The sequence below is a fragment of the Peribacillus muralis genome (assembly GCF_001439925.1).
Classification (GTDB): domain Bacteria; phylum Bacillota; class Bacilli; order Bacillales; family DSM-1321; genus Peribacillus; species Peribacillus muralis.
Genome location: NZ_LMBV01000023.1, coordinates 1 through 56782, shown reverse-complemented (window position 1 = coordinate 56782; position 56782 = coordinate 1). Strand labels below are relative to the sequence as shown.

The following is a 56782-nucleotide window of genomic DNA, read 5'->3' as shown; positions in this document are numbered from 1 at the left end:
TAAATCGAACTGGCAATCTTTTCTTGATACTTATCACTGATTAGGCGTTCCCTTTCCTCCGTGTTGGAAAGAAACCCTATTTCCACGAGTGCTCCCGGTTTCTTCGCATAATTCATTAAATACACATGATTGATCGTTTTTGCATCACGTCTTGTATTTTCAAGATTTCTTATGATTTCAGTCTGAATGAATTTAGCAACCTGTTCATTTTCCTCAAACCGGTTCGTATAAAAGGTTTGGGCACCCTTCGATGAAGCCGACGGAAAAGAATTCAAATGAATGCTTAAAAATAAGTCCGCTTCCGAATCATTAATCATTACAACCCGATTTCTTAAATCCTCCTGTTTTCGCTGGCGGATTCCTTTCGTATTTCTTTCGGCCAAATCCTCGTCCTTCTCACGGGTCATGATGACAAGGGCTCCCTGCTCCTGCAAATAGTCCCGGACCTTTAATGAAACGGAAAGGGCAATTTCCTTTTCCATTACATCCTGTACATTGGCTCCACCATCCATTCCTCCATGACCGGCATCAAGGACAATCACTTTACCTGCCAACGGAAGGTTCCAGGAATCCCAAGAATCATCTTCAACAAATTTAACCGTTACAATTAAAAAAAGGACAAACAATCCCATAGCGATACCAGTATATTTCAGCTTTCTCCGCATGACCGTTCCCCTTCCATGATTCCTCTAATAAAAGGTATGGGACAAACCATGGAATTAGAACAAAAGGTTGTTTCGCCTTTTAGTGAAGCTTCATTTTATAGCGCTTTTCACCAGTCTTGAAGCCATCGACCCACCACTCGCCGACAAACCCCTCACAGCAATAAAATAAACCTTCATCGAAGGCGTTATTAGCTGTAACTTCCCGCCAGTACAAAATAAAGTTGAAAAGCGTATCGATCAAAAACTTTTCTTCCTTAAAGCATCTCGCCCTTACATCGTCCTCCGACTCACCGTAATAGCCAAACTTGCTATAGTTCGCTCCCAACAAATAGGCCTCAATGGCAACATCAAAATAGCTATCCTCCAACACTTCCATAAAATCCTGTCCAAAATAGCGCTGGATACGCCCCTTCATGTCGGCAATGGAAAGCTCCCTTAGTAGCCTGCGCTCAAACTTCAATTTCCTTTCCCTTTGCATCTCCTGTAACCCTAATATCACAGCCATATTTCACCTCCGGGGCCAACCCCCATTTCCCAAATTATTTCCCAAGACATAATTTAGTTTTTGCGTTCCACAAAGAACCATTCACTGATTCGATTGGCAAAAATTAATCCGCATAAATTTTGAAGACGGCTAATTTAGCGATCATGAAAAATCCGATATCACTAGCTCGGTGGCTAGCTTTTATGTATAAGTGATAAAGTTCATTTTTAGCGTATGCATTCGACCATATATTGTCCCCGCCCGTCCTATGTTTTGTTTGGGGAGCTAGTGACCTTGGTCATTTCATCTTCACAGACAGAGTATCACCACCAGGCAGGCAGCGACCCGTGGCGACAAGAGCCTCCTCGAGTAGCATACTAATCAGCAACACCAGGAATGTGACTTCTTTACTGTATCTAACAAAGTGATAAGCCAAAACTGTAGGAAAAAGGAGTAAATTCTAAAATAGAACGGCAAGGTCGAGACTCTTGCGGGAATACAATTCCAACAGAGGTTCCAGACATTAACGCCGGGCAAGCTCACGGACCGCCACTGAAGAAGGAAGTGCCTGAAGTGGAAAACAACAGGCTAAATCCACCACCACAAAAATGCGGACAAATAAGTTCTTTCTAAATGTTAAAACCGAGTGGAATGCAACGGGCTAAGGTACATTTGGGCTTTACAGCAAATTTGAGGCGGGTTCTTTAAAATTTTGCGCATTTCACAGGCAATTTTGGCAGTTTCTCCTCAATATCTTACTTTACTCTCTATTTCAGCCAGGTGTCTCTGCATAATTCCTGCTTCCTTTCACCATTTTGGAGCGTTACTCGCGAATTTAAACACTTTACTCGTGAGTTTGGCACTTTTATTCGCGAATTCATCGACTTTATTCGCGAATTTCGTGCATTTACTCGCGAGTTTACACTTTGCCTCGAATTTGAGGAAGCTCTCATAAAAATCGCGCTTTTCGCACCGTTTCTCGCCAGCTACATGCAGGCAATCGCGATTCCATCTTCATATTTATGCAAACCGGAGTGGAACGGATAAATTACAATTCCTATAACTGTAGATGTAGGCATATGGTTCTTCCTCACGCAAAGTGGAATGAAACGGAGGGCGCGAGACTCCTGCTTAGATATGCGCGTCTACGTGAGGCCCCGCAGGCTGAAAGCCTGAGGAGACTCACGGACTGCCTTCTGGATAAGCTAAGCGCCTGCAGTGCAATGAACGGTCGAAGTTCAAATCCCCCAAACCCGTGAACAATAAGAATTACCTACAGAAAAAAAGCGCAGTCGAGATGACTCCGCTTCTTATCATGATCTTTTATCTCAAAGCCTGCTCAGGCAGCTTCTCGAGCTTGTCCTTTGCTCCTTGCTTTTTCAATAGTGTATCTGCCCTTATATCTGACCTGCTCTTTGCTTTAAGCGTCCTGCAAGCGGCACGACGATTATACCGGCCAGCACGACCTGCATAACGTTGCCAGGGATGGAGCCGAAAGGCTGAATCCAGTTACCGTAGAGGATGACTTCGACGAAGTAGTAGCCGACAATTTTAATTATGAGGGCAACGGCAACCGCCAGTGTATATACGATCACTCTTTTGCCGGGTACCTTTTCGGCTATGAAGCCGGCTAAAAAGCCCATTGTACCGACGATGATGAATGTGAATGGCGCCCATGCCGCCCAACCGGAGAAAAGATCAAAGAGGGCCATTCCGAAGGCTCCTGCTATCGCCCCGGTTTTTTTGCCGTAAACGAGTGCCGCTATAAAAAGCGGAACATTACCGAGATGGATGAGGCCGCCATTACCCATTATCGGCAGTTTAATATTGATGAACATAGTAGCTACAAGGGTTAAAGAGATGAAAAGTGCATTGATGACCAAGGTTCTTGTTTTAGTCGTTTCTACCGATGAGTATGTCGAATTCATATGAAGTCCTCTTTCTTTTTTTAGTATTATCATACTCCTATTAAGATATTTAATAAATATGAAATCCTATATATGTGTAATGAATTTTAATAATGCACTCATATCAATCTGGAGAAAGGATAAAAACGGATGAAGATAATATTCACAAATAAAAAACCCTTCCCCGGTAATCCGGGAAAGGGCTGAAAACGGTAATGGAATTAACGTTTTGAGAACTGAGGTGCACGACGTGCGCCTTTAAGACCGTATTTTTTACGTTCTTTCATACGTGGGTCACGAGTTAGTAAACCAGCAGTTTTAAGAGACGGACGGTATTCTGGATCAACTTGAAGCAATGCACGAGCGATACCGTGACGGATTGCTCCAGCTTGACCAGTGTATCCACCACCGCTAACGTTTACTAGAATATCGTAATTTCCAGTAGTTTCAGTTGCAACTAGTGGTTGGTTTACAACTTCACGTAATGCTGCGAAAGGAATATATTCATTAATGTCACGACCGTTAATAACGATGCGACCTTCGCCTGGTACTAAACGTACACGAGCTACTGAGCTCTTACGGCGACCAGTACCATAATATTGAACTTGTGCCAAGATAGTAACCTCCTTAGTAATTATCCGCGTAATTCGTATACTTCCGGTTGTTGAGCAGCGTGTGGGTGCTCAGCTCCAGCGTATACGTGTAATTTTTTGTAGATTTGACGTCCAAGAGAATTCTTTGGAAGCATACCTTTGATAGCAAGTTCAAGCATTCTCTCAGGGTAGTTTGTACGCATTTCAAGAGCAGTTCTAGTTTTAAGACCGCCTGGATGCATAGTGTGACGGTAATAAATTTTGTCAGTCAATTTTTTACCAGTCAAGTGGATTTTTTCAACATTGATTAAAATTACATGATCACCCGTGTCAATGTTCGGTGTAAAAGTTGGTTTATGTTTACCACGTAAGATGGATGCTACTTCAGTAGAAAGGCGACCTAAAGTTTTGCCTTCAGCGTCAATCACATACCATTTACGTTCTACTTCATTAGCTTTCGCCATAAATGTCGTACGCATGGTTAACCTCCTAAAAAACTTTATAATTTTTTATATTTATTTTCAATCACAATAAACTTCCGGGGCTTATCGTGGGATTAAAATACATACCATATTATATTAACTTCTCCCAGATTCATTGTCAAGGGAATGTTACACTAGGATAAGTTGTCTATAAAACACCCGCTGTAACTCCGTGAAAAGGAGAATATGGCGTAAAGCCGCTACAGAACTGATTTTTTCACATATGCCAGTTGTAAAAAAACTGGCATTGCAAAGCAAATAATTTATTTGTAAAAAACTTTCCATAAATACAAGCCTTGGGCCGGAGCCGTTTTCCCTGCAAAGCTGCGGTCTTTTTTGTCCAATATCCCGATGATGTCCCGGGGGGCAATCTTACCGCTGCCGACTTCCAGGAGCGTCCCAACCAAGATGCGCACCATATTATACAAGAATCCTTCCCCAACGAAGCGAAAAACCAAATACCCCTCGCGCTCTTCAAAATCGATTTCGTGTATGGTGCGAACTTTATCGACCACTTCCGTCTTTGCCGAACAAAAGCTCGTGAAGTCATGTGTCCCGACTAGATGGGACATCGCTTCCCTCATTTTCATCTCATCTAAAGAATAGGGAAAATGATAGGCGTAGTTCCGCTGGAACGGATCCCGCAGTTTGGAGCGGTCTATGATGTAACGGTACTCTTTCCCCGTCGTATGGAATCTCGCATGAAAATCGTCAGGAACGATATCGACTTCAAGAACGACGATATCGTTCGGGAGCAGGGCACTGAACGCCTTTACCCAATTTTCGGTAGGGAACGTAAGGGGTGAATCAAAATGAATGACCTGCCCCTTAGCATGGACCCCTGAATCTGTCCTGCCTGAAGCTGTCACTTTTATCATTGTGCCTTTGTGCATTTGCGCCAAGACGGCCTCGAATTCACTTTGTATCGTGCGCTTCTCAGGCTGTACCTGATAGCCGGCGAATTCCGTGCCGTCATACGCTAGCAGGCATTTATATTTTGGCATTGTACTCTTCCTTATTATGAACGTAATAAAACCAACATAACCGTAAGAAGTCCTAGCGAGACCATCAAAAGGCTATCACTTGTCTTCCAATTCAATTGACGGTATTTCGTGCGTCCTTCCCCGCCGCGGTATCCTCTGGATTCCATGGCAGTTGCCAATTCCTCAGCGCGTTTGAACGAACTAACAAATAAAGGAACAAGCAGCGGTACAATCGATTTTACCCTCTCCTTGATTGGACCTGAAGAAAAATCGACGCCCCTTGCCGTCTGGGCCTTCATGATTTTTTCCGTCTCCTCCATCAGCGTTGGGATGAAGCGAAGGGCAATGGACATCATCAATGCAAGCTCATGAACGGGCATTTTCCACTTTTTCAATGGGCCCAACAGCTCCTCCATCCCATCCGTGATCGATATCGGGGTTGTCGTTAACGTCAATAATGACGTAACAAGGATCAGTAAAGTAAATCTTATCGATATGAACAACCCTTGAATCAAACCGCCTTTATAGATTGCAAACCACCCGTACTCAAAAAGCAATTCCCCTTCTTTCGTAAACAGGATATGAAGCAGGAATGTAAATACGATCAAGAAAAAGATCGGCTTCAATCCATTATATAGATAGCGAAGCGGGATCTTTGAAACGCTGATCAACAGGATGGTGAATACAGCAAGCAAGCCATAAGAAACGAAATTATTCGCCAAAAACACGACACAAACAAACAGGAAGACGAGGAGCAATTTAGCCCGTGGATCCATCCTGTGCAACAGGGAATTGGCAGGGACATAACGCCCGATGATCATTTTATCAAGCATCAGCGGTTCCCCCGTTTCATCGCTTTATCTATTTCAATCGCCAAATCTCCAATATTAAGACAAGGATGATCAAATCGGACTCCCAGCTCCTTCTGAAGCTTTAGCTGAAAGCGGACGGTATCCGGTACATCCAGGCCAAGCTCCAGCAATTGCTCTGGGTCTGAGAAGATTTCCTGGGGAGTGCCTTTTTTGAATACCGTGCCCTGGTGCATGATGATGATGTCATCGGCATACTTGGCGGCATCCTCCATGCTATGTGTAACGAGAATGGTTGAGATGCCCTCACGCTTATGAAGTTCATAGAACATATCCATGATTTCTTTGCGTCCTCGCGGATCTAACCCTGCCGTAGGTTCATCCAGTACCAATACCTCAGGCTCCATCGCAAGTACACCTGCAATGGCCACCCGGCGCATTTGACCACCGGACAAGTCAAAAGGTGACTTAACAAGGATTTCCTCACTCAAACCAACCTGGGCGATGGCCTTCCTTGCCAGTTGTTTCGCATCGTTTTCGGAAACGCCAAAATTCATCGGCCCGAAGCATATATCCTTTTCCACCGTTTCATCAAAAAGCTGATGTTCCGGAAACTGAAAAACGATCCCAACCTTTTGTCTGATTGGCCGCAATGCCTTTTCTTTTCTTCCGGCCTCAATCGTCCGGTCCCCAATGAAGACCCGGCCTTTCGTCGGTTTCAAAAGGGCGTTCAAATGCTGCAGAAGCGTCGATTTACCGGAGCCGGTATGCCCGATGATTGCGGTATAGGTTCCCTGCTCCATGGAAATATTGACATCATGAAGGGCCAGATGTTCAAAAGGAGTATTCACCTGATAGCGGTATTCTACATCATCGAGTGTAATTCGCATAAATCCTTCACCAACTCTTCCTCTGTCAAATGCCCATCAACCACATGAACCCCATTTTTTTGTAACTCCTTCGTTAGCTTCACTGAAAAGGGAATATCTAGACCAAGGGCGATCAACTCTTCCTCTAATTCAAAAATATCCTGAGGTGTTCCTTCGCGGTATAGCCGACCTTGGTTCATGACGATCATTCGATCAGCTTTGGCAGCTTCCTCAAGATCATGGGTGATTGATATGACGGTAATCTCATTTTCCTGTTTTAATTCCCTAACTGTTTCAAGCACTTCTTCACGGCCTCTTGGGTCTAGCATGGAGGTTGCTTCATCTAAGATGATGATATCTGGCTGCAGGGCTATTACACCTGCTATGGCCACTCTTTGCTTTTGACCGCCGGATAGATGGTGCGGCTCTTGATTAAGAAAGGCATTCATTTTAACCTTATTTAACGCACCATGAACACGCTCCACCATAACCTGCTGAGAAACACCGGCGTTTTCTAAACCAAAAGCCACATCATCCTGAACTGTCGTGCCTACAAATTGATTATCTGGATTTTGAAAAACCATCCCGATTTTCCGGCGTACATCCCAAACGGATTCTTCCGTCAAACGTTGATCATTAATTGTAATCGTACCAGAGTTAGCAAACTGAAGACCATTCAGTAACTTCGCTAAAGTCGACTTGCCGGAACCATTATGTCCGACAATCGCAAGCCACTCCCCCTGATGAATGTCAAAAGAAACATCATCCAAGGCGTTACGAGACTGACCCTCATATTTAAAAATAATATTGCTTAAAGAAACCAGCTTCTTCCTCATGTGGCCCTCCTATCCTCGACTGCACTCGTCTAAACTAAACTCTGCAAAATCAACTGAAACAGGCGCTGACAAAAGCAGTCAATTCTTCTGAAAATATAAAAAAACGCTGCACCCCTTCCACCGAAAGAATTTTCGGTAAATTAAGAGCAGCTTATTGCGGGCCCGTTACGAAAAACAGGTTATCTTATAATCGCTTATCAAAAGCGGGAAGGGATGCTTGAGCTAGACGAGAAGGCTCCCTTTATAAAAGGTTCCGCCAGCCATCGTAACACTCAATGCGAATTTCTAAAAAACAGAATTTCTATTATAAATTAAAGAAAAAGGGCATAGAACAAGTGAGTATATTCATTTGTCCCGCCCTTTTTCATCGTTGTTATTAAACTAATTCAATAACCACGACTGGTGCACCGTCACCGCGGCGTGGACCAACTTTCATGATACGAGTGTATCCACCTTGACGTTCTTCATAACGTGGAGCAACGTCACTGAATAGTTTTTGAAGGGCATCTGTGCCTTTCTCAGCGTCAGCGATTTCGTTACGGATGAATGCTGCAGCTTGACGGCGTGCATGCAAGTCACCACGTTTACCAAGAGTGATCATTTTATCTACTACAGAACGTAATTCCTTTGCACGTGCTTCAGTAGTTTCAATGCGCTCATGGATAATAAGATCCGTAGCTAAATCACGAAGTAATGCTTTACGTTGTGCGCTAGTGCGTCCTAACTTTCTGTAACCCATTAGAGATTCCCTCCTTTGTTGAAGTTCTATATTGTGTGTCTAAACAAGGCTCACAACATAATGGATGATTCCGCCATGTTATCAGTCGTCTTTACGAAGACCTAAGCCTAGTTCCTCTAGCTTCGCTTTCACTTCTTCAAGTGATTTGCGGCCTAGATTACGTACTTTCATCATATCTTCTTCCGTTTTATGAGCTAGCTCTTGAACGGTATTGATTCCGGCACGCTTTAAGCAGTTGTAAGAACGAACAGAAAGGTCCAATTCTTCGATCGTCATCTCAAGAACTTTTTCTTTTTGATCTTCTTCTTTTTCCACCATGATTTCAGCATTTTGAGCTTCATCGGTTAACCCAACGAAAATATTCAAATGCTCTGTTAAAATCTTAGCTCCAAGTGCTACCGCTTCTTGCGGACCAGTACTGCCATCAGTCCAAACATCGAACGTTAACTTGTCAAAGTTAGACAACTGTCCTACACGTGTATTTTCAACTTGGAAAGATACGCGTGAAACCGGAGTGTAAAGAGCATCGATTGGAATTACACCAATTGGCTGATCTTCTCTCTTGTTTTGAACAGCAGGAGTGTAGCCGCGGCCGCGACGTGCAGATAAACGCATACGCATATGACCGTTTTTACCAATTGTAGCAATATATAAATCCGGATTAAGAATTTCTACATCACTATCATGAGTGATATCAGCAGCCGTGATGACCCCGTCACCTTGAACGTCAATTTCCAGCGTCTTCTCTTCATCAGAGTAAATCTTAAGAGCTAGTTTTTTCACATTAAGAATGATAGATGTAACATCTTCCACGACGCCTTCAATTGTTGAGAACTCATGTAGCACTCCATCAATTTGTATAGCTGTGACAGCAGCACCTGGGAGTGAGGATAAAAGGATACGACGTAAGGAGTTACCCAATGTAGTACCATACCCGCGCTCTAGTGGCTCTACGACGAATTTACCGAATTTGGTATCGTCGTTGATTTCAACCGTTTCGATTTTTGGTTTTTCTATTTCGATCATCAATAAACCCTCCTTCAAAACGTCAAAACCCCGGAAAGTAAACGAAGTCACTTAACCGAAATTCCCCATGTATACGTTCCCGCTGTGCGCAACAACTGAAAATTAATCCTCTGTAAGAACGCAAACTCAGTATTATATCCCATTATTGACAGGAATACAAAATCTATACAGAAAAATTAAACACGGCGACGTTTTGGTGGACGGCATCCGTTATGTGGAACTGGAGTTACATCTTTAATTGCAGTTACTTCTAGGCCAGCAGCTTGAAGTGCACGGATAGCAGCCTCACGTCCAGCACCAGGTCCTTTAACTGTAACTTCAAGAGTTTTCATACCATGTTCAATTGATGTTTTAGCAGCCGTTTCAGCAGCCATTTGTGCAGCGAATGGAGTGGATTTACGAGATCCACGGAATCCTAGAGCTCCAGCACTTGACCAAGAAATAGCATTACCATGAGAGTCAGTGATCGTAACGATGGTGTTATTGAATGTTGAACGAATATGTGCAATACCAGTTTCTATATTCTTTTTCACACGACGTTTACGTGTATTAGTTTTACGTGCCATGAAAAGTAACCTCCTTTACTAATTATTTTTTCTTGTTAGCTACAGTACGACGAGGTCCTTTACGCGTACGAGCATTGTTTTTTGTATTTTGACCGCGGACAGGAAGACCACGACGGTGACGTAAACCACGGTAAGAACCGATTTCCATTAAACGTTTGATGTTTAGGGAGATTTCACGACGAAGGTCGCCTTCTACTTTAAGCTTGTCAATGATATCACGAATTTTATTCAATTCGTCTTCCGTTAAGTCACGAACGCGAGTTTCTTCAGAAACGCCTGCTTCTGCAAGAACTTTCATCGCTGTTTGTTTTCCAATACCATATATATATGTTAATGAGATAACAATACGTTTGTCACGGGGAATATCTACTCCAGCAATACGTGCCATGCTTGAGTGCACCTCCTTCTATTTAGCCTTGTTTTTGTTTATGTTTAGGGTTTTCGCAAATAACCATAACTTTACCTTTTCTGCGGATAACTTTACACTTTTCGCAGATTGGTTTGACTGATGGTCTGACTTTCATTGCTATCTAACCTCCTTATACAGATCGGAGCGAAACCGGAATTATTTGAACCGGTATGTGATTCTGCCGCGAGTTAGATCATACGGGGAAAGCTCAACCGTAACTTTATCTCCAGGCAAAATGCGAATAAAGTGCATACGAATTTTACCGGATACATGAGCTAAAACAGTATGACCATTTTCTAATTCTACCTTAAACATTGCATTTGGCAAAGTCTCTTGTACTGTGCCTTCTACTTCAATTACATCATCTTTCGCCATTAAAGTGATTCTCCCTTCTCTATGCGTGAACCTATTAAAGGTACACATCTTTCCGTCAACATTACTACAGTCCAATTATCCTCATAAGTCATACAATTCTGCATCAAGTATTCACCATTTTGTAGAACCAGGCTTAAACTGAGGACCTTTATCAGTTGGACCGAAATGAGGGTTTTATGGGTCCTCATGTAAGTCTTGACCGATTCCGTGACCGACATACTCTCCAAATAGGGAAGCAATTAGTCTCGACATAGGTTTGAATAGCATGGGAGATGTTTGAAAGGCGCACGCCTGACATAGCTTCTTTCAACTCTCTATATCACGACTCTTTTAGGAATCCCAATAGAGTCACTGCATTTCTTCATCAATTTTGCCGACCCGGATATGTCCGTGAAGATCACTTAGAAAGTAATCGCCCAATTCAGGGAATACCAAGTACAAGAACCTGATTAAAAAATGTGCGAATGCTCTCGCGAAATTCATTATACCCTTTGTAATCAAGGAATGCACCAAGTTTAGATAGTAAGTTGTAAAAATGGTATGAATTTCATAAATCAACCAAAGCGATTAATTTTGCAATGCACCAAGTAACACATCAATGTTTTCAAATACCTTATTAATATCTTGCTGGCCGTTAATGTTGACCAAGTATCCTTTTTCTCCGTAGAAATCAAGAAGTGGCTTGGTTTGTTTCAAGTTCACATCTAAGCGATTTTGAACCGTTTCTTCATTATCGTCAGCACGTTGATATAATTCTCCGCCGCAGCGGTCGCATACATCATCTTTAGCTGGAGGATTGAATACAAGGTGATATGTCGCTCCGCAAGATTTGCAAATACGACGACCTGTCAACCTTTCCATCAAGATGCTTTTATCCACATCGATATTAATGACAAAATTTATTTTGCGATCTAAATCAGTAAGAATGTCCTCAAGTGCCTCTGCTTGCGCCACAGTACGTGGAAAGCCATCAAGCAAAAATCCCTTAAGGCAGTCCTCCTTGCTTAAACGCTCACGTACGATGCCAATGGTAACTTCATCAGGTACCAATTCGCCTTTGTCCATGAATGATTTCGCCTTTAGACCTAAATCTGTTCCATCTTTGATAGCTGTTCGGAACATATCTCCAGTAGAGATATGAGGGATATTATATTTTTCTACGATTTGTTCAGCTTGAGTGCCCTTACCAGCACCCGGCAGACCCATTAAAACTAGATTCAAAATTTTCTTCCCCCTCAAACTCTATAATGGGTAAAGGGAACAGGTCGTTCCCAAAACTCATTACTTTATGAATCCTTTATAGTGTCTCTTCACAAGTTGTGATTCCAGCTGCTTCATCGTATCAAGGGCAACCCCGACTACGATCAGCAAGCTTGTTCCGCCAATCTGTGCAGATTGAGGAAGGTCAGCAATCTTAATGAAAACTACCGGCAGAACAGCAATGGTGGCCAAGAAAATAGAGCCAACAAACGTTAAGCGGTATAAAACACGTGTTAAATATTCTTGTGTACTCTTACCAGGACGAATCCCTGGCACATAGCCACCTTGCTTTTTCAAATTCTCAGCCATTTGTTCAGGATTGACCTGAATGAAAGCATAAAAATACGCAAAAGCAATGATAAGAGCAACATATATGACCATCCCTACAGGCTGGGTATATGTTAAGTTTTCTGAAATCCAGCTAGTCACGCTGTTCTTTCCAAAGAAAGAAGCGATTGTAGTAGGAGTGATCAGGAATGCCATCGCAAAGATTACCGGAATAACCCCCGCAGCATTTACTTTCAATGGTAAATGAGTAGACTGTCCACCTGTTTGAGTACGACCTGCCGCAGCGCGTTTCGCATACTGTATCGGTATTTTACGTAATGCCTGCTGAATGAAGATGACAGCAACCACTATTGCTAATACTGCTAATACAATAAGGACGATCGATACGATTCGTAGGAATAATTGATCTCCGGCATTTTCAAATTGCTGTGCGTAAATCTGGTTTGCCGTAGTTGGCAAACTAGCAACGATTCCAGCAAAGATTATGATGGAAATCCCATTACCCACACCCTTAGCAGTGATCAGCTCCCCTAACCACAAAAGAAAAGCTGTTCCTGCCGTCAAGACAGTTGCAATGAGCAAGTATGTTGCAATGCCCGGATTTTCAATTAACTGACCGTTCGACATATTATTGAAGCCGTAAGACATACCCAAAGCTTGGATGAATCCTAGGACAATAGTGAAGTAACGAGTGAATTGAGCTAATTTACGACGCCCTGCTTCCCCTTGCTTAGACCATTCAGCAAACTTAGGAACAACGTCCATCTGTAACAGCTGAACGATGATGGATGCCGTGATATATGGCATGATCCCCATCGCTAAGATTGAAAAGTTTTGTAGAGCACCGCCGCCAAAGGTATTAAGAAGACCGATGACGCTCAGCTGGTCCTGTTGAGCAAGAAAATCGGCATTCACATGCGGTACAGGTATAAATGTACCGATGCGATAGACGATTAACATTAGAAGGGTAAAAATGATCTTGTTCCTTATTTCACCCACGCGCATAAAGTTGGAGATCGTGCGAAACATTAGATCACCTCTGTTTTACCGCCAGCAGCTTCGATAGCTTCTTTAGCAGTAGAAGAGAATTTGTGAGCTTTAACAGTAAGCTTTTTCTCAATGCTTCCTTTGGCAAGAATTTTGATTCCTGCTTTTTCTTTACTTACAACTCCAGTCTCAAGTAAAAGAGCTGGTGTTACTTCAGTACCGTCTTCGAAAAGATTTAACGTATCAAGATTCACGATAGCATAGTCTTTACGGTTAACGTTGGTAAATCCACGTTTAGGCAAACGTCTGAATAGAGGAGTTTGACCCCCTTCAAATCCAAGGCGTACACCGCCGCCGGAGCGAGCGTTTTGACCTTTGTGTCCTTTACCTGCTGTTTTACCGTTACCAGATCCAATACCGCGACCTTTACGTTTACGTTCTTTACGAGAACCTTCTGCAGCTTTTAACTCATGAAGTTTCATGTTGGCACCTCCTTGTTAAGATAAAAATTATTTTATTGTTCTTTTACAGTAACAAGATGAGCAACTTTGGTAATCATACCGCGAATCGCAGGGTTATCTTCATGAATAACCGTTTGATGCATTTTGCGTAAACCCAAAGTGTTAACTGTAACACGTTGATCTTCAGGACGACCAATCAAGCTGCGAGTGAGGGTAATTTCTAATTTATTAGCCATAATTCGATTTCCCTCCTTATCCTAACAGTTCTTGTACTGATTTACCACGTAACTTAGCTACGTCTTCAGCACGTTTCAATTGCTTCAATCCTTCGATTGTTGCGCGAACCATATTAATAGGTGTATTAGTACCTAATGATTTAGACAAGATATCGCTAACTCCGCCTAACTCAAGTACCGCACGAACAGGACCACCAGCAATTACTCCTGTACCTTCAGAAGCTGGTTTCAATAGAATGTGACCTGCGCCATAGCGACCGTTCACAAGGTGAGGAATTGTAGTTCCAACCATTGGTACAGTAATTAGATTTTTCTTAGCATCCTCAATAGCTTTACGGATTGCATCCGGAACTTCTTGAGCTTTACCAGTACCAAATCCAACATGACCATTTTTATCACCAACAACAACTAGTGCAGTGAAACGGAAACGACGTCCGCCTTTAACAACTTTAGCTACACGATTTACTGTAACTACGCGTTCTTCAAGTTCTAATTTATTAGGATCAATGCTACGCATCTGTTATGTCCCTCCTTATCCATTAAAATTCTAAGCCGTTTTCACGAGCAGCGTCAGCCAATGCTTTAACACGACCATGGAAGAGGTAACCACCGCGGTCAAATACCACAGCTTTGAAACCTTTTTCAACAGCACGTTTCGCAATAAGTTCGCCAACTTTTTGAGCTGCTTCAGCATTGCTTTTAGCTTCGATACCGATCTCTTTGTCAAGAGTTGAAGCACTTGCCAATGTTACGCCTTTTGCATCGTCAATTAATTGTGCGTAAATGTGTTTGTTTGAACGAAACACATTTAAACGAGGACGAGCTTCTGTTCCAGAAAGCTTAGCACGTACACGCGCATGTCTTTTCTGACGAGTAGCATTTTTATCAAGCTTCGTAATCATTTACGTCACTCCTTTCGTTTACTTATGCGGCATTACTTACCAGTTTTACCTTCTTTACGACGAACGAATTCGCCTTCGTAACGGATCCCTTTACCTTTATACGGCTCAGGTGGGCGAACATCACGAATATTAGCTGCAAGAGCTCCTACGCGTTCTTTGTTTGCGCCTTTGATGATTACTTTTGTATTAGAAGGAACTTCGACTTCAACGCCAGCTTCTGGTTCTATTTCTACAGGGTGGGAATATCCAACGTTAAGGATGAGTTTGTTACCTTGCTTTTGTGCACGGTACCCGACCCCGATAAGTTCAAGTGATTTTACGAAACCTGTAGATACACCTTCAACCATGTTAGAGATAAGTGCGCGAGTAGTACCGTGTAAAGAACGGTGAGTCTTCTCGTCAGACGGACGTGTTACGGTTAACACGTTCTCTTCAACAGCGATTGTAAGGTCAGGACTGAATGATCTAGTTAATTCACCTTTAGGTCCTTTAACAGTTACATCACTTCCGTTAATAGTAACTGTTACGCCTGCAGGGATTTCAATAGGTTTTTTACCTATACGAGACATATTGTGCACCTCCATTCTTGTGAAAATGTATTACCAAACGTATGCTAAAACTTCTCCGCCAACTTGTTTAGAGCGAGCTTCCTTGTCTGTTAAAACTCCGTGAGAAGTAGAAACAATTGCGATACCTAAACCGTTTAGAACGCGTGGTACCTCTCCAGTTTTTGCATATACACGCAAACCAGGTTTGCTTATACGTTTTAGACCAGTGATAACACGTTCGTTGCTTGCACCGTATTTTAAGAAGATACGGATGATACCTTGTTTGTTGTCTTCGATTAATTCAAAGTCACGTACGAAGCCTTCACGCTTTAAGATCTCAGCAATTTCCTTTTTGATCTTTGAAGCAGGAACTTCTAGTTTTTCGTGACGAACCATATTCGCATTACGGATGCGAGTAAGCATATCTGCAATAGGATCTGTCATGACCATTATATTTTACCTCCTTCCCAAACTCGGGTTTTACCAGCTAGCTTTTTTAACGCCAGGAATTTGTCCTTTATATGCAAGTTCGCGGAAACAAATACGACATAGTTTAAATTTACGTAATACTGAATGTGGACGTCCGCAACGTTCGCAACGTGTATATTCTTGTACTTTAAACTTCTGTTCGCGTTTTTGCTTTACGATCATAGACTTTTTAGCCACGATTTCGCCTCCCTTTATTTAGAGATTACTTTACTTTTGGAACGGCATTCCAACTTGAGTAAGTAGTTCACGAGCTTCTTCGTCAGTGTTGGCAGTCGTTACGATAACGATATCCATACCACGAACTTTGCTCACTTTATCGTAATCAATCTCAGGGAAGATAAGTTGTTCTTTAACACCTAATGTATAGTTCCCACGTCCGTCAAAGGATTTCTTTGAAACGCCACGGAAATCACGTACACGCGGTAAAGATACTGATACTAGCTTATCAAGGAATTGATACATACGCTCTCCACGTAATGTAACTTTCGCTCCGATAGGCATACCTTCACGCAAACGGAAGCCTGCGATTGATTTTTTTGCTTTTGTTACAACAGGTTTTTGACCAGTGATCAATGTAAGTTCTTCAACAGCTGTATCTAAAGCTTTAGAGTTAGATACTGCGTCACCCACACCCATGTTAATAACGATCTTCTCAATGTTTGGTACTTGCATTACTGATTGATAGTTGAATTTACCCATCAATGATGGTGTAATTTCACTTTTGAATTTTTCTTTAAGGCGGCTCATTGCTTAGTGTACCTCCCTTCATTTATGACTTATTTATCTAAAGTTTCACCTGATATTTTAGCTACGCGTACTTTTTTACCATTTTCAATCTTATATCCAACACGAGTCGGTTTACCTGATTTAGGATCAAGTGGCATTACATTGGATACGTGAATAGCAGCTTCTCTGCTGATAATTCCACCTTGTGGATTAAGTTGAGATGGCTTGGAATGCTTTTTCACGATGTTAATTCCTTCAACAAGCACACGATTTTGTTTCGGATATGCTGCAAGAATTGTTCCTTGTTTGCCTTTGTCCTTACCAGAGATGACTACGACTTTGTCACCTTTTTTAACATGCATTAGCTTGGCACCTCCTTGAAAGGCTTTATACAAAATTTACAAATTATAGAACTTCTGGAGCTAGAGAAACGATTTTCATGAAGCTATTGTCACGTAATTCACGAGCAACAGGTCCAAAAATACGTGTTCCACGTGGGCTCTTATCGTCACGGATAATTACACATGCGTTTTCATCAAAACGAATGTAAGAACCGTCAGGACGACGCATACCACGTTTTGTACGGACAACAACAGCCTTAACGACTTCACCTTTTTTAACAACGCCTCCTGGTGTTGCCTGTTTAACTGTACAAACGATGATATCACCGATGTTTGCAGTTTTACGACCAGATCCACCTAGGACTTTAATTGTTAGCACTTCACGAGCACCTGAATTGTCAGCGACTTTTAAACGAGATTCTTGTTGAATCATGTACGGTACCTCCCTTCGGAATTAGCTTAATCCGAACTAGATTAAATGATTACTGCTTTTTCTACTACTTCTACAAGACGGAAGCGTTTTGTAGCTGAAAGTGGACGAGTTTCCATGATACGTACTACGTCGCCTGCTTTAGCTTCGTTTAGCTCGTCATGAGCTTTTAACTTTTTAGAGTATTTCACGCGTTTACCGTATAAAGAATGCTTTTTATAGGTCTCTACAACAACTGTTACGGTTTTATCCATTTTGTCGGATACTACGCGGCCAGTGTAGATTTTGCGTTGGTTGCGTTCGCTCATTCTGCAAACCTCCATTCATTATCGATTAGTGACACCGATCTCTCTTTGACGAACAACTGTTTTCATACGAGCAATCGATTTGCGAACTTCACGGATGCGAGCTGTATTTTCAAGTTGTCCAGTAGCTAACTGGAAACGAAGATTAAATAGTTCTTCTTTAAGAGATTTTAGTTTTTGTTCAATTTCAGCAGTGGTTAGATCTTTGATTTCATTAGCTTTCATTTGTTTCACCACCAATTTCCTCTCTTTTTACAAACTTACATTTGATTGGAAGTTTGTGTGCTGCAAGGCGCAATGCTTCTCTTGCCACCTCTTCAGATACACCAGAGATTTCAAACAATACTTTGCCCGGTTTAACTACTGCTACCCAACCTTCAGGAGCACCTTTACCGGAACCCATCCGTACTTCAAGCGGCTTAGCTGTGTAAGGCTTGCTTGGGAAGATCTTGATCCAAACTTTACCTCCACGTTTCATATAACGAGTCATCGCGATACGAGCAGCTTCGATTTGACGGTTAGTGATCCAGGAAGCTTCTTGAGCTTGAAGTCCAAATTCTCCGAAATGAACTTCAGTGCCGCCCTTAGCCATCCCTCTCATCTTACCACGGTGTTCACGACGGTATTTTACGCGTTTTGGCAATAACATATTATTTTCCTCCTTCCTCAGATTTCTTCTTAGTAGGAAGAACTTCTCCACGGTAGATCCAAACTTTCACGCCTAGCTTACCGTAAGTAGTATCTGCTTCAGCATGAGCATAGTCTATGTCAGCACGAAGTGTGTGAAGTGGAACTGTTCCTTCGCTGTAATGTTCAGCACGAGCGATATCAGCACCGCCAAGACGACCAGAAACTTGAGTTTTGATTCCTTTTGCGCCTGAACGCATTGTGCGTTGGATAGCTTGCTTCTGAGCACGACGGAATGAAACACGGTTTTCTAGTTGACGAGCGATGTTTTCAGCAACCAATTTTGCGTCAAGATCTGCTCTTTTAATTTCAATGATGTTGATATGAACTCTTTTGCCAGTAAGCTGGTTTAAAGCTTTACGAAGTGCTTCGACCTCAGTACCGCCTTTACCGATAACCATTCCTGGTTTAGCAGTGTGGACAGATACATTGATACGGTTAGCTGCACGTTCGATTTCAACTTTTGAAACTGAAGCATCATTTAGACGTTTCGCGATGTACTCACGAACTTTGATGTCTTCATGCAAAAGAACTGCGTAGTCTTTATCAGCGTACCATTTGGATTCCCAGTCACGGATTATCCCGATACGCATACCGATTGGATTTACCTTTTGACCCACAGATTACCCCTCCTTCTTTTCTGATACAACGATTGTAATATGACTAGTACGTTTGTTTATAGCACTCGCACGACCTTGAGCGCGAGGACGGAAACGTTTTAATGTTGGTCCTTCGTTAACGTATGCCTCTGAAACGACTAGGTTATTAATATCCATTTCGTAGTTATGTTCTGCATTTGCGATAGCAGATTTCAGAATTTTTTCTACGACTGGAGAAGCAGATTTTGGTGTTAAGCGAAGAATCGCTACTGCTTCACCTACTTGTTTTCCTCGAATTAAATCTGCGACTAAACGCACTTTACGAGGAGCAATACGAACTGTTTTAGCGACAGCTTTAGCTTGCATGAGATGCCCTCCTCTCATTAACGTCTTGTTTTCTTGTCATCACTTGCGTGACCTTTATAAGTGCGTGTAGGCGCGAATTCGCCTAGTTTGTGTCCTACCATATCTTCTGTTACATAAACCGGCACATGCTTACGACCGTCATAAACAGCGATTGTATGTCCGATGAATTGCGGGAAGATTGTTGAGCGACGAGACCAAGTTTTAACTACCTGCTTCTTGTCAGCTTCATTTAACTTTTCAACTTTTACCAATAAATGATCATCAACAAAAGGCCCTTTTTTTAAGCTACGACCCATGCGAGTACCTCCCTTCGTGACTGTTCTACGGTTCGATATATGAACCGTAGGTCAATCCCGTTATTTTTTACGACGACGTACGATAAATTTATCGGATTTGTTTTTCTTCTTACGTGTTTTGAATCCAAGAGTTGGTTTACCCCATGGAGACATTGGTGATTTACGTCCGATTGGAGCTTTACCTTCACCACCACCGTGTGGGTGATCATTCGGGTTCATTACTGATCCACGAACTGTTGGGCGTTTACCTAACCAACGGTTACGTCCAGCTTTACCAATGTTGATAAGTTCATGTTGTTCGTTACCAACTTGACCGATAGAAGCACGGCAAGTAGCAAGAATCATACGAACCTCACCTGAGTTTAAACGTACAAGTACATAACGACCTTCTTTACCAAGTACTTGAGCAGAAGTACCTGCTGAACGGACTAATTGTCCACCCTTACCTGGTTTAAGTTCGATGTTATGAATTACTGTACCAACTGGGATGTTAATAAGAGGAAGAGCGTTACCCACTTTAATGTCAGCTTCTGGACCTGACATGATTTCCAAACCTACTTCTAGGTTTTTTGGAGCTAGGATATAACGTTTTTCTCCATCAACGTAATTAATTAATGCAATGTTTGCAGAACGATTTGGATCGTACTCAATAGTAGCAACGCGTCCTGGTATACCATCTTTATTCCGTTTGAAATCGATGATACGGTATTGACGCTTATGGCCGCCACCTTGATGACGAACTGTTAACTTACCTTGGTTATTACGGCCGCCTTTGCTGTGTAAAGGAGCAAGTAATGATTTTTCCGGTTTGTCTGTAGTAATCTCAGCAAAATCGGAAGTTGTCATATTACGTCGACCGTTAGAGGTAGGTTTATACTTCTTAATCGCCATTTGTATTTCCCTCCTTCTCTAATGAATTAAGCCTCGAATAGCTCGATTTCTTTGCTGTCAGCAGTTAATTTAACAATAGCTTTACGGCGCTTGTTAGTATAGCCTGCGTGTTTGCCCATACGTTTAAATTTACCTTTGTAGTTCATGATGTTAACTTTCTCAACTTTAACGCCGAATATTTCTTGAACAGCATCTTTAACTTGAGTTTTGTTAGCTCTAACATCAACTTCAAATGTATATTTTTTTTCAGCCATTACGTCTGAAGAGCGTTCAGTGATTACGGGGCGCTTAATGATATCGCGTGCATCCATTATGCAAGCACCTCCTCTACTTTTTCGACAGCTGATTTAGTCAAGATCAATTTGTTGTGTGATACAACATCAAGAACATTAAGACCAACAGCTTCCACTACAGTAACACCAGGGATGTTACGTGCAGAAAGAGCAACTTTCTCATCTAAACCGTCAGTAACGATCAACGTTTTAGTATCAACAGAAAGGTTTTTAAGTACTGCTACAAATTCTTTTGTTTTTGGAGCTTCGAAAGACAAGCTTTCAAGTACCAAAATGTTCTCTTCCAATGCCTTTGCAGACAATGCAGATTTAATAGCTAAACGACGAACCTTTTTAGGTAACTTGTAAGCGTAAGATCTTGGAGTTGGTCCAAAAACAACGCCACCGCCACGCCATTGTGGAGAACGGATAGAACCTTGACGCGCGCGTCCAGTTCCTTTTTGTTTCCAAGGTTTGCGTCCACCGCCTGCAACTTCAGAACGGTTTTTAACTTTGTGAGTTCCTTGACGTAAGGAAGCTCGTTGCATGATGATTGCTTCAAATAATACATGATTATTAGGTTCGATACCAAAGATGGTTTCATTCAGCTCGATGTCGCCAACTTGTGAACCTGTTTGGTTGAACAATGTAACTTTTGGCATTCTATTGCTCCTCCTTTCTCAGAAATTACTTTGCTTTAACAGCAGTTTTAACTTTGATCAACGCTTTTCTAGCGCCTGGTACATTACCTTTGATCAAAAGTAGGTTACGTTCAACATCAACCTTAACGATAGCTAAGTTTTGAACAGTAATTTGTTCTCCGCCCATACGTCCTGGTAAAAGTTTACCTTTGAATACGCGGTTTGGAGCTACAGGACCCATCGAACCTGGGCGACGGTGGTAACGGGAACCGTGGGACATTGGTCCACGAGATTGTCCATGACGCTTGATAGAGCCTTGGAAACCTTTCCCTTTAGAAATTCCTGATACATCTACTATATCGCCTTCAGCGAAAATACTAACATTGACTTCTTGACCGATCTCATATTCAGTAAGATCCGTTCCGCGGAATTCGCGAATGAAGCGCTTAGGAGTAGTATTTGCTTTTTCAACATGTCCCTTTTCAGGTTTGTTAGAAAGCTTTTCACGTTTGTTTTCAAATCCAACTTGAACTGCTTCATAGCCATCAGTTTCAACAGTTTTTTTTTGAAGAACCACGTTATTAGCAGCTTCGATAACTGTAACCGGGATAAGTTCTCCGTTTTCAGCAAAAACTTGAGTCATACCGATTTTTCTTCCTAAGATTCCTTTGGTCATAAGTCACACCTCCTAGAGTAATTGTTCATATTTATATGAATTATAATTTGATTTCGATGTCAACGCCTGATGGTAAATCTAAACGCATCAATGAATCAACTGTTTGTGGAGTTGGGTTAACGATGTCGATTAGACGTTTATGCGTACGCATTTCGAATTGTTCACGAGAATCTTTGTATTTATGAACCGCACGTAGGATCGTATATACCGATCTTTCAGTAGGTAATGGAATTGGACCAGATACAGCCGCACCAGAACGTTTTGCAGTTTCAACAATTTTCTCAGCAGATTGATCAAGGATTCTGTGATCATATGCTTTTAAACGGATACGAATCTTTTGTTTTGCCATAATTTTCCCTCCTTTTCGCCTATTTTAAAATAGACCTTCTCATTGGAAATTTCCCACACACTCGCCATGGCAAAGCGGCCGGGTGTGTCAGCAACCTTCCAAATCATCGCAGTCAAAGACCAACATTGTCTATTATACATAAAGCACAAGTAGAATGCAAGTCAAACTTAGATTTTTCTTGTGCAACACACTTTTATTATTATACATACTATCACAAGTATTTACAAGTACATTCTAAGAGGTCTTTCATATCCATTTTCTTCAAATGATTCTTGTTGGATCTATACTCATCTTTTTAAAGAATGATTAATCATAATATAGAAGGAAGTTACCTCGTAAGAACAAAAAAAAGCAGATGGCGTCCCATCTGCTTTTCTCGGAAGGCGTCCCTTCCATTATTCATTATCTTATCAATTACTCAGTGATTGTAGCAACGACACCAGCGCCTACAGTACGTCCACCCTCACGGATAGAGAATTTAGTACCTTCTTCGATAGCGATTGGAGCGATAAGTTCTACAGTCATTTCGATGTTGTCTCCAGGCATAACCATTTCTACGCCTTCAGGAAGGTTACAAATACCAGTTACGTCAGTTGTACGGAAGTAGAACTGAGGACGGTAGTTTGTGAAGAATGGAGTGTGACGTCCACCCTCTTCTTTAGAAAGAACATAAACTTCAGCTTTGAAGCTTGTGTGCGGTGTGATTGTACCTGGTTTAGCAAGTACTTGTCCACGTTGGATATCTTCACGAGATACACCACGAAGTAGTGCACCGATGTTGTCACCAGCTTCAGCATAATCAAGAAGCTTACGGAACATTTCAACACCTGTTACAGTTGTTGGTTTAGACTCTTCGTTGAAACCGATGATGTCAACAACGTCACCGACTTTAACTTGTCCACGCTCAACACGTCCTGTAGCAACCGTACCACGACCAGTGATAGAGAATACATCCTCAACTGGCATCATGAATGGTTTGTCAGTGTCACGAGTTGGTTCTGGGATATACTCGTCAACAGCTGTCATTAATTCATGAATTTTTTCTTCCCAAGCAGCATCTCCTTGAAGAGCTTTTAGGGCAGAACCTTTGATAACTGGAATATCATCGCCAGGGAATTCGTATTCAGATAGAAGATCACGGATTTCCATTTCTACTAGTTCAAGAAGTTCTTCGTCATCAACCATGTCGCATTTGTTCATGAATACTACTAGGAATGGTACACCTACTTGACGAGAAAGAAGGATGTGCTCACGAGTTTGTGGCATTGGGCCATCAGCAGCAGATACTACTAGGATTCCGCCGTCCATTTGTGCAGCACCAGTGATCATGTTTTTAACATAGTCAGCGTGTCCTGGGCAGTCAACGTGTGCATAGTGACGAGTAGCTGTTTCGTACTCAACGTGAGCAGTAGAGATTGTGATACCACGTTCTCTTTCTTCTGGAGCACCATCGATTTGGTCATAAGCGCGAGCTTCTGCGCCACCAGTTTTAGCAAGTACAGTTGTGATTGCAGCTGTTAGAGTTGTTTTACCATGGTCAACGTGACCAATTGTTCCAACGTTAACGTGCGGTTTTGAACGATCAAATTTAGCTTTTCCCATTAGGAATTCCTCCTTAGTGTTTTAAATAAAAGATTAAGTATATAAGGGCTGTGAAAGAAGACTTATTCTTCCATCACAGCTTACATAAGATAGTTATACTTTAATAAGAGATGAAAATCAATTATTCACCTTTATTTTTTTTGATGATTTCTTCAGAAATGCTCTTAGGTACTTCTTCATAATGATCGAAGTGCATAGAGAATGTTCCGCGTCCTTGCGTGTTAGAACGTAGAGATGTTGCATATCCGAACATTTCAGATAACGGAACCATGGATTTAACCATTTGCGTGTTACCGCGAGCTTCCATACCTTCTACACGACCACGACGAGATGTGATATCTCCCATGATGTCGCCTAGATAATCTTCAGGAATTACAACTTCCACTTTCATGATTGGTTCAAGGATAACCGGTTTACATTTTGAAGCAGCATTTTTAAGGGCCATTGATGCAGCAATTTTAAATGCCATTTCATTGGAGTCAACGTCATGGTAAGATCCGTCGAATAATTTTGCTTTAATGTCGACTAGCGGGTATCCAGCAAGTACACCACGGTCAAGTGAATCAACTAATCCAGCTTGAACTGCAGGGATGTATTCACGTGGTACTACACCACCGACGATAGCATTTTCAAATTCGAATCCTTTACCTTCTTCGTTTGGACCAAATTCGATCCATACGTGTCCGAATTGTCCACGTCCACCAGATTGACGAACGAATTTACCTTCAACTTTAGCTGAACCACGGAAAGTTTCACGGTATGCTACTTGAGGAGCACCGACGTTTGCTTCCACTTTGAATTCGCGACGCATACGGTCAACAAGGATGTCCAAGTGAAGCTCACCCATACCAGCGATAATCGTTTGACCAGTTTCTTGGTCAGTATGCGCACGGAATGTAGGATCTTCATCTTGTAGCTTTTGTAAAGCTTGACCCATTTTGTCTTGGTCTGCTTTTGATTTCGGTTCAACAGAAAGTGAGATAACTGGCTCTGGGAATACCATGGATTCAAGAATTACTTGGTTCTTGTCATCACATAGAGTATCACCAGTAGTCGTATCTTTCAATCCAACAGCAGCAGCGATATCCCCTGCAAATACAGTAGAGATTTCTTCACGGCTGTTTGCGTGCATTTGAAGGATACGTCCAATACGTTCACGTTTACCTTTTGTTGAGTTGATTACATATGATCCAGATTCCAATGTACCTGAGTACACGCGGAAGAATGTAAGTTTACCAACGTAAGGGTCAGTCATAACTTTAAACGCTAAAGCTGAGAACGGTTCAGAATCATCTGAATGGCGTTCTACTTCATCTTCAGTATCTGGTAGAGTACCCTTAATAGCCGGCACGTCTAATGGAGATGGAAGGAAGTCAATAACGTTATCAAGCATTAATTGAACACCTTTGTTTTTGAAAGCTGATCCACAGATAACTGGGAAGAATTCAACATTAACGGTAGCTGTACGAATGGCTGCTTTCAATTCAGCAATGCTGATTTCTTCGCCGCCAAGGTATTTTTCCATTAAGTCTTCATTAACTTCTGCTACTGCTTCAATTAGCTTTTCACGGTACTCTTCAGCCAATTCACGATGTTCTTCAGGAATTTCACCAACAGTGATATCAGTTCCTAGGTCATTGGCATAGAAATGAGCTTTCATTTCGATAAGGTCAATGATTGCTGAGAATTGATCTTCAGCACCGATAGGTAACTGAACCGGGTGAGCATTAGCTTGTAGACGATCGTGGATCGTTCCTACTGAATAAAGGAAATCCGCACCGATTTTGTCCATTTTGTTTACGAATACGACACGTGGTACACCGTAAGTTGTAGCTTGGCGCCAAACTGTTTCAGTTTGAGGCTCAACACCTGATTGGGCATCAAGTACAGCTACAGCTCCATCAAGAACACGCAATGAACGTTCAACTTCAACTGTGAAGTCTACGTGTCCAGGCGTATCGATGATGTTTACACGGTGCCCTTTCCACTGTGCAGTTGTTGCAGCGGAAGTGATCGTGATTCCGCGTTCTTGTTCCTGTTCCATCCAGTCCATTTGTGAAGCACCTTCGTGTGTTTCACCAATTTTATGGATTTTACCAGTGTAATATAGAACACGTTCTGTTGTTGTCGTTTTACCAGCATCGATGTGAGCCATGATACCGATATTACGAGTATTTGCTAAGGAGAACTCTCTTGCCATTTGTCTTTCTCCTTCCTTTTATAAGGATTTTATAGTAATAGATTTTACCAGCGATAATGAGCGAATGCTTTATTAGCTTCAGCCATTTTGTGTGTATCTTCACGTTTCTTAACTGCTGCTCCAGTATTGTTTGCAGCATCCATGATTTCGTAAGCTAAACGCTCTTCCATCGTTTTTTCTCCACGAAGGCGAGAGTATTTAACTAACCAACGAAGTCCTAGAGTTGATTTACGGTCTGGGCGCACCTCAACTGGTACTTGGTAGTTAGCTCCACCCACACGGCGTGCTTTTACTTCTAATACAGGCATGATGTTTTTAAGAGCTTGATCGAAAACTTCGATTGGCTCGTTGCCAGTACGTTCTTTGATTAAATCAAATGCAGAGTAAAGAATTTTTTGTGATTTACCTCTTTGTCCATCAACCATTAATTTGTTGATTAAGCGAGTCACAAGTTTTGAATTATAAATTGGATCTGGTAATACGTCTCTTTTCGTTACAGGTCCTTTACGAGGCATTATATTTCCTCCTTTCAAGCAAGTTTAATTTTTGTTTAAGATTATTTTTTTGCTGCTTTCGGACGCTTAGTACCGTATTTAGAACGGCCTTGCATACGATTGTTAACTCCAGCAGTATCAAGAGCACCACGTACGATATGGTAACGTACCCCCGGTAAATCCTTTACACGACCGCCACGGATAAGAACCACGCTGTGTTCTTGTAGGTTGTGACCGATACCTGGGATATAAGCTGTTACCTCGATACCGTTTGTTAAACGTACACGCGCATATTTACGTAACGCGGAGTTCGGTTTCTTCGGTGTCATAGTACCCACACGAGTGCAAACACCACGTTTTTGCGGAGATGATACGTTAGTTTGTGCTTTTTTAAAGCTGTTGTAGCCTTTGTTAAGTGCTGGAGATTTTGAATTAACCTCTTTAGACTCGCGTCCTTTACGCACTAATTGATTAATAGTAGGCATTACATTTTTCCTCCCTTCACGTTTTCATTTCTAGTACCACACATCCAGGTGGTTCATAAATGGGTAAAAACAAAGTCTTTGCAAATATTATTGCAAAAACATTTTTACTTTTTAATGGCAACAGTTGCTGCTCCGACATCAATACCACATGCTTTGCCAAGCATTCTCATCGAATCAACATATGTGATAGGAACATCCAATTCTTTAGCGGTCTCAATGACACGCCCAGTCAAGTATATATCTGCATCAACAGCGATGATAACTTCTTGAATTAAATTGTTTTTAAGAGCTCTAACTGCTTGTTTCGTTCCTATAATCACTGACTTTGCCTGTAGTACTTTTTCATAAGACATGGTCCATATCCTCCAAAGTTACAGGGTAACATAGGAGCACCTTTGCTATAGTATCATTATAAGTCGGATACTGTCAACTTCTTTCAAAAAAATTATTAAAAGCAAAAGGTTTTCCATACATATTTCTATAAAGATTTGCACATTGCTTTAGCGAAATATTAGAGTCTGAATCCCGATTGGGCTTACAGACATCTTCGTAATTAAGAGAGACCAGCTCAATAATTCTGATCATTGCCTCCCTTTGATTAAAGGAGGACCGTTTTCAGTTTCGTCATTGAGCTGGTCCTTTATTACTTAGTCCACTGATACTGTCTCGGCGCTATCATCACCAACAACGACAGGGTTTGCTTTTCTGTAACGAAGCATTCCTGTACCTGCTGGAACAAGTTTACCGATGATGACATTTTCTTTAAGACCAAGCAACTCATCACGTTTTCCTTTAATTGCTGCATCAGTCAATACCCTAGTTGTTTCTTGGAATGATGCTGCAGACAAGAAGGAATCCGTTTCTAGAGATGCTTTTGTGATACCCAGTAATACAGGGCGTCCTGTAGCTGGCAATTTGTTAGTCAATAATGCACCTGTGTTTGCAGTGGTGAACTGGTTAACATCCAATAATGTTCCTGGAAGCACTTCCGTCTCACCCGCATCAAGCACACGGACTTTCCGCATCATTTGTCTAACCATTACCTCGATATGTTTATCACCGATTTCAACCCCCTGCATCCGGTATACTTTCTGCACTTCGTGTAACAGGTATTCCTGAACGGTAAGTACATCGGTAACTTTCAGCAATTCTTTCGGGTCGATGGATCCCTCAGTCAACTCTTCACCGCGACGGACAGGAGTATCAACAGTAACTCTTAGGCGCGCTGTGTATGGGGCAGTATATGTGCGTGACTCCACTGCTCCTTGAACGACGATTTCCTGTTGTTTATCCCGGATTTCGTTAATTGAAACGACCGTACCTTCGATTTCGGAAATGACAGCTTGCCCTTTAGGGTTCCTTGCTTCAAATATCTCTTGGATACGAGGAAGACCTTGTGTGATATCATCACCGGCAACCCCACCAGTATGGAATGTACGCATCGTTAACTGGGTACCAGGTTCTCCGATTGATTGAGCTGCGATGATACCTACAGCTTCGCCCACTTCGACTTCTTGACCAGTAGCCAAGTTGCGTCCATAACATTTTTTACATACACCATGGCTGGTGTTACATGTAAAGGCAGAACGGATCCATGCTGTATCAATACCAAGCGATTCGATATAATGAGCAAGATCTTCGGTAATAAGATCGTTTTCAGCCACAATTACTTCATTTGTTTCTGGATGTTTGATCGCTTTTCTTGCATAACGGCCGACTAGGCGTTCTTCAAGATGCTCGATTATTTCAGTACCTTCTCTCAAGGCTGAAATTTTCAAGCCGCGGTCCGTTCCACAATCGTCATCACGGATGATGACATCTTGGGCAACGTCAACAAGTCGACGAGTAAGGTAACCGGAATCGGCTGTTTTAAGTGCTGTATCGGCAAGACCTTTACGCGCACCATGTGTAGAGATGAAATACTCCAACACTGTTAAACCTTCACGGAAACTTGATTTGATCGGTAATTCAATGATCCGTCCAGCCGGGTTGGCCATCAATCCGCGCATACCCGCAAGCTGCGTGAAGTTAGATGCGTTACCACGGGCACCGGAGTCACTCATCATGAAGATCGGGTTGCGGCGATCCAATGAGTCCATAAGTTTAGACTGAATGGTATCCTTTGCAGCACTCCAGATCGAAATGACGCGATCATATCGCTCATCCTCGGTAATCAGACCACGTCTGAATTGCTTCAGGACGTTATCCACTTTCGTTTGAGCCTCAGTAATGATTCCTTGTTTTTCTTTTAAAACTACGATATCAGCCACACCAACGGTAATACCAGCTTTTGTCGAGTATTTGAATCCAAGGTCCTTCATTCTGTCAAGCATTTTTGAAGTTTCCGTGATTTTAAAGCGTTTAAAGACTTCCGCAATGATATTTCCAAGAATTTTTTTCTTGAATGGATCAATAGCAGGTTGAGCCTCGATCAATTCAGGGATATTAGCGCCTTTTTCCACGAAATATTTTTCTGGAGTTTTCGTTTCCAGGTTATATCGTGTCGGTTCATTAATATACGGGAATGATTTTGGTAAGATTTCATTGAAAATCAATTTACCGACAGTCGTAATAAGCAACTGGCCGTTTTGCTCTTCAGTGAATGTTTCATTATTTAGTGACGATGCATGTACGGCACAACGGGAATGCAAGTGTACATATCCGTTTTGGTATGCAAGTAATGCTTCGCTAGTGTCTTTAAAGATCATGCCTTCACCGATTGCGCCTTCTCTTTCCAATGTTAAGTAATAGTTACCTAATACCATATCTTGAGAAGGTGTAACGACTGGTTTACCATCTTTAGGGTTCAAGATGTTCTGCGCTGCAAGCATAAGCATGCGAGCCTCAGCTTGAGCCTCGGAAGAAAGCGGAACGTGAACCGCCATTTGGTCACCGTCAAAGTCAGCATTGTAGGCTGTACATACAAGTGGATGCAAACGAATTGCGCGACCTTCGACCAAGGTTGGCTCAAATGCTTGGATACCAAGTCTATGAAGTGTCGGTGCACGATTCAATAATACCGGATGCTCTCTGATCACTTCTTCAAGGACATCCCAAATTTCAGGAGATAAACGTTCGATTTTACGCTTGGCGGATTTAATGTTATGCGCCAGGCCTCTTTGAACAAGTTCCTTCATAACGAACGGTTTGAATAATTCGATCGCCATTTCCTTCGGAAGACCACATTGGTACATCTTTAAGTTCGGTCCAACTACGATAACCGAACGTCCAGAGTAATCAACACGTTTACCAAGAAGGTTTTGACGGAAGCGGCCTTGTTTACCTTTTAACATATGAGATAGTGATTTTAATGGACGGTTACCAGGTCCTGTTACCGGACGGCCACGACGGCCATTATCGATTAGAGCATCAACAGCTTCTTGAAGCATACGCTTTTCATTTTGAACGATAATGCTTGGTGCTCCAAGGTCAAGTAAACGTTTCAAACGATTATTACGGTTAATGACACGACGGTAAAGATCATTTAAATCAGATGTAGCGAAGCGTCCACCATCAAGTTGTACCATTGGACGAAGTTCCGGTGGAATGACCGGAAGCACATCCAGGATCATCCATGAAGGTTCATTACCGGAGTTACGGAATGCTTCTAGCACTTCCAAGCGTTTGATAGCACGGGTTCTGCGTTGTCCTTGAGCCGTTTTAAGCTCCTCTTTCAACGATTCTACTTCCTTTTCCGTATCTATATCTTGTAGAAGTTTTTTAATAGCTTCCGCACCCATGGCGGCTTGGAACTTCTTACCGTATTTTTCACGGTATGTACGATATTCCTTTTCAGAAAGAAGCTGTTTCTTTTCTAAAGTTGTATCGCCCGTTTCAGTTACGACGTAAGACGCAAAGTAAATAACTTCTTCCAAAGCACGTGGAGACATATCAAGAACAAGTCCCATACGGCTTGGGATTCCTTTGAAATACCAGATATGTGAAACTGGAGCAGCAAGTTCAATATGGCCCATACGTTCACGACGTACCTTGGCACGAGTGACTTCAACGCCACAACGGTCACAGACTACGCCTTTATAACGAACACGTTTATATTTTCCGCAATGACATTCCCAGTCCTTTTGAGGTCCAAAAATTCTCTCACAGAATAAACCGTCTTTTTCTGGCTTTAACGTACGATAGTTGATTGTTTCTGGCTTCTTCACTTCTCCATGTGACCAAGAGCGAATCTTGTCTGGTGAAGCAAGACCAATTTTCATATACTCAAAATTATTAACGTCTAACAAGGGGCCTACCTCCCTTTTAATCTCCGGGTTTAACCCTTGATTGCTGGAATTCACCAGGCAATCTACACCGGATGATGGTTGATTGAATCAATAAGGCTCTAACAAGGCAGCAGGATCTTTAAAGAAACACCTTGCTGCCAGTCAGAGCGGATTATATATAACTAGAAATGTTTATATTTAATTTTTATTCTTTGACAGGTGCCCCTACTTCGGAGGCAACCATATCTTTTGTATCAGCATCAAGGCTTAATTTGTCTGCTTGGTTGGCTTCTTCTTCATCTTCCAAATCACGCATTTCGATTTCACGGTCTTCGGCATTAAGAATTTTAACATCCAATCCTAAACTTTGAAGCTCCTTGATCAATACTTTGAAGGATTCAGGAACGCCAGGTTCAGGGACATTTTCACCTTTGACAATCGCTTCGTACGTTTTCACACGACCAACGACATCATCTGATTTAACGGTTAGGATTTCTTGTAATGTATAAGCAGCACCATAAGCTTCAAGTGCCCATACTTCCATCTCACCGAAACGCTGTCCACCGAATTGCGCTTTACCACCAAGTGGTTGTTGCGTAACTAGGGAGTAAGGACCAGTTGAACGTGCATGTAGTTTATCATCGACCATATGTGCAAGTTTAATCATATACATGACACCGACTGACACACGGTTATCGAACGCTTCACCTGAACGACCATCATAAAGTACAGTTTTTGCATCACGGGACATCCCGGCTTCTGCAATCGTACCCCAAACATCTTCCTCTGTGGCACCATCGAATACAGGAGATGCTACATGAATGCCAAGCGAGCGTGCAGCCATACCTAAGTGCAGCTCAAGCACCTGTCCGATGTTCATACGTGAAGGTACACCCAGTGGATTCAACATGATGTCGACTGGAGTGCCGTCTGGTAAATAAGGCATATCCTCTTCAGGAAGGATCCTGGAGATTACCCCTTTGTTACCATGTCGTCCAGCCATTTTATCGCCTTCATGGATTTTACGTTTTTGTACGATATATACACGTGCAAGTTGGTTTACACCAGGAGGAAGTTCATCGCCATCTTCTCTGTTAAATACTTTAACATCAAGGACGATTCCACCGCCGCCGTGAGGTACACGAAGTGATGTATCTCTTACTTCACGTGCTTTTTCACCAAAGATTGCATGTAATAAACGTTCCTCAGCAGTCAATTCGGTTACACCTTTAGGCGTGACTTTACCAACTAGAAGATCTCCGTCTTTTACTTCTGCACCAACACGGATAATTCCGCGCTCATCAAGATTACGAAGCGCATCTTCCCCGACATTAGGGATATCACGAGTGATTTCTTCAGGCCCTAATTTTGTATCACGTGATTCAGATTCATATTCTTCAATATGGATAGAAGTATACACATCATCTTTAACTAAACGTTCACTCATGATGATGGCATCTTCATAGTTGTACCCATCCCATGTCATGAAGGCAACCAATACGTTACGTCCAAGTGCTAACTCACCTTTTTCCATGGAAGGACCATCAGCAAGAATTTCACCTTTTACGACGTTGTCGCCGACACTTACGATCGGGCGTTGATTATAACACGTTCCTTGGTTAGAACGAATGAATTTTAATAGACGGTATTTATCCAAATTGCCTTTTACTTGCTGTCCGTCAACTTCACTTACCCTGCGGACCCATACTTCACGTGATTCAACGTGCTCTACGATACCAGGGTGCTTACAGATGACAGCGGCACCGGAATCTTTCGCTGAAACATATTCCATACCCGTTCCAACTCGAGGCGCTTCCGGTTGTAGCAAAGGCACTGCTTGACGCTGCATGTTCGCTCCCATAAGGGCACGGTTGGAGTCATCGTTTTCCAAGAAAGGAATACATGCTGTCGCAGCAGAAACGACTTGTTTAGGAGATACATCCATGTAATCGACGCGGTCACGCGGAACAACGGTATTTTCACCGCGGAAACGTGCAACGACATCATTATCAAGGAATGATCCGTCATCAGATAAACGTACATTCGCTTGGGCAACTACATAGTTATCTTCCTCATCAGCTGTTAAGTAGTCAATTTGGCTTGTGATTCTACCAGTTTCAGGATCGACCCGACGATACGGTGTTTCGATGAAACCGTATGGATTTACCTTTGCAAAACTGGATAGAGAGTTAATCAAACCAATATTCGGTCCCTCAGGCGTTTCAATCGGACACATACGGCCATAGTGGGAATAATGAACGTCACGTACTTCAAATCCGGCACGCTCACGTGTCAAACCACCAGGTCCCAATGCAGAAAGACGGCGTTTATGAGTCAGTTCAGCCAATGGGTTCGTTTGATCCATGAATTGAGAAAGCTGTGAGCTTCCAAAAAACTCTTTGATGGATGCAATCACAGGACGAATGTTGATTAGTTGCTGTGGCGTTATCGTATTTGTATCTTGAATGGACATCCGTTCGCGAACGACACGTTCCATACGAGATAAACCGATTCTAAATTGGTTTTGAAGCAATTCACCAACAGAACGCAGACGACGGTTACCTAAATGGTCGATGTCATCCGTGATTCCTACACCATGCAATAAGTTAAAGAAATAACTAATAGAAGAAATAATATCAGCCGGTGTAATGTTTTTGACCTTATCAGTCACATAAGCATTACCGATGATATTGATTACCTTTTCACCTTCAGCATCGTTTGGCGCAAACACTTTAATAGGCTGAAGAAGGGTCTCTTCTTCCACCACGCCGCCTGAAGGATGGAATGTTTTGAATCCGATTCCAGCTTCAATATGAGGCAGAATCCTATCAAGTGTACGGCGGTCAAGCATTGTACCTTTTTCGACAATGATTTCACCAGTTTCCGGATCAATCAAGGTCTCTGCAATACGTTGTCCGAACAAACGGTTCTTTATATGCAGTTTTTTGTTAATTTTATAACGACCTACGTTAGCCAAATCATAACGTTTTGGATCAAAAAAGCGTGAAACCAATAGACTTTTCGCGTTTTCGACAGTAGGTGGTTCACCCGGGCGTAAACGCTCATAGATTTCCAGCAATGCTTTCTCTACACTCTCGGTATTATCCTTTTCAAGTGTGTTTCGAAGGTATTCATTGTCACCGATCAAATCAATGATTTCCTGATCAGTTCCGAATCCAAGAGCACGCATCAATACTGTTATAGGTAATTTCCTGGTGCGGTCGATTCGAACATAAACGACATCCTTGGCGTCTGTTTCATACTCGAGCCATGCGCCACGGTTTGGAATAACGGTCGCAGAGAATCCTAACTTACCGTTTTTATCCATTTTTCCGTTGTAATATACGCTAGGTGAGCGCACTAACTGGGATACGATAACCCGTTCGGCACCATTGATGACAAATGTACCTGTTTCCGTCATCAACGGGAAGTCACCCATAAATACATCTTGGTCTTTAACTTCCCCTGTTTCTTTGTTAACAAGGCGCACTTTTACACGAAGTGGTGCAGAATACGTAACATCGCGTTCTTTTGTTTCTTCCACAGAATACTTCGGCTCAGCTAAGCTGTAGTCGATGAATTCTAACGATAAATTACCTGTAAAATCTTCAATAGGGGAAATATCCTGGAACATTTCCTTTAAACCTACATCTAGAAACCATTGATAAGAAGCTGTTTGAATTTCAATCAGATTCGGAAGATCCAAAACCTCACTGATTCTTGCATAACTTCTACGTTGGCGGTGTCGTCCATACTGAACAAGTTGACCTGTCAACTGATTCACCCCTTAAATCAAGCGTTATAAGGATCCATTTGCCTCGGAAAAGGAATCATTTCCATAGACAAAAAGAAAATGGTTTTTATTTTAAAAACCACTATTTCTCATAAAACGAACTATTATTTATATATTTTTCCCATATTATCCATTGGTTATACACCAATGGTATAAAAATTGCATAGTTACGGAATTATATATATGCATTTTATAATACTAACATAGCGAAAATTTAGAGTCAAACCTTTTTGGATAACAGTATATAGTAACCTTTTTTCTTTATCGGCACTTCAATATTTCCAAATAATTGCTCCATTTTATCCATGGCGGATGGTGCACCTTGTTTTTTTTGAATGACCACCCATAATTCTCCACCGGCCACCAAGCTGCGATAGCCTTCTTCTAAAATTTCGTGGACTACACTTTTACCTGCGCGAATGGGAGGGTTCGTAAGAATTGCAGCGAATTGATTGGCGCCTACTTTGTCAAAACGATCACTTTCGTAAATCTCCACATTTGCAATCCCATTAGAGGCGGCATTTTCTTTTGACAATTCAACTGCCCGGCTATTTATATCGATCATTTCTATCTTTCTATCGGGATAAGCCGCCGCGATCGATATTCCGATTGGCCCATACCCGCAGCCTACATCAAGAATATTTCCTTCCACAGCTTCATTGAGGGTAAAGCTCTCAACTAAAAGGCGCGACCCAAAATCGACTTCCTTTTTAGAAAACACACCATTATCACTTTTGAAGCGAAAGGTACGCCCCATTAATGTAAAATCCCAAAATTTCGGATTGCTTTCGACATCCGGTTTTCGTGAGTAGTAATGCTCCGTCAGAGTCATCTCCCCCTATCAGAAAGGAATATTGAAGATTTAATGAGAGAAGAGAATTGAAGAATGGATGCTTGCATGCCAAAAGCTTAATGTTGATACCTTCGTTATCAAACCATCAACGGCCGGTTTTCTTCATTTCTTTAAAATGAAGAAAAAAAGCCCGCCAGTGATAGCGAGCTTTTTGTTTATGCAAGATTACTTAACTTCAACGCCAGCTCCAACTTCTTCAAGTTTAGCTTTAACTTCTTCAGCCTCTTCTTTAGAAGCGCCTTCTTTGATTGCTTTTGGAGTGTTGTCAACAAGTTCTTTTGCTTCTTTAAGTCCAAGACCTGTAACTTCACGTACAGCTTTGATAACTTTAATTTTTTGATCTCCAGCAGATGTAAGGATTACATCAAACTCAGTTTGCTCTTCAGCAGCAGCGCCACCAGCAGCAGCTACAGCTACAGGTGCAGCAGCAGTTACGCCAAATTCTTCTTCGATTGCTTTTACAAGGTCGTTTAATTCTAAAACAGTCATGTTTTTAACTGCTTCTAAGATTTGATCTTTAGTCATTGTTATTTCCTCCTCGAAATGGTTGGTTTTTTTGTGATTCAATAGGCAGGTTAAGCGATTAGCTTACGCGCCTTGTTCTTCTTTTTGTTCTGCAACTGCTTTTGTAGCAAGAGCAAGTCCGCGCATAGGTGCTTGTAGCACGCTGAGTAGCATTGAAAGTAGGCCTTCGCGTGAAGGTAGTTCTGCAAGAGCTTTAATTTCTTCAGCAGTTGCAACATTTCCTTCGATAACTCCAGCTTTGATTTCTAACGCTTCATGTTTTTTCGCAAAATCGTTAAGGATTTTTGCTGGCGCAATAACATCTTCAGTTGAGAATGCGATTGCGTTTGGTCCTGTTAATGATTCGTTCAAAGCGCTAAGCTCAGCACTTTCAGCAGCACGACGAGTTAAAGAGTTTTTGTAAACTTTAAACTCAACGCCAGCTTCACGAAGTTGCTTACGAAGTTCTGTTACTTCAGCAACAGTCAATCCACGGTAGTCAACAACTACTGTTGATTGGCTTGCAGCTAATTTCTCAGAAATCTCAGCAACGATCTTTTGCTTTTGTTCAATAATTGCGTTCATCCTTACACCTCCTGTAGATTTGCTTGAAAACATTTATACCGTTCAAAGAAAAAGCCTTCATCTCTATTGCAGACATGAAGGCAGTAATTTCAAAGGTCATAGTCAACGACTATTATTATCGAATTACCTCGGCAGGGAATTAAGCTCTATTAGAGCTCCTACTGTCTACGGTACAAATGATATTCATTTATTAACAACAAAACTTATTATAACCATAATAGTTTTGGGATGTCAATTATTTATTGAAAGTTGAAGGATCCACTTTCACACCAGGGCCCATTGTAGTCGTTACAGAAACGTTTTTCATGTAAGTCCCTTTAGCAGCCGCAGGTTTAACTTTCATTAATGTATCATAGATAGTAGTGAAGTTTTCCACTAGCTTAGCATCTTCGAAAGATACTTTACCGATTGGAGCATGGATGTTACCAGCTTTATCTACGCGGTATTCAACTTTACCAGCTTTGATTTCATTAACGGCTTTCGTTACGTCGAATGTTACTGTACCAGTTTTAGGGTTAGGCATTAAACCTTTAGGTCCTAAAACACGTCCAAGTTTACCAACTTCACCCATCATGTCTGGAGTCGCTACGATTACATCGAATTCGAACCATCCTTGTTGGATTTTGTTGATGAAGTCAGATTCGCCAACGTAGTCAGCACCAGCAGCTTCCGCTTCTTTTGCTTTTTCGCCTTTAGCGAATACTAATACGCGTTGAGTTTTACCAGTACCATTCGGTAGAACAACCGCTCCACGAATTTGTTGGTCAGCTTTCTTAGGGTCTACGCCTAAACGGAAAGCAACTTCAACAGTCGCATCGAATTTTGCGAAGTTAGCTTTTTTAGCCACTTCAACTGCTTCAGTTACAGCATAAGCCTTAGAAACTTCTACAAGCTTAGCTGCTTCAAGATACTTTTTACCTTTTTTAGCCATGATATAAATCCTCCTAAATTGTGGTTTTAACGGAATGACCTCCCACGAATAAAGGTTGCGAGTATCAATCGCAACCTCGTAGAAACAAATAGCTATTACATGGATTAGTCTTCGATGACAATACCCATGCTGCGAGCAGTACCTTCAACCATACGCATTGCAGATTCAACGTTTGCAGCGTTTAGGTCAGGCATTTTAGTTTCAGCAATCTCGCGCACTTGATCACGCTTGACTGTAGCAACTTTATTACGGTTAGGTTCACCAGAACCAGACTCGATACCTGCTACTTTCTTAAGCAAAACAGCAGCCGGTGGAGTTTTTGTAATGAATGTAAATGAACGGTCTTCAAATACCGTGATTTCAACAGGAATAATTAGACCAGCTTGATCTGCTGTACGAGCGTTGAACTCCTTACAGAATCCCATGATGTTTACACCAGCTTGACCTAATGCAGGACCGACCGGCGGTGCAGGATTCGCTTTACCAGCAGGAATTTGCAATTTAACCATTTTAATTACTTTTTTAGCCACGAGACACACCTCCTTATAAGTCCGTGATGTGGTAATAGGGGTATACCCTCCCACTCATCTTGAATTCTTTATATATTAATAAAGAATGCTTGTATCGTTGAGGCCTAAAAATTTGAAACATACTGACCTTTGAAATTTTACCACTTTCAAATGGCAATTTCAAGTTTTTTTCCGTTTATAATTTTTCCACTTGATTAAAATCAAGTTCAACCGGTGTATCACGGCCGAACATGTTGACTAACACTCGCACTTTACCTTTATCTTTATCCAGTTCTTCTATCGGTCCTGCAAAGGTTGCAAACGGACCTTCTTTAACCTGAACGGTTTCCCCGATTTCAAAATCAACTTCGAATTTGTTTTCATCGACGCCCATTCGTTTAAGAACGACTTCAATTTCCTCCGGAAGCAATGCAGTCGGCTTGGAACCGGCTCCGGATGAACCTACGAAGCCTGTTACGCCAGGCGTATTCCGGACCACATACCAGGAGTCATCCGTCATGATGATTTCCACTAGTACATAACCTGGGAATACTTTCTTTTTGGTCACTTTCTTTTTACCATCTTTGATTTCCGTTTCTTCCTCTTCAGGAACTACAACCCGAAAGATCTTGTCTTCCATTCCCATTGTTTCAACACGTTTTTCCAAGTTAGCCTTAACCTTGTTCTCATACCCTGAATAGGTGTGAACTACATACCAATTCTTTTCCATACATTAGGACTTTAACGTCCTTCCCTCCCTGCAATCAATCATTTTCTTTATTGAGCTTTATCTTTTCACGTTTTAGCCAACCGACTTTACTAGAATATATTGTTGTGATTTCTATTGCAGCAGTGTACGATTATGGACTTCTTCACTTCACTTCTTAAAAAAGACAAATTAAAAAACCCGTTTCCGGGCTTTTCTGCTGACACATATTATTCTATCACTATTATACCTTATTTTCGAATCTCTTATTCAATAACTAGGCGAATTAATTCGGAAATGCCCATATCGACCACTGTAAAGAATAACGCCATAAATATTACAGTCGTTACTACCACGATTGTATATTTAGTCAGTTCCTTGCGTTTTGGCCAGCTTACTTTTTGCATTTCGCGAGCGACACCGCTGAAAAATTCGGTAAAACGTTTCATGAATGTATCCTCCAAGCATTAGAAGCTTCTGTCAATCTATTTATACAACATTTATTTCGTTTCTTTATGAATTGTATGTGCATTGCATGTACTGCAAAATTTCTTGATTTCCAGGCGTTCGCCGCTTGTCGATTGTTTGCTTTCATAACTGTAATTTCTTGAACCGCAATCCGTGCAGGCAAGAACGATTTTTTTCGGCATTAGATACACCTTTCCTATCTACTATATCCATCAAACCTTATCACGGCTGTCTTTTATTGTCAATATCAAAGCGGAATTCACACAGTAAGGACATCATTCGGGCGCAACTTCGGTTTCTGCCAACACTGTTAAAATACTTAGTGAAAAATAACTTTCCAAGTGGAGAAGGGACAGATGAAATTAAGCGGAAAAAGCGGAGGGATTATAAACTGATTTCCCTTACTTCCAAATAGCGCTCGAGCTTTCTTTTCACCCGCTGAAGGGCGTTGTCGATTGACTTAACATGCCTGTTCAACTCTTCTGAAATTTCTTGGTAGGTTTGTCCATCCAGGTAAAGAGCCAATACTTTTCTCTCAAGATCACTCAGGAGCTCGGCCATCTTCAATTCGATATCGTCAAACTCTTCTTGGTTGATAATCAGCTCTTCCGGGTCGAGAACCTTCGTACCCGATATAATATCCATAAGAGTTCGGTCCGATTCTTCATCGTAAATGGGCTTGTCCAGGGAAACATAGGAATTGAGCGGAATATGTTTTTGACGTGTTGCTGTTTTAATAGCTGTAATGATTTGCCTCGTAATGCATAGTTCTGCAAATGCTTTAAAGGAAGATAATTTATCGCCTTTAAAATCACGGACGGCTTTATACAGACCAATCATACCTTCTTGCACGATGTCTTCCTTATCTGCACCAATTAAGAAATAAGTCCTTGCCTTGGCTCTTACAAAATTACGATATTTTTGGATCAAATAATCCAGCGCCTCACTGTCACCAGTATGAACCAACCCTATCAATTCATCATCATCAAACTGCAGATATTTTTCGTTCAGCTTCATTCCGAATTTGAGACCCACATTATATCCCCCTGACCTGACTCAGATAGAAATATTATACAGCAGGTAAAATTTACCCGTCAATGGTTCAAATTTTCCCGCGGCGCCATTTTTCGAAAATTTCTGCCACTTCTTCGCTCAAAGGAATTTTGCCAGCCGGTTTTATCGTTGTTGTTTTTCTGACATCTTTCTTGATTTCCCCTTGGATTTCTTCCATTTCAATAAGCAGTTCACGAGCTGATTTCCTTAGAGCCCCTTGGCCAAAGATCACCCACTGCTCCGTGAAGTCAGAGGTGGCAACTTGAATCTGCGTTTTGACATTATTCAGCTCAATGGCCATCTTTTCTATTTTCTCATCAGCGGTTTCATTTTCTTTTGTAAAAATTACGTCAACCTTATGATTTTTGAAAATACGGGCAATTCCTTGAACATATTGGGCGTCGAATACGACAATTACCCGGGATCCGGTAAATGCCTGATATTCGGCCATCATTTCAATCAGCCTATCTCGTGCGGCAGCAAGATCCCGTTCTTTTAATTCTCTCAGTTCCGGCCAAGCCCCAATAATGTTATAACCGTCCACCAACAGAATATCCATCTGATTATTGTCCTAAAGGATTTCTTTTGCGATAGACCTCATACATCAATAAACCGGCTGCAACTGATGCATTTAACGAAGTTACTTGTCCAGCCATAGGCAAACGGATGAGGAAATCGCATTTTTCTTTCATTAACCGGGCCATCCCTTTTCCTTCACTTCCGATAACGAGTCCAATCGGCATCTTTCCATCCATGTTACGGTAATCATCGCTGCCTTTCGCATCTGTTCCGACAATCCAAACACCGCGCTCCTTCAACTCTTCCACCGCTCTTGCCAAATTGGTGACGCGGGCTACCGGGATATACTCAATTGCACCTGTTGAAGCTTTCGCCACGGTTGCCGTTAAGCCCACCGCTCTTCTTTTTGGAATGATGATTCCATGAGCCCCGACTGCATCTGCCGTTCTCATGATCGAACCTAAATTATGCGGATCTTCGACTTCATCAAGAATCATGAAAAAAGGTGCTTCGTCCCGCTCTGCCGCTTTTGCGAATAAGTCATCCAATTCCACATATTCATAAGCCGCAACTTGTGCGACAACACCTTGATGGATGCCTTCTACCATTTGGTCAATTTTTTTCTTCGGAACGATTTGCATAAATACCTTCTTTTCCTTCGCCAACCCGATTAAAGGCTGCATCGATCCTTTTTGCGACCCCTCCGCTATCCAAATTTTATTAATATCCCGTTCGGAGCGAAGAGCTTCCAAAACGGGGTTCCTGCCAATGATATATTCTTCACTCATGGATTACGCCCCTTTTCTTCTTCAATGTATTCAATAGAATTTTTTATGAGTTCTTCCATTCTTTCAATTCGGCCTGACAGATACAAATAGCCGATCAGTGCCTCGAAGGCTGTACTGTAGCGATACGTTTGCACATCCGTGTTTTTCGGGACGGTACCTGATTTTGCATTTCGGCCCCGCCGAACGACAGCAGATTCCTCTTCCGATAACCAATTTGACTCCAAGAAAAAATGGATGATTTTGTTTTGTGCTTTAGCCGCTACAAATGATGTAGCTTTCTTGTGCAGCAGATTAGGTTTGACCGCTCCGTTTTGAATGAGGTGATGCCGGATATACGTCTCGTATACGGCATCACCTATATAAGCCAAAGCAAGGCTGTTCAACATTTTTGCATCTATCTTACTATCGTAATGAAGCATTCCTTACCCTCTTTTCCATCTTGTACCTTGAGGGGTATCCTCTAATATGATGTTCATGCTTTTCAAGCGATCACGAATTTCATCAGATAACCCAAAGTTGCGGTCTTTACGCGCTTGAATTCTTTGCTGAATCAATCCTTCGATTTCTTCATCCAGCAGCCCCTCCTCTTCCAGGGAAAGACCTAGGACAGAAAATAAGGTATTGAATTTTTCAAGGAAAGCATCGATGACTTCCTTATGTGTATTTTTCTCCATCATGTAATAATTTGCTTGTTTGGACAGTTCAAAAAGGATGGAAATGGCATTGGCTGTATTGAAGTCATCGTCCATTTCAACAATGAATTGTTCGTGTAATTCATCAACCTTCACGAGCCAAGCTTCATTGTTTTCTGTTAGTCCGTCGCTAGCTTGCAGACGATGCTTTAAGTTTTGGTAAGATGTCTTCAGTCGATCAAGGGCTGCCTTGACATTTTCCAGCACTTCTTCACTATAATTGATCGGATGGCGATAATGTACCGATAACATGAAGAACCGTAACACTTGTGGATCATGATGCTTGATAATGTCATGAACAAGAACGAAATTCCCTAATGATTTAGACATCTTTTCATTATCAATATTTATATACCCATTATGCATCCAATAATTCGCAAAGGTCTTGCCTGTTAATGCTTCAGATTGGGCAATTTCATTTTCATGATGCGGGAAGGCAAGGTCTTGACCTCCTGCATGAATATCGATTGTGTCGCCCAAATACTTCCTGACCATTGCGGAGCATTCGATATGCCAGCCTGGACGCCCCTTACCCCATGGACTCTCCCAAGAAATTTCACCGTCTTTGGCCGCTTTCCACAAGGCGAAATCAAGGGCATCTTGTTTTTTCTCGCCAATTTCTATACGGGCCCCGACTCTTAACTCATCGATGGACTGATGCGACAGTTTGCCATAGCCATCAAATTTCCGAGTCCGGAAATACACGTCCCCTTCGGATTCATACGCGAATCCTTTTTCAATCAGTGTCGAGATGAATTCAATGATAGCATCCATGTTCTCGATTACGGTAGGATGGGCATCCGCCTTTTTGCAACCTAGTGCAGATACATCTTCGAAATAAGCCTCGATGAAGCGCTTCGATATGGTTGGGACATCTTCCCCCAATTCCTTTGCCGCGCGAATAAGCTTATCGTCAACATCCGTAAAATTGGAAACGAACTGAACGTCATATCCACGGTAATCCAAATACCTACGCACGGTATCAAATACGATTGCCGGTCTGGCATTGCCAATATGGATGTAATTATAGACAGTTGGCCCACATACGTACATCTTCACCTTGCCTTCCTCCATCGGGATGAAGGTTTCTTTTTTTCTGGTAGCCGTGTTATATATTTTGATTGTCATATTATAAACTCCTTTCTTCCTGCTTTTGCTCAGCCAATTTCGCTTTGAGAAACCTGATTTCACTATCCAATTCCTTAAAACGGTCGGCAATCGGATCAGGAAGATCACAATGATTTAGGTCTTTTTTGATTTTGATGCCATCTTGAATGACTACTTTGCCTGGAATGCCCACCACTGTTGAATTAGGCGGAACTTCCTTTAAAACGACCGATCCGGCACCGATTTTCGAGTTCTCCCCAATAGTAATCGAACCCAGCACCTTTGCTCCTGTTGCAATCAACACGTTATCCTTAATTGTCGGATGACGTTTTCCCTTTTCCTTTCCTGTCCCACCAAGGGTTACACCTTGAAAGACAGATACATTGTCACCAATCTCACACGTTTCGCCGATGACAATCCCCATTCCATGATCGATGAAGAAGCGTCGGCCGATAGTAGCTCCAGGATGGATTTCAATCCCGGTAAAAAAACGGCTGATTTGGGATATGCTTCTCGCCAGGAAAAAAAACTTCTTCTTAAATAGGGCGTGTGCCATCCGATGGCTCCAAATAGCATGTAAACCGGCATAAGTCAAAATGACCTCCAGATAGCTGCGCGCAGCAGGGTCTTGATCAAAAACCACTTCGATATCCTCTTTAAACACCTTAAACAAAATGATTCCCCCCTATGTTCCGTACTTTTCCTGCATCCCCTTTTAGCTTTTTAAGCAAATAAAAAAGCGTCTCTGTCGAAATAGACAGAGACGCTTCAAGCGCGGTTCCACTCTGTTTGGCATGTACGAAGCAGGTAAATACTAACCCTGTTTTTTTCATCCCCAACTTTAATCCCTGTAACGGAGGACATTCCGCCTGTGCCTACTATAGGTTAGTTCAGCAAAGGACTCAAGGGTGCATTTCAGAAAACGAGGGGCTTAAACCACTTTCAGCAGGTTATGGTTCTCTCTAAAAAGCTTCGTTTCCTTACTTCTCCCTATCTACGCGTTCTTTTGTAAGATTATTAAATACTATATTACATTTTTGACTAATTGTTAATATAAAATACTCTGAAGCCGCTGTTTAATTTTTTCCTTGCCCAATAACGAAATCGCCTTTGGCAAGTCAGGACCATGTGTTTGACCGGTGACGGCCGCCCTGATTGGCATGAATAATTTTTTCCCTTTATGGCCTGTGCTTTTTTGAACCGCTTTAATCGACTTCTTGATTTCATCGGCATTAAATTGTTCCAGACCTTCGATTTCCTGAAGGAAAGCTTGCATGACCTCCGGCACTTGTTCCTCGGCCAGCACTTCCTTCGCTTCCGCTTCGAACTCGACCTCATCTTTGAAAAACAGTTGCGAAAGCTCTACGATTTCCGCTCCATAGCTCATCTGCTCTTGATAAAGGGATACAAGGCCATGTACCCACTCTTTCTCACTTGCCGACAGCGTTTTGGAAACCTTCCCAGCTTTAATCAAATGAGGCATTGACAATTCCACTGCAGAATCGACGTCCAATTGCTTCACATATTGGTTATTCATCCATGTAAGCTTTTGCTTATCGAAAAGTGCAGGTGATTTACTCAATCGCTCAGCATCGAAAAGATTAATGAATTCTTCCTTCGTGAAGATTTCATCCTCCCCGACTGGAGACCATCCAAGTAATGTGATGAAATTGAATAAAGCTTCAGGCAAGTAACCCAGTTCTTCATATTGCTCAATGAATTGAATGATCGATTCATCCCGTTTACTCAGTTTCTTCCTGCTTTCGTTCACTATCAGTGTCATATGACCGAAAACCGGCGGCTCCCAGCCGAATGCCTGATAGATCATCATCTGCTTTGGAGTATTGGAGATATGATCGTCCCCGCGCAGCACATGGGATATCTTCATTAAGTGATCATCGACCGCTACTGCGAAGTTATAAGTTGGAATGCCATCCTTCTTCACGATGACAAAATCACCAAAACCATCCGTTTCAAACGAAACATCATCCTTGACCATATCCTTGAAAGTAAGGACTTCCCCAGCCGGAACGGCAAAACGGATGCTCGGTTTTCTTCCTTCAGCAGCTAGTTTCGCTTGCTCTTCCTCGGTTAAATGCTTGCACTTGCCTGAATATTTTGGTGTTTCATTGCGCTCGACCTGTCCTTCACGCTCTGCTTCAAGCTCTTCTTCCGTGCAATAGCATTTATAAGCCAATTCCTTATCCAAAAGCTCCTGATAAAACGTTTGATAAAGGTCATTCCTCTCAGACTGACGATATGGGCCGTATTCTCCGCCAACATCCACACCTTCATCCCAGTCCATGCCAAGCCATTTTAAATATTGAAGCTGGCTTTCCTCGCCGCCTTCGATATTTCTCTTTTGGTCGGTATCTTCAATACGAATGATGAATTTCCCGCCTTTATTTCGTGCATATAAATAATTGAATAAAGCCGTCCGTGCATTCCCTATATGTAAATGTCCAGTCGGACTCGGTGCATAGCGAACTCGAATATCGCTGCTCATGATATAAATAGACCTCCCAGTCATTCTTTTCTATTGTTCATTTTATCATTTATGGATGATTGGATAAAGGCATCGACTCTAAAAACGAAATCAGTTCGTTTTCATCAATAAGACAACAGCCTGTGCCGCAATCCCTTCGCTTCTGCCTGTAAATCCAAGTTTCTCAGTAGTGGTCGCCTTTACATTGATCTTATCTATTGAAGAGTCCAGAAGTTCCGCTATCCTGACCCGCATTGCCTCTATATGAGGAGCCATTTTTGGGCTTTGGGCAATAATTGTACAGTCGGCATTGCCTAATGCATATCCTTCTTTTTTTACAAGTGCCCATACATGGCGCAGCAATTTTGCCGAATCGGCATCTTTGAATTCCGGATCTGTATCCGGGAAGTGCTTACCGATATCCCCAGCACCAATCGCCCCTAAGCAAGCATCGGCAACCGTATGCAAAAGAACATCTGCATCGGAATGGCCTAACAGCCCTTTCTCATATGGAATCGTAATGCCGCCAATAATCAGAGGCCTTCCCTCAACAAGCTGATGAACGTCATATCCTTGTCCAATTCGAAACATATCATTATCTCCAATCATTTTCTTTTTTGTTTATGTAAAATCGCTTCTGCAAAATAAAGGTCTTCCTGAGTCGTAATTTTAATATTATCATAATTGCCCTCAATAATAACTACCTGTTCATTGATCCGTTCTAGCAAACTTGCATCGTCCGTCCCCAAAAATGCTTCTGCATCCGCCTGTTCATGTGCCCGCTTCAATATGGATAGACGAAAAGCTTGTGGAGTTTGTACCGCCCACAAGCTTGATCGTTCCACCGTTTCCAATATCTTATTATCGGTCGCTTTTTTAATCGTATCTTTAACAGGGACGGCAATGACAGATCCGCCATGAAGGGAAGCCGCTAATGTCAATTCACCGATTTGCTTTTGATCGATAAAAGGGCGGGCCCCGTCGTGTACTAGTACGATCTCTTCTCCTGCATGCTGCAACCCATTATAAACGCTTTGTTGACGCTCCTTGCCACCAATGACGAGTTTCTTGACCTTCTTAAACTCATACATGGCTATCATCTGATTAAAATAATCCTTTTCAGCCGGGTTTATCGAAAGGATGATTTGCCGGCAGTCCGGATCTTCTTCAAAGACACGAAGCGTGTATACAATAATCGGGATGCCTGATAGTTCAATAAACAGTTTATTCTTGCCAGCCTTCATTCTTTTCCCTTGTCCAGCCGCAGGTATCACTACATCATAAAACATAACGGTTTCTCCTACTCTTCTTTATAATGCTTTTTCTAATAGTTTCGGTTTAGCGAATATCATTCGGCCTGCAGATGTTTGCAGTACACTTGTGACAAGAACATCGATGCGTTTTCCGATATGGTCACGTCCGCCCTCGACAACGATCATCGTCCCATCATCCAAATAGGCAATGCCTTGGTTTTGCTCTTTCCCGTCCTTAATGACTTGAACATTCATCTCTTCGCCGGGAAGTACAACCGGTTTAACGGCGTTGGCCAGATCATTGATATTAAGAACCGCCACATTTTGAAACTCGCATACTTTGTTTAAATTGAAATCATTCGTCACGACCATTCCGCCTGAAATCTTGGCAAGCTTCACCAGCTTGCTGTCCACTTCCTGAATGTCCTCAAAGTCACCCTCGTACATTTCAACTTTAATCGGAAGGTCTTTCTGAATCCGGTTCAGTATATCCAAGCCACGTCTGCCGCGATTCCTTTTCAAGGCATCTGAAGAATCAGCAATATGCTGCAGTTCATTCAATACGAATTGCGGGATGACAATCGTGCCCTCCAGAAAGCCTGTCTGACAGATATCCGCAATCCTGCCATCAATGATGACGCTTGTATCGAGAATCTTTAGCCGCTTGCTATCCCCTTCTTCATCCTCATTTACTTCACCGTCGGGATTCTTTTTCTTATTATTTTTCGTGAATAAATTCAATAGCTCATCGCGCTTTTTAAAGCCGACCTGGAAACCAAGATAACCAAACAAAAGCGTAAGGATGATCGGAACCACCGTATTTAAAATGGGAACGCCGATGGCACTGAAGGCGTATCCAACCAAGAACGCCGCGAGCAGTCCGACCAAAAGGCCGACACTGCCAAAAATGATGTCCGTAATTGGTATCTTAACAAGCTGTTCCTCCAGCCACTTCATAAAATAGATCACATGATCTACTGCCCAAAAAGTAATAAGATAAAAGATAATGGCACCCAACAGTACACTTACATAAGGATTGTTTAATAAAGCAATATCATCTGCATGTAAAACAACTAATAATTCTGGAATGAGTATCATACCAAGAGTTCCGCCGACTATTAAGAAGCATGCTTGTATAATGCGTTTTAACATCCCTTTCACCTCCCTCTACTCATTATTGACCAATTAAAAAAAATGAAACCTTCAAAAATCCGTTTTCATTATATACGTGAAATTCACTTAAGGAATTCATGGATGCACCAATATGACTATTCTTTTTTTCGTAATATTAGCCTAGCACCCTAGGTTTTGAGTGTCAAAAATAAGCGCCAATCAATTTCAAGCTAAAATAGGAAAATTTTGAAGCTGCGCTTTACATCCTTCTATTTGTAACCAGCTGGTTTTTTAAAATGCGCAGGCCCTCTTTAATTTTATTGGCACGGACTTCCCCAATGCCCTCAACATCGTCAAGGTCTTCAACGGACGCTTTGTTGACTTCACTAAAGCTTTCGAACCGGTTCACTAAATTTTCGATGATCAATACCGGCAAGCGCGGGATTTTATGGAGGATCCGATAGCCGCGGGGATGTACGGCCTCATCAAGGTGTATATATCCATGATAGCCAAGAATCTTCAGAAGGATGGTTTCATCCAGTTTTTCCTGCATCGCCAGTTCTTGAAGCCGATTAATGATTTCCTCAGGTTTTTCATCATTTCGGGAGGTATAATCCTTGATGAGCCATTTCCCCTCCATTTCAATATCCGCCAGGATTTCATTCATCTGCAGTCGGATCAATCGTCCTTCCGTGCCAAGCTCATTCAGGTAAGTAAGTAGCTCCGCCTTAATCCTGAGAACCATTACATAACGGTGAAATACTTGCAAAAGATCGGCATAGGTCACGATTTCCTCAAACTCGAGCGCCCCCAATACCGAGATGCTCTGCTGTAGGACCACCTTATATTTTTCCAACGTTTGAATGGCCAAATTGGCTTTAGCGAGTATGACTCCTATATCTTTGAGGGCATAACGGAAATTCCCTTGATATAATGTGATGACATTCCGTCGTTGGGAAATTGCAATGATCAACGACTTGGTCTCCCTTGCTACACGTTCCGCTGTACGGTGCCTCATTCCCGTTTCAGTCGAAGGTGTGCTATTATCGGGCACTAACTGGGCATTGGCGAAGATGATCGTATTCGCTGTTTCATTTAAAATGATGGCTCCATCCATCTTCGCCAGCTCATACAATGTGCTTGGGGTACAGTTACAGTTGATTTGAAAGCCGCCATCCACGATCATTCGCACCTTCTCGTTATATCCAACGACTATCAAGCCTCCCGTATTGGCCCTCAAAACATTTTCAATACCTTCCCGAAGCGGGGTACCCGGAGCTACAATTTGCAAAATCTCCAGCTTTGTTTTCTCATACCCTTTTTTATCTGTCATACTTAACCCCCTAACGAATGTTTAAGAGCCTCCGATACCGATGAAACGCCAACTATTTTAATTCCCTTGGGCGCGGTCCATCCCCCTATATTATTAGCAGGTATGATCACCCGCTCGAATCCAAGTTTTGCTGCTTCCTGAACTCTTTGTTCAATTCGTGACACCCTTCTTACTTCACCCGTCAGTCCCACTTCACCTATGATGCAATCGGTAGGGTTTGTTGGTTTATCACGGAAGCTGGAGGCAATGCTTATTGCGACAGCGAGGTCGATTGCAGGTTCATCCAGCTTGACACCGCCAGCCACCTTTAAATAGGCATCTTGATTTTGCAGCAGCAAGCCGACCCTTTTCTCCAGGACAGCCATGAGCAGCGAAACACGATTATGGTCGATTCCTGTCGCCATTCGCCTTGGATTTCCAAAACTCGTAGGTGAAATCAATGCTTGAATTTCGACGAGCACCGGCCTTGTTCCTTCCATTGAGGCGACGACAGTAGAGCCTGAAGCCCCTTGTGACCTTTCCTCAAGGAAAATCTCCGATGGATTCGCCACTTCCTCCAAGCCATGTTCCTTCATTTCAAAAATCCCCATCTCATTCGTCGAACCAAAACGGTTTTTGACCGCCCGGATAATTCGATATGTATGGTGTCTTTCTCCTTCAAAATATAAAACGGTGTCAACCATATGCTCAAGCAATCGCGGGCCTGCAATTGCCCCTTCCTTTGTTACGTGGCCGACGATAAAGATCGCAACCCCGTTCGTTTTAGCGATGCGCATCAGTGAGGCTGTGCACTCCCGCACTTGTGAAACACTTCCCGGTGCTGATGTAACCTCCGAATGGTACACCGTTTGAATGGAATCAATGATGACCAAATCCGGTTTTACTTCTGCGATCGCCTGTTGAATATAATCCATATCCGTTTCCGAATACACGAATAAATTGTCCGACATCGTTCCAAGCCGATCCGCCCGCAATTTAGTTTGCTTGACTGATTCTTCCCCTGATATATACAGCACTTTTTTCTGCTTATGCGCTAATTGGGAAGATACCTGTAGAAGCAGGGTGGATTTACCGATACCCGGATCGCCTCCAATCAAAACAAGTGAACCCTGGACGATCCCGCCGCCAAGGGCACGATTCAGCTCCATTAAGTCCGTCTTGATCCGTGGTTCTTTTTCAGACTGGATAGTCGTTATCGGTGCTGCCTTTTCACGTTCTCCGGAACCTCTAACCTCCGAGTGGGTAAAGGCACCTTTACGGGCAGGTTTCACGATTTCAGTTTCCTCGACCATCTTGTTCCATTCTCCGCAGCCTGGGCATTTCCCCATCCATTTCGCAGATTCATAACCGCAAGACTGACACATAAATTTTGTTTTCTTCTTTACTGCCATAATAACTCCTCTTCCTTTTTTGAAAATGCCTATAGTAAGGATATTACATCTTAGTTCATTTAATCCTTCTCGACGTTAAGTTTTTTAAAAAAACACCCTTAATGCCCTGTCCTTTTATGCTCATTTCTACCTATGGATAAAAAACAGAGGTACACGGCAAAAATATCTGCGTGTACCTCGGAGTTAGGAATCAGGTTATTCACTTACGTTGACAGGCTCGCCTTGGCGGATCGCAAATTCATTATTTACAACATCCATCACGACCGTTTGCCCTTTTTTCACGTTACCTTTAAGCAACTCTTCAGATAGGTAATCCTCTACATGCTTTTGAAGCGCCCTGCGGATCGGCCGTGCCCCATATTCGGGATCGAAGCCTTCCGTAGCGATTTTTTCCCTGGCGGCATCAGTTAGCTCCAAGTAGATTTCCTGCTCTTTCAAGCGAGTCGTCAATTGGTTGGACATTAATGTCACGATTTGTTTTAAGTGATCCTTTTCTAATGAGTGGAACACGATCGTTTCATCAATACGATTGAGGAATTCCGGACGGAACGCACGTTTAAGTTCCTCCATCACTTTCCCTTTCATATTTTTGTAATCCTGACCCGTATCCTGGATATTAAAGCCAACATACTTATCAATTTTTAAGGCTGATGCGCCTACATTCGATGTCATGATTAGAATGGTGTTCCTGAAATCTACAGTACGCCCCTTCGAATCTGTCAGCCTTCCGTCTTCCAATACTTGCAGGAGGATATTGAAGACATCGGGATGTGCCTTTTCGATTTCATCAAGCAGAACGACGGAATATGGTTTCCTCCGCACTTTTTCCGTTAATTGTCCGCCTTCTTCGTATCCCACATATCCTGGAGGGGATCCAACAAGACGTGAAGTCGAATGCTTCTCCATATACTCGGACATGTCAATGCGGATCATGGCGTCTTCATCACCAAAGATGGATTCAGCCAAGGCACGGGCAAGCTCGGTTTTACCTACCCCTGTAGGCCCCAAGAAGATGAAAGAACCAATTGGACGTTTAGGATCCTTCAAGCCCGCTCTAGCACGGCGTACTGCTTTAGAAACCGCAATGACAGCTTCTTCTTGCCCAATCACGCGGTCATGGAGGATTGATTCCATATTCAGCAGTTTGTCGGACTCTGTCTGTGCCAGTTTCGTGACTGGAACTCCCGTCCAGCTGGATACAACATGGGCAATATCATCCACAGTCACTTCACTGTTCTCTTGCCCTTGTTTTTCTTTCCAGGTCTTCTTCGTTTCTTCCAATTGTTCTCTTAAGCGTTGTTCCGTATCACGAAGGGAAGCGGCTTTTTCGAATTCCTGGCTCTGAACGGAAGCATCCTTTTCCTTCCGGACATCATCCAGCTTCACTTCAAGTTCCTTTAAGTTTGGCGGCGTTGTATATGAGCGCAGGCGAACCTTGGACCCAGCTTCATCAATCAAGTCAATCGCTTTATCCGGTAAAAAGCGATCGGAAATGTAACGATCCGATAACTTGACTGCTGCATCAATCGCTTCATCCGTAATCGATACGCGGTGATGGGCTTCATAACGGTCACGCAGCCCCTTGAGGATTTGTATCGATTCTTCCATCGTCGGTTCGTCAACTTGGATTGGCTGGAAACGTCGTTCAAGCGCAGCATCCTTTTCAATATATTTACGGTACTCATCTAAAGTGGTAGCACCGATACATTGTAATTCACCACGGGCCAATGATGGTTTAAGGATATTGGAGGCATCGATGGCACCCTCTGCCCCGCCTGCACCGATCAATGTATGCAATTCATCGATGAATAAAATGATATTGCCAGCCTGGCGAATTTCATCCATTACTTTTTTCAACCGGTCCTCGAACTCGCCCCGGTATTTTGTACCAGCCACAACAGTACCCATATCGAGTGTCATTACGCGTTTATCACGCAGAATTTCTGGTACCTCATTATTGATGATCTGTTGGGCAAGACCTTCAGCGATGGCTGTTTTACCTACCCCAGGTTCCCCAATTAATACTGGGTTGTTTTTTGTACGGCGGCTTAATACCTCTATGACACGCTGTATTTCCTTACTTCTGCCAATTACGGGATCGAGGCTTCCTTCCCGTGCGATCGCCGTTAAATCACGGGCAAGGCCATCCAGAGTTGGCGTACTTGCATTTGAAGCAGCTGAACCTTGATGACCACCTGATTCATTGCTGCCTAAAAGTTGCAATACTTGTTGACGGGCCTTGTTCAGGCTTACTCCGAGATTATTCAATACGCGGGCTGCCACGCCTTCGCCTTCTCTAATCAAACCGAGCAGTACATGCTCTGTCCCAACATAAGAGTGACCTAATTTTCTTGCCTCATCCATGGAAAGCTCAATCACTTTCTTCGCTCTTGGGGTATAATGTATCGTTTGAGCCGTATCCTGGCCACGGCCAATCAAATTCTCTACTTCTTTCTGTATTTTATCAGGACCCAAGCCGAGCGCAAATAACGCTTTGGCTGCAATGCCATCTCCTTCTCGGACCAAGCCTAGTAAAATATGTTCCGTTCCAATATTGTTATGACCTAAACGGATTGCCTCTTCTTGTGCTAATGCTAATACTTTCTGGGCTCTTTCAGTAAAACGACCAAACATCATAGGGAATTCCTCCTTAAGAATTTTTCGTTTTTTGAATCAAATGGCTGATATTTCTCTAAGTAATGGCAGGGGCTACTTCTTCCCCACATCTATTACAGGCATATAGATACTCACTCTAAGGTCGATGACCTCATGAGGAGGTAGATTCCGTGAAATTCAAGCGTTCTCGAATAAGTGCTGCCCGACGGATATCCCTTTCGTGGGATTTTAATGGTCCACCTGCGTATTTTTGTAAAAACCCCGGCTGTGTCAAAATCATCAATTCATTAAGGATGCTTTTGGAAATATCTTTTATATACCCAAGATCAATCCCTAACCTAACATCGGATATACAGGTAGCCGCTTCCTTTGTCTCAATAATGCGAGCATTGGATAGTATCCCATGTGAACGGAAAATTCTATCTTCTAATTGTATGTGAGAGGTCCTCACTAATGCATCCCTTGCCGATCGTTCCTGGGCAATGATTTGTTGCACTACACTTGTTAAATCTTCTACGATATCCCTTTCCGACTTTCCAAGTGTAATTTGATTCGAGATTTGAAAAATATTCCCTAATGCTTGACTGCCCTCTCCATAAATGCCTCGAACCACAAGGCCCAATTGATTGATGGCCGGTATGATGTTATTCATCTGCTGTGTAAGCACAAGGCCCGGCAGATGCATCATAACGGAAGCTCTTAATCCTGTTCCCACATTTGTTGGACAGCTAGTTAGGTACCCTCTTTCCTCATCATATGCATAGTCTATGGATTCTTCAATCCAATCGTCAAGAACATTTGCAATCTTTAAGGTTTCCTTCAACTGCAGCCCCGACATTAAACACTGAATTCGGAGATGATCCTCCTCATTAATCATGATACTAATTTCTTCATTTTCCGAAAGAAGGCAAGCACTCTTTGCAGATTCCTCGACTAAGTGAGGACTTATTAAATGCTTTTCAACGAGAACCCGTTTCTCCAATGGCTGTAATTGATCAATTTCAAGCAATTCCAGCTTACCAATCTCAGGTGTTACTTCCTCTTCAATTCTTTTTTTAACCAATTCAATGATTTTTTTTGCTTCATCACTAGAAAAGGAGGTTGGAAAGGTGAAGTCTTCGAAGTTCCTGGCCAAACGAATTCTGGAACTCAATACAATATCGATTTCCGGCCCTTCAGCACTCATCCAGGAGCTCAAGGCGTTTTCTACAAACTTTTCCAAGCTCATGACTCCTCGCCCCCCTCTAGCGCTTCATACCTTTTTTCAAGGGAACGAACCTTATCCCTAACCTCTGCCGCTTTCTCGAATTCTTCTTGATTAATGTGGGTCTTTAACATCTCTTTTAAATCCAATATTTGCTTTCTTAAATATATCGTGCCGCCAATCCTCTTCGGAATTTTCCCTATATGTGCAGTATTGCCACTATGAACCCTCTTAAGAATTGGGTTTAGCTGTTCATTGAACGTTTTATAACATTCAGCACAGCCAAACTTTCCAACATGGACAAATTCTTTATAGGACCGGTGACAATGCGGGCACCGCCTCTCCTCCGTTTTAGGAAATGCATTTGCCTTTGTTTGTTGAATATTCGACTCCATATTCAACAATCCTGCTAATAAATTATTTATTGAAAAACCAGGCCCTCCTGCATCCATGAAAATATCACCTTTTTCCTGAGCACATTTCTCACAAATCATGACTTCAGTTTTTTTTCCGTTAATGATTTTTGTGAATTGTAGAGTAGCAGGCCTTTGATGACATTCTTGGCAAATCATCGTTCATCACCTCTGCCAGTTTCATTTATATTTTAAAGTCGTAAGCATCGCAGTTAAAATTCTTGATCTAAGCTCATCACGGTCGGGCAGATCGATATAAATAACCGATCTATCGATGACACTCATCATAATTTTTGCTTCTCTCTCATTAATGACTTCCTCATTCATCAACCGGGAAATCACCCCTTCAGCCATGGATTGGGATACCCTCGTACCAACAAGCGATAATAATTGGTTAATAAGATGCACGTAATCCTGCGACTCCACCTTCATGATGCGTATATATCCGCCACCGCCGCGCTTACTCTCTACAACGTAGCCTCGCTCGATGGTAAACCGCGTGTTGATTACGTAATTGATTTGAGAAGGAACACATTGAAATTTATCTGCTATTTCACTTCTTTTAATCTCTAAGATATCTTTTTGACTTATTTCCAGTACTTGCTTCAAATAAGTTTCGATAACATCAGATATATTTCTCACTCAGCCTCCTCCAATCTGACTTTGACTATATTTGACTATTATTATACAAGGAAAAAAGCAATTTGCAAACTAAACGCATCCTCTTTCTCCATTATCCATTTTCTCCAAATTATATGTAATTACATACCCACTTGAACATGAAAGTTAAAATTTCTAACATAAATACCCTAAAAAAGGTATTATAAAACCAAATTTCATTCTAATTCATATTATTTCAACCAACACAAAAAAACCAGCCGTATGGCTGATCTTTAAATTGCTTGGCGACGTCCTACTCTCACAGGGGGAGACCCCCAACTACCATCGGCGCTGAAGAGCTTAACT

The 56782-nt window shown here is 42.2% G+C and carries 69 protein-coding genes and 2 other annotated features (1 of these 71 cut by a window edge); all 69 genes read right to left on the bottom strand.

The window, feature by feature from the left end; all coding sequences use genetic code 11:
- Positions 1-665 carry the 5' portion of an N-acetylmuramoyl-L-alanine amidase CwlD gene (gene cwlD / locus ASU00_RS20070; protein ID WP_057915237.1) on the bottom strand. 52 nt of this gene lie to the left of the window's left edge, so 665 of the gene's 717 nt are visible here — the first part of the coding sequence; it begins with the start codon at positions 663-665; its stop codon lies off the left edge, out of view.
- A gap of 79 nt (positions 666-744) precedes the next feature.
- A complete protein-coding gene (locus ASU00_RS20065; protein WP_057915236.1) occupies positions 745-1170 on the bottom strand; it encodes a DUF2521 family protein in 426 nt (141 codons plus the stop codon).
- Positions 1171-2546: 1376 nt separating this feature from the next.
- Positions 2547-3077: an ECF transporter S component gene (locus ASU00_RS20060; protein WP_057915235.1), complete on the bottom strand. Its 531-nt coding sequence runs from the start codon at positions 3075-3077 to the stop codon at positions 2547-2549.
- A 200-nt stretch (positions 3078-3277) separates the two neighbouring features.
- Positions 3278-3670, bottom strand: coding sequence for a 30S ribosomal protein S9 (rpsI, locus tag ASU00_RS20055; RefSeq protein ID WP_057915234.1), 393 nt, complete (start codon positions 3668-3670; stop codon positions 3278-3280).
- A 20-nt stretch (positions 3671-3690) separates the two neighbouring features.
- Positions 3691-4128 (bottom strand): 50S ribosomal protein L13, encoded by a 438-nt coding sequence (rplM, locus tag ASU00_RS20050; protein WP_034304960.1) that lies wholly within the window; start codon positions 4126-4128, stop codon positions 3691-3693.
- Positions 4129-4394: 266 nt separating this feature from the next.
- On the bottom strand, positions 4395-5135 hold the full coding sequence (truA, locus tag ASU00_RS20045) for a tRNA pseudouridine(38-40) synthase TruA (RefSeq protein WP_057915233.1): 741 nt from the start codon (positions 5133-5135) through the stop codon (positions 4395-4397).
- A gap of 14 nt (positions 5136-5149) precedes the next feature.
- Positions 5150-5947 (bottom strand): energy-coupling factor transporter transmembrane component T family protein, encoded by a 798-nt coding sequence (locus ASU00_RS20040; RefSeq protein WP_057915232.1) that lies wholly within the window; start codon positions 5945-5947, stop codon positions 5150-5152.
- Entirely contained in the window at positions 5947-6813 is an 867-nt protein-coding gene (locus ASU00_RS20035) for an energy-coupling factor ABC transporter ATP-binding protein (protein ID WP_057915231.1), read from the bottom strand. Before ASU00_RS20035 ends, ASU00_RS20040 begins: the two co-directional genes overlap by 1 nt.
- Positions 6789-7628 carry an energy-coupling factor ABC transporter ATP-binding protein gene (locus ASU00_RS20030; RefSeq protein ID WP_057915230.1) on the bottom strand — a complete coding sequence of 280 codons (840 nt, stop codon included), beginning with the start codon at positions 7626-7628 and terminating at the stop codon, positions 6789-6791. The genes ASU00_RS20035 and ASU00_RS20030 overlap by 25 nt, the downstream gene beginning before the upstream one ends.
- Before the next feature lie 376 nt (positions 7629-8004).
- Entirely contained in the window at positions 8005-8367 is a 363-nt protein-coding gene (rplQ, locus tag ASU00_RS20025) for a 50S ribosomal protein L17 (protein ID WP_057915229.1), read from the bottom strand.
- Positions 8368-8448: 81 nt separating this feature from the next.
- Entirely contained in the window at positions 8449-9393 is a 945-nt protein-coding gene (locus ASU00_RS20020) for a DNA-directed RNA polymerase subunit alpha (RefSeq protein WP_053349049.1), read from the bottom strand.
- A gap of 176 nt (positions 9394-9569) precedes the next feature.
- Positions 9570-9959: a 30S ribosomal protein S11 gene (gene rpsK, locus ASU00_RS20015; RefSeq protein WP_028390438.1), complete on the bottom strand. Its 390-nt coding sequence runs from the start codon at positions 9957-9959 to the stop codon at positions 9570-9572.
- A 22-nt stretch (positions 9960-9981) separates the two neighbouring features.
- Positions 9982-10347: a 30S ribosomal protein S13 gene (gene rpsM, locus ASU00_RS20010; protein WP_057915228.1), complete on the bottom strand. Its 366-nt coding sequence runs from the start codon at positions 10345-10347 to the stop codon at positions 9982-9984.
- A gap of 22 nt (positions 10348-10369) precedes the next feature.
- Positions 10370-10483, bottom strand: a complete 114-nt coding sequence (gene rpmJ, locus ASU00_RS20005; protein ID WP_003156543.1) for a 50S ribosomal protein L36 — start codon at positions 10481-10483, stop codon at positions 10370-10372.
- Positions 10484-10524: 41 nt separating this feature from the next.
- Positions 10525-10743, bottom strand: coding sequence for a translation initiation factor IF-1 (infA, locus tag ASU00_RS20000; protein ID WP_028390440.1), 219 nt, complete (start codon positions 10741-10743; stop codon positions 10525-10527).
- Between the two features lie 567 nt (positions 10744-11310).
- Entirely contained in the window at positions 11311-11964 is a 654-nt protein-coding gene (locus ASU00_RS19990; RefSeq protein ID WP_057915226.1) for an adenylate kinase, read from the bottom strand.
- A gap of 60 nt (positions 11965-12024) precedes the next feature.
- Positions 12025-13320 (bottom strand): preprotein translocase subunit SecY, encoded by a 1296-nt coding sequence (gene secY / locus ASU00_RS19985; protein ID WP_057915225.1) that lies wholly within the window; start codon positions 13318-13320, stop codon positions 12025-12027.
- Positions 13320-13760 carry a 50S ribosomal protein L15 gene (rplO, locus tag ASU00_RS19980; RefSeq protein WP_057915224.1) on the bottom strand — a complete coding sequence of 147 codons (441 nt, stop codon included), beginning with the start codon at positions 13758-13760 and terminating at the stop codon, positions 13320-13322. Before rplO ends, secY begins: the two co-directional genes overlap by 1 nt.
- Positions 13761-13792: 32 nt before the next feature.
- Positions 13793-13975: a 50S ribosomal protein L30 gene (gene rpmD, locus ASU00_RS19975; protein WP_057915223.1), complete on the bottom strand. Its 183-nt coding sequence runs from the start codon at positions 13973-13975 to the stop codon at positions 13793-13795.
- A 16-nt stretch (positions 13976-13991) separates the two neighbouring features.
- A complete protein-coding gene (gene rpsE, locus ASU00_RS19970; protein WP_034304987.1) occupies positions 13992-14492 on the bottom strand; it encodes a 30S ribosomal protein S5 in 501 nt (166 codons plus the stop codon).
- A gap of 22 nt (positions 14493-14514) precedes the next feature.
- Complete coding sequence (rplR, locus tag ASU00_RS19965; RefSeq protein ID WP_057915222.1) at positions 14515-14877, bottom strand: 50S ribosomal protein L18; 363 nt, start codon at positions 14875-14877, stop codon at positions 14515-14517.
- A gap of 32 nt (positions 14878-14909) precedes the next feature.
- The gene (gene rplF, locus ASU00_RS19960; protein WP_057915221.1) at positions 14910-15446 is read right to left on the bottom strand and encodes a 50S ribosomal protein L6; all 537 of its coding nucleotides are present in this window, start codon (positions 15444-15446) and stop codon (positions 14910-14912) included.
- A gap of 30 nt (positions 15447-15476) precedes the next feature.
- On the bottom strand, positions 15477-15875 hold the full coding sequence (gene rpsH, locus ASU00_RS19955) for a 30S ribosomal protein S8 (protein WP_057915220.1): 399 nt from the start codon (positions 15873-15875) through the stop codon (positions 15477-15479).
- Between the two features lie 30 nt (positions 15876-15905).
- A complete protein-coding gene (locus ASU00_RS19950) occupies positions 15906-16091 on the bottom strand; it encodes a type Z 30S ribosomal protein S14 (RefSeq protein ID WP_034304998.1) in 186 nt (61 codons plus the stop codon).
- Between the two features lie 30 nt (positions 16092-16121).
- Positions 16122-16661 carry a 50S ribosomal protein L5 gene (rplE, locus tag ASU00_RS19945; protein WP_053349058.1) on the bottom strand — a complete coding sequence of 180 codons (540 nt, stop codon included), beginning with the start codon at positions 16659-16661 and terminating at the stop codon, positions 16122-16124.
- A 29-nt stretch (positions 16662-16690) separates the two neighbouring features.
- Positions 16691-17002 carry a 50S ribosomal protein L24 gene (gene rplX / locus ASU00_RS19940; protein WP_057915219.1) on the bottom strand — a complete coding sequence of 104 codons (312 nt, stop codon included), beginning with the start codon at positions 17000-17002 and terminating at the stop codon, positions 16691-16693.
- A 43-nt stretch (positions 17003-17045) separates the two neighbouring features.
- Positions 17046-17414 carry a 50S ribosomal protein L14 gene (gene rplN, locus ASU00_RS19935; protein WP_034305005.1) on the bottom strand — a complete coding sequence of 123 codons (369 nt, stop codon included), beginning with the start codon at positions 17412-17414 and terminating at the stop codon, positions 17046-17048.
- 41 nt (positions 17415-17455) lie between these two features.
- A complete protein-coding gene (rpsQ, locus tag ASU00_RS19930; RefSeq protein ID WP_034305007.1) occupies positions 17456-17719 on the bottom strand; it encodes a 30S ribosomal protein S17 in 264 nt (87 codons plus the stop codon).
- Positions 17720-17737: 18 nt separating this feature from the next.
- Positions 17738-17941 carry a 50S ribosomal protein L29 gene (gene rpmC / locus ASU00_RS19925; RefSeq protein WP_034305010.1) on the bottom strand — a complete coding sequence of 68 codons (204 nt, stop codon included), beginning with the start codon at positions 17939-17941 and terminating at the stop codon, positions 17738-17740.
- Complete coding sequence (rplP, locus tag ASU00_RS19920) at positions 17931-18365, bottom strand: 50S ribosomal protein L16 (protein WP_053349061.1); 435 nt, start codon at positions 18363-18365, stop codon at positions 17931-17933. Before rplP ends, rpmC begins: the two co-directional genes overlap by 11 nt.
- A 1-nt stretch (position 18366) precedes the next feature.
- A complete protein-coding gene (rpsC, locus tag ASU00_RS19915; RefSeq protein ID WP_034305014.1) occupies positions 18367-19023 on the bottom strand; it encodes a 30S ribosomal protein S3 in 657 nt (218 codons plus the stop codon).
- Positions 19024-19026: 3 nt separating this feature from the next.
- The gene (rplV, locus tag ASU00_RS19910) at positions 19027-19368 is read right to left on the bottom strand and encodes a 50S ribosomal protein L22 (RefSeq protein ID WP_034305017.1); all 342 of its coding nucleotides are present in this window, start codon (positions 19366-19368) and stop codon (positions 19027-19029) included.
- A 17-nt stretch (positions 19369-19385) separates the two neighbouring features.
- A complete protein-coding gene (rpsS, locus tag ASU00_RS19905; RefSeq protein ID WP_034305018.1) occupies positions 19386-19664 on the bottom strand; it encodes a 30S ribosomal protein S19 in 279 nt (92 codons plus the stop codon).
- 60 nt (positions 19665-19724) lie between these two features.
- Entirely contained in the window at positions 19725-20555 is an 831-nt protein-coding gene (gene rplB, locus ASU00_RS19900; protein ID WP_057915218.1) for a 50S ribosomal protein L2, read from the bottom strand.
- A gap of 26 nt (positions 20556-20581) precedes the next feature.
- A complete protein-coding gene (gene rplW / locus ASU00_RS19895; RefSeq protein WP_057915217.1) occupies positions 20582-20866 on the bottom strand; it encodes a 50S ribosomal protein L23 in 285 nt (94 codons plus the stop codon).
- Entirely contained in the window at positions 20866-21489 is a 624-nt protein-coding gene (gene rplD / locus ASU00_RS19890; RefSeq protein WP_057915216.1) for a 50S ribosomal protein L4, read from the bottom strand. Before rplD ends, rplW begins: the two co-directional genes overlap by 1 nt.
- Positions 21490-21514: 25 nt before the next feature.
- Positions 21515-22144: a 50S ribosomal protein L3 gene (gene rplC, locus ASU00_RS19885; RefSeq protein ID WP_057915215.1), complete on the bottom strand. Its 630-nt coding sequence runs from the start codon at positions 22142-22144 to the stop codon at positions 21515-21517.
- Positions 22145-22184: 40 nt separating this feature from the next.
- Positions 22185-22493 carry a 30S ribosomal protein S10 gene (rpsJ, locus tag ASU00_RS19880; protein WP_019244375.1) on the bottom strand — a complete coding sequence of 103 codons (309 nt, stop codon included), beginning with the start codon at positions 22491-22493 and terminating at the stop codon, positions 22185-22187.
- Positions 22494-22907: 414 nt separating this feature from the next.
- Complete coding sequence (tuf, locus tag ASU00_RS19875; RefSeq protein ID WP_057915214.1) at positions 22908-24095, bottom strand: elongation factor Tu; 1188 nt, start codon at positions 24093-24095, stop codon at positions 22908-22910.
- 121 nt (positions 24096-24216) lie between these two features.
- Positions 24217-26295, bottom strand: coding sequence for an elongation factor G (gene fusA, locus ASU00_RS19870; protein WP_057915213.1), 2079 nt, complete (start codon positions 26293-26295; stop codon positions 24217-24219).
- Positions 26296-26339: 44 nt separating this feature from the next.
- On the bottom strand, positions 26340-26810 hold the full coding sequence (rpsG, locus tag ASU00_RS19865; RefSeq protein ID WP_057915212.1) for a 30S ribosomal protein S7: 471 nt from the start codon (positions 26808-26810) through the stop codon (positions 26340-26342).
- Positions 26811-26851: 41 nt separating this feature from the next.
- Positions 26852-27274, bottom strand: coding sequence for a 30S ribosomal protein S12 (rpsL, locus tag ASU00_RS19860; RefSeq protein ID WP_034305038.1), 423 nt, complete (start codon positions 27272-27274; stop codon positions 26852-26854).
- Between the two features lie 104 nt (positions 27275-27378).
- Complete coding sequence (locus ASU00_RS19855) at positions 27379-27627, bottom strand: 50S ribosomal protein L7ae-like protein (RefSeq protein WP_057915211.1); 249 nt, start codon at positions 27625-27627, stop codon at positions 27379-27381.
- Between the two features lie 294 nt (positions 27628-27921).
- Positions 27922-31521, bottom strand: a complete 3600-nt coding sequence (gene rpoC / locus ASU00_RS19850; RefSeq protein ID WP_057915210.1) for a DNA-directed RNA polymerase subunit beta' — start codon at positions 31519-31521, stop codon at positions 27922-27924.
- A gap of 184 nt (positions 31522-31705) precedes the next feature.
- Positions 31706-35275 carry a DNA-directed RNA polymerase subunit beta gene (gene rpoB, locus ASU00_RS19845; RefSeq protein WP_057915209.1) on the bottom strand — a complete coding sequence of 1190 codons (3570 nt, stop codon included), beginning with the start codon at positions 35273-35275 and terminating at the stop codon, positions 31706-31708.
- A 238-nt stretch (positions 35276-35513) separates the two neighbouring features.
- Entirely contained in the window at positions 35514-36119 is a 606-nt protein-coding gene (locus ASU00_RS19840; RefSeq protein WP_057915243.1) for a class I SAM-dependent methyltransferase, read from the bottom strand.
- Positions 36120-36311: 192 nt separating this feature from the next.
- Positions 36312-36671 carry a 50S ribosomal protein L7/L12 gene (gene rplL / locus ASU00_RS19835; RefSeq protein WP_053349071.1) on the bottom strand — a complete coding sequence of 120 codons (360 nt, stop codon included), beginning with the start codon at positions 36669-36671 and terminating at the stop codon, positions 36312-36314.
- A 63-nt stretch (positions 36672-36734) separates the two neighbouring features.
- Complete coding sequence (gene rplJ / locus ASU00_RS19830; RefSeq protein WP_057915208.1) at positions 36735-37235, bottom strand: 50S ribosomal protein L10; 501 nt, start codon at positions 37233-37235, stop codon at positions 36735-36737.
- Between the two features lie 38 nt (positions 37236-37273).
- Positions 37274-37424: a sequence feature (ribosomal protein L10 leader region), on the bottom strand.
- A 46-nt stretch (positions 37425-37470) separates the two neighbouring features.
- On the bottom strand, positions 37471-38166 hold the full coding sequence (gene rplA / locus ASU00_RS19825; protein ID WP_057915207.1) for a 50S ribosomal protein L1: 696 nt from the start codon (positions 38164-38166) through the stop codon (positions 37471-37473).
- A gap of 104 nt (positions 38167-38270) precedes the next feature.
- Positions 38271-38696, bottom strand: coding sequence for a 50S ribosomal protein L11 (gene rplK / locus ASU00_RS19820; protein ID WP_057915206.1), 426 nt, complete (start codon positions 38694-38696; stop codon positions 38271-38273).
- Positions 38697-38871: 175 nt separating this feature from the next.
- On the bottom strand, positions 38872-39405 hold the full coding sequence (gene nusG, locus ASU00_RS19815) for a transcription termination/antitermination protein NusG (protein WP_057915205.1): 534 nt from the start codon (positions 39403-39405) through the stop codon (positions 38872-38874).
- Between the two features lie 242 nt (positions 39406-39647).
- Positions 39648-39830, bottom strand: a complete 183-nt coding sequence (gene secE / locus ASU00_RS19810; protein WP_057915204.1) for a preprotein translocase subunit SecE — start codon at positions 39828-39830, stop codon at positions 39648-39650.
- 51 nt (positions 39831-39881) lie between these two features.
- Positions 39882-40031, bottom strand: a complete 150-nt coding sequence (gene rpmG, locus ASU00_RS19805) for a 50S ribosomal protein L33 (RefSeq protein WP_057915203.1) — start codon at positions 40029-40031, stop codon at positions 39882-39884.
- Positions 40032-40233: 202 nt separating this feature from the next.
- Complete coding sequence (gene sigH, locus ASU00_RS19800; RefSeq protein ID WP_152983803.1) at positions 40234-40866, bottom strand: RNA polymerase sporulation sigma factor SigH; 633 nt, start codon at positions 40864-40866, stop codon at positions 40234-40236.
- An 85-nt stretch (positions 40867-40951) separates the two neighbouring features.
- A complete protein-coding gene (locus tag ASU00_RS19795; RefSeq protein WP_057915201.1) occupies positions 40952-41461 on the bottom strand; it encodes an NYN domain-containing protein in 510 nt (169 codons plus the stop codon).
- Positions 41462-41465: 4 nt separating this feature from the next.
- Positions 41466-42209 (bottom strand): 23S rRNA (guanosine(2251)-2'-O)-methyltransferase RlmB, encoded by a 744-nt coding sequence (gene rlmB / locus ASU00_RS19790; protein ID WP_057915200.1) that lies wholly within the window; start codon positions 42207-42209, stop codon positions 41466-41468.
- Complete coding sequence (locus tag ASU00_RS19785) at positions 42206-42628, bottom strand: Mini-ribonuclease 3 (protein ID WP_057915199.1); 423 nt, start codon at positions 42626-42628, stop codon at positions 42206-42208. The genes rlmB and ASU00_RS19785 overlap by 4 nt, the downstream gene beginning before the upstream one ends.
- A 3-nt stretch (positions 42629-42631) precedes the next feature.
- Positions 42632-44029 carry a cysteine--tRNA ligase gene (cysS, locus tag ASU00_RS19780; protein ID WP_057915198.1) on the bottom strand — a complete coding sequence of 466 codons (1398 nt, stop codon included), beginning with the start codon at positions 44027-44029 and terminating at the stop codon, positions 42632-42634.
- Between the two features lies 1 nt (position 44030).
- Positions 44031-44681 carry a serine O-acetyltransferase gene (cysE, locus tag ASU00_RS19775; RefSeq protein ID WP_057915197.1) on the bottom strand — a complete coding sequence of 217 codons (651 nt, stop codon included), beginning with the start codon at positions 44679-44681 and terminating at the stop codon, positions 44031-44033.
- 83 nt (positions 44682-44764) lie between these two features.
- Positions 44765-45014 (bottom strand) — a binding site (T-box leader).
- Between the two features lie 42 nt (positions 45015-45056).
- On the bottom strand, positions 45057-46514 hold the full coding sequence (gene gltX, locus ASU00_RS19770) for a glutamate--tRNA ligase (RefSeq protein ID WP_057915196.1): 1458 nt from the start codon (positions 46512-46514) through the stop codon (positions 45057-45059).
- Positions 46515-46604: 90 nt separating this feature from the next.
- Positions 46605-47084 (bottom strand): 2-C-methyl-D-erythritol 2,4-cyclodiphosphate synthase, encoded by a 480-nt coding sequence (gene ispF / locus ASU00_RS19765; protein WP_057915195.1) that lies wholly within the window; start codon positions 47082-47084, stop codon positions 46605-46607.
- 14 nt (positions 47085-47098) lie between these two features.
- Complete coding sequence (ispD, locus tag ASU00_RS19760; RefSeq protein ID WP_057915194.1) at positions 47099-47782, bottom strand: 2-C-methyl-D-erythritol 4-phosphate cytidylyltransferase; 684 nt, start codon at positions 47780-47782, stop codon at positions 47099-47101.
- Positions 47783-47803: 21 nt separating this feature from the next.
- Entirely contained in the window at positions 47804-48898 is a 1095-nt protein-coding gene (locus tag ASU00_RS19755; RefSeq protein ID WP_057915193.1) for a PIN/TRAM domain-containing protein, read from the bottom strand.
- Positions 48899-49118: 220 nt separating this feature from the next.
- Positions 49119-50192 (bottom strand): DNA integrity scanning diadenylate cyclase DisA, encoded by a 1074-nt coding sequence (disA, locus tag ASU00_RS19750; protein ID WP_057915192.1) that lies wholly within the window; start codon positions 50190-50192, stop codon positions 49119-49121.
- A gap of 2 nt (positions 50193-50194) precedes the next feature.
- The gene (gene radA, locus ASU00_RS19745) at positions 50195-51583 is read right to left on the bottom strand and encodes a DNA repair protein RadA (RefSeq protein ID WP_057915191.1); all 1389 of its coding nucleotides are present in this window, start codon (positions 51581-51583) and stop codon (positions 50195-50197) included.
- Positions 51584-51778: 195 nt separating this feature from the next.
- Positions 51779-54220 (bottom strand): ATP-dependent protease ATP-binding subunit ClpC, encoded by a 2442-nt coding sequence (clpC, locus tag ASU00_RS19740; RefSeq protein ID WP_057915190.1) that lies wholly within the window; start codon positions 54218-54220, stop codon positions 51779-51781.
- Between the two features lie 130 nt (positions 54221-54350).
- On the bottom strand, positions 54351-55427 hold the full coding sequence (locus ASU00_RS19735) for a protein arginine kinase (RefSeq protein WP_057915189.1): 1077 nt from the start codon (positions 55425-55427) through the stop codon (positions 54351-54353).
- Complete coding sequence (locus ASU00_RS19730; protein WP_057915188.1) at positions 55424-55975, bottom strand: UvrB/UvrC motif-containing protein; 552 nt, start codon at positions 55973-55975, stop codon at positions 55424-55426. The genes ASU00_RS19735 and ASU00_RS19730 overlap by 4 nt, the downstream gene beginning before the upstream one ends.
- Positions 55976-55996: 21 nt before the next feature.
- Positions 55997-56458, bottom strand: a complete 462-nt coding sequence (locus tag ASU00_RS19725; RefSeq protein WP_057915187.1) for a CtsR family transcriptional regulator — start codon at positions 56456-56458, stop codon at positions 55997-55999.
- Positions 56459-56782 lie beyond the last annotated feature (324 nt).

Excerpts from the sequence above, each read along its gene's own strand:
- rplM (WP_034304960.1), bottom strand. The coding sequence starts at position 4,128 with ATGCGTACGACATTTATGGCGAAAGCTAATGAAGTAGAACGTAAATGG.
- rplX (WP_057915219.1), bottom strand. The coding sequence starts at position 17,002 with ATGCATGTTAAAAAAGGTGACAAAGTCGTAGTCATCTCTGGTAAGGAC.
- rpsS (WP_034305018.1), bottom strand. The coding sequence starts at position 19,664 with ATGGGTCGTAGCTTAAAAAAAGGGCCTTTTGTTGATGATCATTTATTG.
- ispF (WP_057915195.1), bottom strand. The coding sequence starts at position 47,084 with ATGTTTCGAATTGGACAAGGATATGACGTTCATCAGCTTGTTGAGGGA.
- ASU00_RS20030 (WP_057915230.1), bottom strand. The coding sequence starts at position 7,628 with ATGAGGAAGAAGCTGGTTTCTTTAAGCAATATTATTTTTAAATATGAG.
- ASU00_RS19735 (WP_057915189.1), bottom strand. The coding sequence starts at position 55,427 with ATGAGCTTGGAAAAGTTTGTAGAAAACGCCTTGAGCTCCTGGATGAGT.
- ASU00_RS20065 (WP_057915236.1), bottom strand. The coding sequence starts at position 1,170 with ATGGCTGTGATATTAGGGTTACAGGAGATGCAAAGGGAAAGGAAATTG.
- sigH (WP_152983803.1), bottom strand. The coding sequence starts at position 40,866 with ATGAAGCTGAACGAAAAATATCTGCAGTTTGATGATGATGAATTGATA.
- rpsH (WP_057915220.1), bottom strand. The coding sequence starts at position 15,875 with ATGGTCATGACAGATCCTATTGCAGATATGCTTACTCGCATCCGTAAT.
- rplF (WP_057915221.1), bottom strand. The coding sequence starts at position 15,446 with ATGTCTCGTATAGGTAAAAAACCTATTGAAATCCCTGCAGGCGTAACA.
- tuf (WP_057915214.1), bottom strand. The coding sequence starts at position 24,095 with ATGGGAAAAGCTAAATTTGATCGTTCAAAACCGCACGTTAACGTTGGA.
- rplA (WP_057915207.1), bottom strand. The coding sequence starts at position 38,166 with ATGGCTAAAAAAGGTAAAAAGTATCTTGAAGCAGCTAAGCTTGTAGAA.
- nusG (WP_057915205.1), bottom strand. The coding sequence starts at position 39,405 with ATGGAAAAGAATTGGTATGTAGTTCACACCTATTCAGGGTATGAGAAC.
- rplB (WP_057915218.1), bottom strand. The coding sequence starts at position 20,555 with ATGGCGATTAAGAAGTATAAACCTACCTCTAACGGTCGACGTAATATG.
- ispD (WP_057915194.1), bottom strand. The coding sequence starts at position 47,782 with ATGTTTTATGATGTAGTGATACCTGCGGCTGGACAAGGGAAAAGAATG.
- ASU00_RS19855 (WP_057915211.1), bottom strand. The coding sequence starts at position 27,627 with ATGTCTTATGAAAAAGTACTACAGGCAAAGTCAGTGATTATAGGAACG.
- rpsQ (WP_034305007.1), bottom strand. The coding sequence starts at position 17,719 with ATGAGCGAACGCAACCAACGCAAAATCTACACTGGCCGCGTAGTATCC.
- secE (WP_057915204.1), bottom strand. The coding sequence starts at position 39,830 with ATGAAACGTTTTACCGAATTTTTCAGCGGTGTCGCTCGCGAAATGCAA.
- rpmC (WP_034305010.1), bottom strand. The coding sequence starts at position 17,941 with ATGAAAGCTAATGAAATCAAAGATCTAACCACTGCTGAAATTGAACAA.
- fusA (WP_057915213.1), bottom strand. The coding sequence starts at position 26,295 with ATGGCAAGAGAGTTCTCCTTAGCAAATACTCGTAATATCGGTATCATG.
- rpmJ (WP_003156543.1), bottom strand. The coding sequence starts at position 10,483 with ATGAAAGTCAGACCATCAGTCAAACCAATCTGCGAAAAGTGTAAAGTT.
- rplL (WP_053349071.1), bottom strand. The coding sequence starts at position 36,671 with ATGACTAAAGATCAAATCTTAGAAGCAGTTAAAAACATGACTGTTTTA.
- radA (WP_057915191.1), bottom strand. The coding sequence starts at position 51,583 with ATGGCAGTAAAGAAGAAAACAAAATTTATGTGTCAGTCTTGCGGTTAT.
- ASU00_RS20060 (WP_057915235.1), bottom strand. The coding sequence starts at position 3,077 with ATGAATTCGACATACTCATCGGTAGAAACGACTAAAACAAGAACCTTG.
- rplV (WP_034305017.1), bottom strand. The coding sequence starts at position 19,368 with ATGCAAGCTAAAGCTGTCGCTAAAACAGTTCGTATTGCTCCTCGTAAA.
- rplW (WP_057915217.1), bottom strand. The coding sequence starts at position 20,866 with ATGGATGCACGCGATATCATTAAGCGCCCCGTAATCACTGAACGCTCT.
- rplJ (WP_057915208.1), bottom strand. The coding sequence starts at position 37,235 with ATGAACGCAATTATTGAACAAAAGCAAAAGATCGTTGCTGAGATTTCT.
- infA (WP_028390440.1), bottom strand. The coding sequence starts at position 10,743 with ATGGCGAAAGATGATGTAATTGAAGTAGAAGGCACAGTACAAGAGACT.
- rpsE (WP_034304987.1), bottom strand. The coding sequence starts at position 14,492 with ATGCGTAGCATTGATCCTAATAAATTAGAACTTGAAGAACGCGTAGTT.
- rpsL (WP_034305038.1), bottom strand. The coding sequence starts at position 27,274 with ATGCCTACTATTAATCAATTAGTGCGTAAAGGACGCGAGTCTAAAGAG.
- rpsM (WP_057915228.1), bottom strand. The coding sequence starts at position 10,347 with ATGGCACGTATTGCTGGAGTAGATATTCCCCGTGACAAACGTATTGTT.
- ASU00_RS19755 (WP_057915193.1), bottom strand. The coding sequence starts at position 48,898 with ATGTTAAAACGCATTATACAAGCATGCTTCTTAATAGTCGGCGGAACT.
- rplE (WP_053349058.1), bottom strand. The coding sequence starts at position 16,661 with ATGAGCCGCCTTAAAGAAAAATTCAAAAGTGAAATTACACCATCATTG.
- rplO (WP_057915224.1), bottom strand. The coding sequence starts at position 13,760 with ATGAAACTTCATGAGTTAAAAGCTGCAGAAGGTTCTCGTAAAGAACGT.
- rpmG (WP_057915203.1), bottom strand. The coding sequence starts at position 40,031 with ATGCCGAAAAAAATCGTTCTTGCCTGCACGGATTGCGGTTCAAGAAAT.
- disA (WP_057915192.1), bottom strand. The coding sequence starts at position 50,192 with ATGACAGATAAAAAAGGGTATGAGAAAACAAAGCTGGAGATTTTGCAA.
- rplC (WP_057915215.1), bottom strand. The coding sequence starts at position 22,144 with ATGACCAAAGGAATCTTAGGAAGAAAAATCGGTATGACTCAAGTTTTT.
- rpsG (WP_057915212.1), bottom strand. The coding sequence starts at position 26,810 with ATGCCTCGTAAAGGACCTGTAACGAAAAGAGACGTATTACCAGATCCA.
- ASU00_RS20020 (WP_053349049.1), bottom strand. The coding sequence starts at position 9,393 with ATGATCGAAATAGAAAAACCAAAAATCGAAACGGTTGAAATCAACGAC.
- secY (WP_057915225.1), bottom strand. The coding sequence starts at position 13,320 with ATGTTTCGCACGATCTCCAACTTTATGCGCGTGGGTGAAATAAGGAAC.
- rplN (WP_034305005.1), bottom strand. The coding sequence starts at position 17,414 with ATGATTCAACAAGAATCTCGTTTAAAAGTCGCTGACAATTCAGGTGCT.
- rplP (WP_053349061.1), bottom strand. The coding sequence starts at position 18,365 with ATGTTATTGCCAAAACGCGTAAAATACCGTCGTGAACACCGTGGTAAG.
- rpsJ (WP_019244375.1), bottom strand. The coding sequence starts at position 22,493 with ATGGCAAAACAAAAGATTCGTATCCGTTTAAAAGCATATGATCACAGA.
- ASU00_RS19795 (WP_057915201.1), bottom strand. The coding sequence starts at position 41,461 with ATGGATATTCTGTTGGTGGACGGTTATAACATTATTGGGGCTTGGCCG.
- truA (WP_057915233.1), bottom strand. The coding sequence starts at position 5,135 with ATGCCAAAATATAAATGCCTGCTAGCGTATGACGGCACGGAATTCGCC.
- rpsK (WP_028390438.1), bottom strand. The coding sequence starts at position 9,959 with ATGGCACGTAAAACTAATACACGTAAACGTCGTGTGAAAAAGAATATA.
- rpmD (WP_057915223.1), bottom strand. The coding sequence starts at position 13,975 with ATGGCTAATAAATTAGAAATTACCCTCACTCGCAGCTTGATTGGTCGT.
- rplD (WP_057915216.1), bottom strand. The coding sequence starts at position 21,489 with ATGCCAAAAGTTACATTGTTCAACCAAACAGGTTCACAAGTTGGCGAC.
- ASU00_RS20035 (WP_057915231.1), bottom strand. The coding sequence starts at position 6,813 with ATGCGAATTACACTCGATGATGTAGAATACCGCTATCAGGTGAATACT.
- ASU00_RS20040 (WP_057915232.1), bottom strand. The coding sequence starts at position 5,947 with ATGCTTGATAAAATGATCATCGGGCGTTATGTCCCTGCCAATTCCCTG.
- ASU00_RS19785 (WP_057915199.1), bottom strand. The coding sequence starts at position 42,628 with ATGCTTCATTACGATAGTAAGATAGATGCAAAAATGTTGAACAGCCTT.
- rplR (WP_057915222.1), bottom strand. The coding sequence starts at position 14,877 with ATGATTACGAAGCTTGATAAAAATGCTACTCGTCAGAAAAGACATGCG.
- ASU00_RS19730 (WP_057915188.1), bottom strand. The coding sequence starts at position 55,975 with ATGATTTGCCAAGAATGTCATCAAAGGCCTGCTACTCTACAATTCACA.
- rlmB (WP_057915200.1), bottom strand. The coding sequence starts at position 42,209 with ATGAGTGAAGAATATATCATTGGCAGGAACCCCGTTTTGGAAGCTCTT.
- cysS (WP_057915198.1), bottom strand. The coding sequence starts at position 44,029 with ATGACAATCAAAATATATAACACGGCTACCAGAAAAAAAGAAACCTTC.
- rplQ (WP_057915229.1), bottom strand. The coding sequence starts at position 8,367 with ATGGGTTACAGAAAGTTAGGACGCACTAGCGCACAACGTAAAGCATTA.
- clpC (WP_057915190.1), bottom strand. The coding sequence starts at position 54,220 with ATGATGTTTGGTCGTTTTACTGAAAGAGCCCAGAAAGTATTAGCATTA.
- gltX (WP_057915196.1), bottom strand. The coding sequence starts at position 46,514 with ATGAGCAGCGATATTCGAGTTCGCTATGCACCGAGTCCGACTGGACAT.